Origin of the sequence: Devosia faecipullorum (assembly GCF_015158295.1) — a bacterium.
Classification (GTDB): Bacteria; Pseudomonadota; Alphaproteobacteria; order Rhizobiales; family Devosiaceae; genus Devosia; species Devosia faecipullorum.
On record NZ_JACDXV010000001.1, the window covers coordinates 1 to 56719 of the forward strand.

54 protein-coding genes and 1 pseudogene (1 of these 55 cut by a window edge) are annotated in these 56719 nt (G+C 60.3%); 36 read left to right on the top strand and 19 right to left on the bottom strand.

Going from position 1 to position 56719, the window contains the following annotated elements; translation table 11 throughout:
• Positions 1-139: 139 nt before the first annotated feature.
• Positions 140-379, top strand: coding sequence for a hypothetical protein (locus H0482_RS00010; RefSeq protein ID WP_193727996.1), 240 nt, complete (start codon positions 140-142; stop codon positions 377-379).
• A 217-nt stretch (positions 380-596) separates the two neighbouring features.
• On the opposite strand, the gene H0482_RS00015 is transcribed toward H0482_RS00010, so the two are convergent.
• Positions 597-839: a helix-turn-helix domain-containing protein gene (locus H0482_RS00015; RefSeq protein WP_193727997.1), complete on the bottom strand. Its 243-nt coding sequence runs from the start codon at positions 837-839 to the stop codon at positions 597-599.
• Between the two features lie 119 nt (positions 840-958).
• Here H0482_RS00015 and H0482_RS00020 point away from each other — a divergent pair, with 119 nt between their 5' ends.
• The gene (locus H0482_RS00020; protein ID WP_193727998.1) at positions 959-1495 is read left to right on the top strand and encodes a hypothetical protein; all 537 of its coding nucleotides are present in this window, start codon (positions 959-961) and stop codon (positions 1493-1495) included.
• Between the two features lie 58 nt (positions 1496-1553).
• On the opposite strand, the gene H0482_RS00025 is transcribed toward H0482_RS00020, so the two are convergent.
• Both H0482_RS00025 and H0482_RS00030 read right to left on the bottom strand, forming a co-directional pair.
• Positions 1554-1949, bottom strand: a complete 396-nt coding sequence (locus H0482_RS00025; protein ID WP_193727999.1) for a hypothetical protein — start codon at positions 1947-1949, stop codon at positions 1554-1556.
• Between the two features lie 19 nt (positions 1950-1968).
• Positions 1969-2268, bottom strand: a complete 300-nt coding sequence (locus tag H0482_RS00030) for an Arc family DNA-binding protein (protein ID WP_193728000.1) — start codon at positions 2266-2268, stop codon at positions 1969-1971.
• 88 nt (positions 2269-2356) lie between these two features.
• Between H0482_RS00030 and H0482_RS00035 the strand changes: the two genes are divergently transcribed.
• Genes H0482_RS00035 through H0482_RS00050 form a run of 4 tightly spaced genes read left to right on the top strand, consistent with a single transcriptional unit; the run spans position 2357 to position 4201 of the window.
• Positions 2357-2548 carry an Arc family DNA-binding protein gene (locus tag H0482_RS00035; protein ID WP_193728001.1) on the top strand — a complete coding sequence of 64 codons (192 nt, stop codon included), beginning with the start codon at positions 2357-2359 and terminating at the stop codon, positions 2546-2548.
• Entirely contained in the window at positions 2545-2814 is a 270-nt protein-coding gene (locus tag H0482_RS00040; protein WP_193728002.1) for a hypothetical protein, read from the top strand. Before H0482_RS00035 ends, H0482_RS00040 begins: the two co-directional genes overlap by 4 nt.
• A complete protein-coding gene (locus tag H0482_RS00045; RefSeq protein ID WP_193728003.1) occupies positions 2814-3167 on the top strand; it encodes a helix-turn-helix domain-containing protein in 354 nt (117 codons plus the stop codon). Before H0482_RS00040 ends, H0482_RS00045 begins: the two co-directional genes overlap by 1 nt.
• Positions 3059-4201, top strand: a complete 1143-nt coding sequence (locus H0482_RS00050; RefSeq protein WP_193728004.1) for a tyrosine-type recombinase/integrase — start codon at positions 3059-3061, stop codon at positions 4199-4201. The genes H0482_RS00045 and H0482_RS00050 overlap by 109 nt, the downstream gene beginning before the upstream one ends.
• 446 nt (positions 4202-4647) lie before the next feature.
• Here H0482_RS00050 and H0482_RS16460 read toward each other — a convergent pair whose 3' ends face one another.
• Positions 4648-4905: a hypothetical protein gene (locus H0482_RS16460; RefSeq protein WP_230989493.1), complete on the bottom strand. Its 258-nt coding sequence runs from the start codon at positions 4903-4905 to the stop codon at positions 4648-4650.
• 6 nt (positions 4906-4911) lie between these two features.
• Positions 4912-5397, bottom strand: a pseudogene (locus H0482_RS16825) (DUF6151 family protein); the annotation flags it as partial.
• Between the two features lie 183 nt (positions 5398-5580).
• Here H0482_RS16825 and H0482_RS00060 point away from each other — a divergent pair.
• Both H0482_RS00060 and H0482_RS00065 read left to right on the top strand, forming a co-directional pair.
• Positions 5581-6738: a GGDEF domain-containing protein gene (locus H0482_RS00060; protein WP_193728006.1), complete on the top strand. Its 1158-nt coding sequence runs from the start codon at positions 5581-5583 to the stop codon at positions 6736-6738.
• Positions 6739-6832: 94 nt separating this feature from the next.
• Positions 6833-7372, top strand: a complete 540-nt coding sequence (locus H0482_RS00065; protein ID WP_193728007.1) for a hypothetical protein — start codon at positions 6833-6835, stop codon at positions 7370-7372.
• Positions 7373-7408: 36 nt separating this feature from the next.
• Here H0482_RS00065 and H0482_RS00070 read toward each other — a convergent pair whose 3' ends face one another.
• The 4 genes from H0482_RS00070 to H0482_RS00085 form a co-directional block, all read right to left on the bottom strand.
• On the bottom strand, positions 7409-8008 hold the full coding sequence (locus H0482_RS00070; protein ID WP_193728008.1) for a glutathione binding-like protein: 600 nt from the start codon (positions 8006-8008) through the stop codon (positions 7409-7411).
• A gap of 149 nt (positions 8009-8157) precedes the next feature.
• On the bottom strand, positions 8158-8442 hold the full coding sequence (locus H0482_RS17000) for a PilZ domain-containing protein (RefSeq protein ID WP_407925667.1): 285 nt from the start codon (positions 8440-8442) through the stop codon (positions 8158-8160).
• Between the two features lie 186 nt (positions 8443-8628).
• Entirely contained in the window at positions 8629-9147 is a 519-nt protein-coding gene (locus tag H0482_RS00080) for a cupin domain-containing protein (RefSeq protein ID WP_193728010.1), read from the bottom strand.
• Positions 9148-9191: 44 nt separating this feature from the next.
• A complete protein-coding gene (locus H0482_RS00085) occupies positions 9192-9941 on the bottom strand; it encodes a hypothetical protein (protein ID WP_193728011.1) in 750 nt (249 codons plus the stop codon).
• 424 nt (positions 9942-10365) lie between these two features.
• Between H0482_RS00085 and H0482_RS00090 the strand changes: the two genes are divergently transcribed.
• Positions 10366-11340 (top strand): phosphotransferase enzyme family protein, encoded by a 975-nt coding sequence (locus tag H0482_RS00090; RefSeq protein ID WP_193728012.1) that lies wholly within the window; start codon positions 10366-10368, stop codon positions 11338-11340.
• Here H0482_RS00090 and H0482_RS00095 read toward each other — a convergent pair.
• From H0482_RS00095 to H0482_RS00115, 5 genes are all read right to left on the bottom strand, one after another.
• Positions 11327-12625 (bottom strand): O-antigen ligase family protein, encoded by a 1299-nt coding sequence (locus H0482_RS00095; RefSeq protein ID WP_193728013.1) that lies wholly within the window; start codon positions 12623-12625, stop codon positions 11327-11329. The genes H0482_RS00090 and H0482_RS00095 overlap by 14 nt on opposite strands.
• Complete coding sequence (locus tag H0482_RS00100; protein WP_193728014.1) at positions 12622-14079, bottom strand: sialidase family protein; 1458 nt, start codon at positions 14077-14079, stop codon at positions 12622-12624. Before H0482_RS00100 ends, H0482_RS00095 begins: the two co-directional genes overlap by 4 nt.
• A gap of 7 nt (positions 14080-14086) precedes the next feature.
• Positions 14087-15601 (bottom strand): undecaprenyl-phosphate glucose phosphotransferase, encoded by a 1515-nt coding sequence (locus tag H0482_RS00105; RefSeq protein WP_193728015.1) that lies wholly within the window; start codon positions 15599-15601, stop codon positions 14087-14089.
• Between the two features lie 84 nt (positions 15602-15685).
• A complete protein-coding gene (locus H0482_RS00110; RefSeq protein WP_193728016.1) occupies positions 15686-16789 on the bottom strand; it encodes a glycosyltransferase family 4 protein in 1104 nt (367 codons plus the stop codon).
• A 3-nt stretch (positions 16790-16792) separates the two neighbouring features.
• Positions 16793-17344, bottom strand: a complete 552-nt coding sequence (locus tag H0482_RS00115; protein WP_193728017.1) for a polysaccharide biosynthesis/export family protein — start codon at positions 17342-17344, stop codon at positions 16793-16795.
• A gap of 153 nt (positions 17345-17497) precedes the next feature.
• On the opposite strand from H0482_RS00115, the gene H0482_RS00120 reads away from it, so the two are divergent.
• The gene (locus H0482_RS00120) at positions 17498-19822 is read left to right on the top strand and encodes a GumC family protein (RefSeq protein ID WP_193728018.1); all 2325 of its coding nucleotides are present in this window, start codon (positions 17498-17500) and stop codon (positions 19820-19822) included.
• Positions 19822-20862 carry a polysaccharide deacetylase family protein gene (locus tag H0482_RS00125; protein WP_193728019.1) on the top strand — a complete coding sequence of 347 codons (1041 nt, stop codon included), beginning with the start codon at positions 19822-19824 and terminating at the stop codon, positions 20860-20862. Before H0482_RS00120 ends, H0482_RS00125 begins: the two co-directional genes overlap by 1 nt.
• A gap of 9 nt (positions 20863-20871) precedes the next feature.
• Here H0482_RS00125 and H0482_RS00130 read toward each other — a convergent pair whose 3' ends face one another.
• Positions 20872-21093 carry a DUF2842 domain-containing protein gene (locus H0482_RS00130; RefSeq protein ID WP_193728020.1) on the bottom strand — a complete coding sequence of 74 codons (222 nt, stop codon included), beginning with the start codon at positions 21091-21093 and terminating at the stop codon, positions 20872-20874.
• Between the two features lie 79 nt (positions 21094-21172).
• On the opposite strand from H0482_RS00130, the gene H0482_RS00135 reads away from it, so the two are divergent.
• From H0482_RS00135 to H0482_RS00155, 5 genes are all read left to right on the top strand, one after another.
• Complete coding sequence (locus H0482_RS00135) at positions 21173-22234, top strand: COX15/CtaA family protein (RefSeq protein ID WP_330998141.1); 1062 nt, start codon at positions 21173-21175, stop codon at positions 22232-22234.
• Positions 22235-22375: 141 nt separating this feature from the next.
• Positions 22376-22840 carry a 50S ribosomal protein L13 gene (rplM, locus tag H0482_RS00140; protein ID WP_193728022.1) on the top strand — a complete coding sequence of 155 codons (465 nt, stop codon included), beginning with the start codon at positions 22376-22378 and terminating at the stop codon, positions 22838-22840.
• A gap of 1 nt (position 22841) precedes the next feature.
• The gene (rpsI, locus tag H0482_RS00145; RefSeq protein WP_193728023.1) at positions 22842-23321 is read left to right on the top strand and encodes a 30S ribosomal protein S9; all 480 of its coding nucleotides are present in this window, start codon (positions 22842-22844) and stop codon (positions 23319-23321) included.
• Positions 23322-23495: 174 nt separating this feature from the next.
• A complete protein-coding gene (locus tag H0482_RS00150; RefSeq protein WP_193728024.1) occupies positions 23496-24134 on the top strand; it encodes an SdpI family protein in 639 nt (212 codons plus the stop codon).
• A gap of 169 nt (positions 24135-24303) precedes the next feature.
• Positions 24304-25677, top strand: coding sequence for a dicarboxylate/amino acid:cation symporter (locus H0482_RS00155; RefSeq protein ID WP_193728025.1), 1374 nt, complete (start codon positions 24304-24306; stop codon positions 25675-25677).
• 134 nt (positions 25678-25811) lie between these two features.
• Here H0482_RS00155 and H0482_RS00160 read toward each other — a convergent pair whose 3' ends face one another.
• Positions 25812-27068, bottom strand: a complete 1257-nt coding sequence (locus H0482_RS00160; protein ID WP_193728026.1) for a cytochrome P450 — start codon at positions 27066-27068, stop codon at positions 25812-25814.
• 133 nt (positions 27069-27201) lie between these two features.
• Between H0482_RS00160 and H0482_RS00165 the strand changes: the two genes are divergently transcribed.
• From H0482_RS00165 to H0482_RS00190, 6 genes are all read left to right on the top strand, one after another.
• A complete protein-coding gene (locus H0482_RS00165; protein WP_193728027.1) occupies positions 27202-27429 on the top strand; it encodes a hypothetical protein in 228 nt (75 codons plus the stop codon).
• Positions 27430-27665: 236 nt separating this feature from the next.
• Complete coding sequence (locus H0482_RS00170; RefSeq protein WP_193728028.1) at positions 27666-28295, top strand: ATP-dependent Clp protease proteolytic subunit; 630 nt, start codon at positions 27666-27668, stop codon at positions 28293-28295.
• Positions 28296-28470: 175 nt separating this feature from the next.
• On the top strand, positions 28471-29748 hold the full coding sequence (gene clpX / locus H0482_RS00175) for an ATP-dependent Clp protease ATP-binding subunit ClpX (protein WP_193728029.1): 1278 nt from the start codon (positions 28471-28473) through the stop codon (positions 29746-29748).
• A 330-nt stretch (positions 29749-30078) separates the two neighbouring features.
• The gene (gene lon / locus H0482_RS00180) at positions 30079-32505 is read left to right on the top strand and encodes an endopeptidase La (RefSeq protein WP_193728030.1); all 2427 of its coding nucleotides are present in this window, start codon (positions 30079-30081) and stop codon (positions 32503-32505) included.
• Between the two features lie 132 nt (positions 32506-32637).
• On the top strand, positions 32638-32913 hold the full coding sequence (locus tag H0482_RS00185) for a metalloregulator ArsR/SmtB family transcription factor (protein WP_210319043.1): 276 nt from the start codon (positions 32638-32640) through the stop codon (positions 32911-32913).
• Positions 32906-33553: an SdpI family protein gene (locus H0482_RS00190; protein WP_193728031.1), complete on the top strand. Its 648-nt coding sequence runs from the start codon at positions 32906-32908 to the stop codon at positions 33551-33553. The genes H0482_RS00185 and H0482_RS00190 overlap by 8 nt, the downstream gene beginning before the upstream one ends.
• Here the strand turns inward: H0482_RS00190 and H0482_RS00195 are convergent.
• On the bottom strand, positions 33528-35579 hold the full coding sequence (locus tag H0482_RS00195; RefSeq protein WP_193728032.1) for an NAD-dependent epimerase/dehydratase family protein: 2052 nt from the start codon (positions 35577-35579) through the stop codon (positions 33528-33530). The two genes, H0482_RS00190 and H0482_RS00195, sit on opposite strands and share 26 nt — an antisense overlap.
• Positions 35580-35647: 68 nt before the next feature.
• Complete coding sequence (locus H0482_RS00200) at positions 35648-36937, bottom strand: glycosyltransferase (RefSeq protein ID WP_193728033.1); 1290 nt, start codon at positions 36935-36937, stop codon at positions 35648-35650.
• 427 nt (positions 36938-37364) lie between these two features.
• On the opposite strand from H0482_RS00200, the gene H0482_RS00205 reads away from it, so the two are divergent.
• The 11 genes from H0482_RS00205 (at position 37365) to H0482_RS00255 (ending at position 50822) form a co-directional block, all read left to right on the top strand.
• Positions 37365-38588 (top strand): LL-diaminopimelate aminotransferase, encoded by a 1224-nt coding sequence (locus H0482_RS00205; RefSeq protein ID WP_193728034.1) that lies wholly within the window; start codon positions 37365-37367, stop codon positions 38586-38588.
• Positions 38589-38657: 69 nt separating this feature from the next.
• Positions 38658-39818 (top strand): 23S rRNA (uracil(747)-C(5))-methyltransferase RlmC, encoded by a 1161-nt coding sequence (gene rlmC, locus H0482_RS00210; protein ID WP_210319044.1) that lies wholly within the window; start codon positions 38658-38660, stop codon positions 39816-39818.
• Between the two features lie 53 nt (positions 39819-39871).
• On the top strand, positions 39872-40846 hold the full coding sequence (locus tag H0482_RS00215) for an iron-siderophore ABC transporter substrate-binding protein (protein ID WP_193728035.1): 975 nt from the start codon (positions 39872-39874) through the stop codon (positions 40844-40846).
• Between the two features lie 329 nt (positions 40847-41175).
• Complete coding sequence (locus tag H0482_RS00220) at positions 41176-42516, top strand: homoserine dehydrogenase (RefSeq protein WP_230989445.1); 1341 nt, start codon at positions 41176-41178, stop codon at positions 42514-42516.
• A 38-nt stretch (positions 42517-42554) separates the two neighbouring features.
• Positions 42555-43541, top strand: a complete 987-nt coding sequence (gene glpX / locus H0482_RS00225; protein WP_193728037.1) for a class II fructose-bisphosphatase — start codon at positions 42555-42557, stop codon at positions 43539-43541.
• A gap of 67 nt (positions 43542-43608) precedes the next feature.
• Positions 43609-45399, top strand: a complete 1791-nt coding sequence (recJ, locus tag H0482_RS00230) for a single-stranded-DNA-specific exonuclease RecJ (RefSeq protein WP_193728038.1) — start codon at positions 43609-43611, stop codon at positions 45397-45399.
• A 290-nt stretch (positions 45400-45689) separates the two neighbouring features.
• On the top strand, positions 45690-46868 hold the full coding sequence (locus tag H0482_RS00235; protein ID WP_193728039.1) for an SAM-dependent methyltransferase: 1179 nt from the start codon (positions 45690-45692) through the stop codon (positions 46866-46868).
• Positions 46869-46964: 96 nt separating this feature from the next.
• Positions 46965-47909: an ABC transporter substrate-binding protein gene (locus tag H0482_RS00240; RefSeq protein ID WP_193728040.1), complete on the top strand. Its 945-nt coding sequence runs from the start codon at positions 46965-46967 to the stop codon at positions 47907-47909.
• 8 nt (positions 47910-47917) lie between these two features.
• Positions 47918-48946, top strand: coding sequence for a FecCD family ABC transporter permease (locus tag H0482_RS00245; RefSeq protein ID WP_193728041.1), 1029 nt, complete (start codon positions 47918-47920; stop codon positions 48944-48946).
• On the top strand, positions 48943-49995 hold the full coding sequence (locus H0482_RS00250; RefSeq protein WP_193728042.1) for a FecCD family ABC transporter permease: 1053 nt from the start codon (positions 48943-48945) through the stop codon (positions 49993-49995). Before H0482_RS00245 ends, H0482_RS00250 begins: the two co-directional genes overlap by 4 nt.
• Positions 49996-50012: 17 nt before the next feature.
• A complete protein-coding gene (locus tag H0482_RS00255; RefSeq protein ID WP_193728043.1) occupies positions 50013-50822 on the top strand; it encodes an ABC transporter ATP-binding protein in 810 nt (269 codons plus the stop codon).
• A 386-nt stretch (positions 50823-51208) separates the two neighbouring features.
• Here H0482_RS00255 and H0482_RS00260 read toward each other — a convergent pair whose 3' ends face one another.
• A complete protein-coding gene (locus tag H0482_RS00260; protein ID WP_193728044.1) occupies positions 51209-54904 on the bottom strand; it encodes a vitamin B12-dependent ribonucleotide reductase in 3696 nt (1231 codons plus the stop codon).
• Between the two features lie 736 nt (positions 54905-55640).
• On the opposite strand from H0482_RS00260, the gene H0482_RS00265 reads away from it, so the two are divergent.
• The 3 genes from H0482_RS00265 to H0482_RS00275 all read left to right on the top strand — a co-directional run.
• Positions 55641-56027 (top strand): NADH:ubiquinone oxidoreductase subunit NDUFA12, encoded by a 387-nt coding sequence (locus H0482_RS00265; protein ID WP_193729036.1) that lies wholly within the window; start codon positions 55641-55643, stop codon positions 56025-56027.
• Between the two features lie 13 nt (positions 56028-56040).
• Positions 56041-56463: a DUF2155 domain-containing protein gene (locus H0482_RS00270; RefSeq protein ID WP_330998143.1), complete on the top strand. Its 423-nt coding sequence runs from the start codon at positions 56041-56043 to the stop codon at positions 56461-56463.
• Between the two features lie 80 nt (positions 56464-56543).
• Positions 56544-56719: the start of an SDR family NAD(P)-dependent oxidoreductase gene (locus H0482_RS00275; protein WP_193728045.1), read on the top strand. It continues 610 nt past the right edge of the window; only the first 176 of its 786 coding nucleotides appear in the window; it begins with the start codon at positions 56544-56546; its stop codon lies beyond the right edge, outside the window.

Below are 56719 nucleotides of genomic sequence, written 5' to 3' on the forward strand. Positions count from 1 at the left end.
ACTATCTCGCCAATACCCTGTCCGCCATCCTCGACGGACACCCGCAAAGCGGCATCGAAGACCTCATGCCATGGCGCTTCAACCAGCCGTCAAGCCTCGCCGCATAGGGCCAAGCCGTAGCGCTTACGAGTGGTCCAAGGTGCGATACGCCGTCAATACGCATCTCGGCGAACTGATCCACTACGCGCACGGCATGGGCTGGCCGTTGATAAGTGCTATCGTGGTCAATCAAAAGAACGTGGCCACCGGCCAGATGGAGCCGACCACGCTCAGAGGCTTTTCCGAAGCAGCGCGGGCGCTGGACTACCCGGTCGAGGATGAGATGGATTTTCTGCGGAAAGAGCAGGAGCGTGTATTCGCGTGGGCGAATGGAAGTTAGTGATTTCGCAAGTAATGTGTCGCGTCTATCGGTGATAGGTTCGACCAGCGGGGGCTGTGTCATCCAGTCCCCCTCATACGATATGCACCTCCTGCAAGCTCGCGTCGGCTGATCAGCTGCAATTAATTGCATTTGATGTGAGGGCCGCTTCGAGTGCCCGTTCCAGAAGAGGTGCACGATTGATTGCGGATGGCCGGTAGTAACGGGACAGCCGTGACTAGTCTGTGATCGCTACAAGTTCCTCGATGAGCGAATGCAGGTCAAGACCTATGATTTCTGCCAGTTCGATAAGCTCGACCAAATCCACCCGACGCTGGCCCGTCTCTATGTTGGCGACGAACGGTTGGTGCCGACCAAGGCGTCTTGCCACCGTCAGTTGTGTTAGGCCCGCCTGCTTACGTGCCTCCGTTACCCGCTCAACGAGGCGCTGTTGTCGCGGGCTGCGGATCGTATCGGGCATTGGACGCCGGAAGTTGGAGCAATCAACTTCTCGGCTAATGCGAAATTCAGATTATCCAATTTTCGGATTTCGTGGCATGCTGGGCGCAAGTCGAAATCTCCGATGAGCCACTTGTTAAGATGCGCAGTTTCGCTTCACGTCCAAATGCCTTGATTGGGTTTGCATTCGCGCTTGTTGCTACCCATTCGCAAATCGTTCTCGCACAGGCACCACAGGAAGTTGCCGGTTACGACAGCTTCGGATGCTCAAGCGTCACCGAGATCCAGACCGCAGAGGCTATGGAGCTTCAGGGCGGCGACTGGACTATTGCGGATTGCGTCATGGTCCCCAGCGGATCGTGGGTAACGCCGATAACTGATCTGGGCGGCACCTACATGATGGCCGTGATCGGCATGTACGGTCAGGACATTCGAATGGTCGTGCGGCAGAACATTACGCAGAAGTCGTCCGTCTCGACCGATCCGGGTGCTGCGTTTCTTCAGTGCTTCCGAGAGAGCGTCATGCTTGATACTGCCGTGGGAATGCCGAACCATAAGGCACAAGACTTCGCCATGGAAAACTGTTCGGCCAAGGTCCCTGCCAGTCTGAGCCCGAACGAAATCGAGGGGCTGATGGACATGGCCTATGGGTCAACGGATAGCATCGACGGTTACTGATCTGGAGACCAAGGGCTGTACGATTTATGCGTAAAAACCGGAATAGCTCCAGAAGCCTTCATAGCCGGGGAACCGAGGTGATGATGCCCCTCACCACAACATCATCGTCTGCGGTGATCTTGCACACTGCCTCAAACCGCTCACCGGGCATGTTGCGCTCCTCAAGGAACTGCGCAACCTGTGGCGCTTCTGCTTCGGTAGGTGGTTGGCACCAAGACCAAGCGTCGCGGAGGTAATTCGGCACCTCTTGGGGAAACCCAAAGTATCGCCGGGTCTCTTTCTCATTCGATATGTCCACTAAGATGCCCCGGAGCCCGTTCTTATACGACAGCGAGAATGCGCCTTCCGGCATTTCCGGGCGCGTATGATGGCCCGCCATATACCAGTCATAGGTGGCATAGCCGACCCAGCCTAGCACCGCCACCACGACGATGCGCCCCACCCATTTCCACATGTTCCGCCCCCAGAACGCCTTACTTCACTACTGTTGCTAGGTCTTTCTGTACGCGACCGATCTGACTGCGCAGCTTGTCTAGCTCCTGCTCCAGCTTTGCCACACGCCCCCGGAGCCCGTCACTTTCTGCGCTAAGATCGATATCCAAGATGCGCTGTTTCGCAAGGCGGGAACGCGCCTCTCCATCGATCCCGAAAGAAGCCTCTAACCGCGAGACAATTTCCCCGTTCAGTGAGCGATTGGCCGCGTTGGCAGCTTCTTCAATACTCACCTTGAGTGCGCCAGGCAGGCGTATTTTCATCTGTGCATCGTCGGTCATGGTCCCATTGTGAACCAATTTGGTGTTGACCGCAATCTAGCTCTGGCATAGAACCAGAATGGTTCAATAATGCACCAAGGAGCAATTGATGATTACCGCTGCCAAACCGTTCGGCCTTCGCCTTCCCGACGACATGAAAGCGTGGGTCGCCGCCCGTGCCGCTGACAATGGCAGGAGCATGAACAGCGAAATCGCCCAAATTCTCAAGGCACACATGACCGCAGAACAGCCCCGCAAGAAGGTGGTTCTTCGCAAGCCTGCAAAGGCAGGTGCGTTATGACTAAGCGTCAGGAAGCGGTTGAAGCCGCAACGGGCTTGATCCTTGAAGGCATCGTTGAAGCGATGGAGGCAGGACTGTGCCGTTCTGACCGATCATATGAGGCCACAATGGATGACCATGGCTACGTCGATACGGTCACTGTGCTTGACGCAGTTGACGGCACTGCCGCCGCTTTTCTCCGTCAGGTCGGCTTGGATGAAGAGGGGTTTATGGCTGCAATCACGGCGGCGGAAGACTTCATCACCGATGCCATGGCTGGTGCGTGATGGTGCTGGTGCTGAAAAAACCGAAGCAAGCGCCACCGCCCGATGATCCTGATGGGCCGCGCTACACCGCCAAGGAGGCCGCTGCCATCCTTGGCATGTCGGTGAAGACCCTGATGAAGCACGTGAGCGAAGGCCGCTTGCGCTTCATCGGTAGCGGCACCGGCAAGGTTCGCCGCCACTACCGCTTCACCCAGAAGAACTTGACCACCTTCACCCAGAACCAAAAGGTCCGAAAGACCCCGATATGTCCGTCTTTACCGCCGCTAAAACACCCTTCTACCAGTACGAGTTCCAAGTCCACCGTCGTGTCTTTCGCGGCTCTACAAAAGCCCGGTCCAAAAAAGAAGCTCTAGCGGTTGAGAAAGAGCTTAAAGCCAAAGCCCGTGCGGACATGGAACAGGAGAAGCGCACCGGCAACGGACCGCTCACCCTTGACCTTGCGGCGGGACGCTATTGGGAGGAAGTGGGCAAGCATCTTGCAAACAGCGGCACCACGTGGACCGATCTGGATCGGCTCATCAAGTTCTTCAGTGGCGACACTCGCCTAGACCAGATCACCGACCGTGAGGTTGCCGGGCTGGTGTCATGGCGGCGGGGTCAGACTAAGCAAGGCAGGGCCAAGAAGGCGGACGGCACACAAATGCAATTAATTGCACCCGCAACCGTGAACAGGTCCACCACGGTGCTATTGAAGTCGCTGTTCACCCGTGCCCGCCGCACGTGGCGCTACCAGTTCCCAATGGAGCCGAACTGGAAAGATCACACCCTCAAGGAGCCGGAGGAGCGGGTCCGCTTCCTCAAGCAAGGCGAAGGGGAGAAGCTGGACGCCGCCGTCCGCGACGACTATGGCCCATGGTTCACTTTCTGCCGCCTCACCGGGCTTCGCCACAAGGAGACGCTGATCCGGTGGAAAGACGTGAACTGGTTTGCCAAGCGCATCACCACAATCGGCAAGGGCGGGCGCATAGTGTCCACGCCCATCACACCGACCATCAAGGCTTTGCTGGAGCCGTTGATCGGCCATCACCCCGAGTTTGTTTTTACCTATGTTTGCAGGCGACCCGATACGCCCCACGCCAAGGCAGCAGGGCAGGTCAAGGGCCAGCGCTATCCCATCACTCCAGATGGAGCCAAGAGCCAGTGGCGGCGGATGAAGGCGCGGGCAGGGGTGGATGATTTCCGCTTCCACGACATACGCCATGACGTTGCCACCAAACTCCTGAAACAGACCGGAAACCTCCGGCTGGTCCAGAAGGCGCTCAACCATGCGGACATTGCCACCACCACGAAATACGCGCACGTGATGGACGATGAACTGTCCGCTGCGCTTGAGACGCTGGCAAGTCCACAGAAAATCCCCCAGACCACCTTGAAGCAGGCGGGTTAAAATGCGACAGGACAATCCTAATTTCGGGGATGGCCGGGTTGCTGGGGGACAAAGGGTCGTCGGTTCAAATCCGGCCGCTCCGACCATTAACTCATTGAAATCATTTATTTTATAGCCTCTTTGCCGCTCGGGTGCGAGCCTGAGAGGAAGTTCGCCTCCAGGCCTCCAAGAGGGCCTGTTGCTCCGGAAAAATCCTGTTCTGATTTCTCGCGCAAGCTATACGAGATTGGATGCTGGCGCGCGCGAGGGGCGACATCTTCAGCACCCTCGATAATTTGGCCGAGCACTTCAAATTGATGAAAAAGCGAGCCGCTTGGCCGCGGGGGCGAAGCACGCGCAAGTCGATATGCGAATGCATAACTTGCGAGTTTCAGGCCTGCCGATGCAGTCTTCCTGTTGCCTTTATCCCGACATCGAAAGGACTGCTTCAGACCTCTGCGAGGCGGCTATTTGCCGGAGATATCCAGCACTCCGTTGACATAGTCGATTTTCGGGCGGCGGAAGCCCATCGCAATCCAGGCCGCGATCAGACGAACAAAAAACGTTGGAGAGTGAGACTTCAGGTTGGGCACATCGTTTGGTAGTTTCGACGGGTCGTCGAGATCACCCGCCATTGTTCGCATCTGAAGCGGTGGCAAAGTGTTTTCTGGCCAAAGTACGCTGTAGAGATCGATCCAGTGGCCCTCGGTAAAATCGAGGAACATAGGTGTGTTGCAGCAGGTCGCAACTACCCGCCGCGTCTTCGTCTGGTCAGTAAGCCGATGCTCTCGGAGATGGTCAGAGCCATCGACACATCGGACGCGATCTTTTCGGTACATCTCCGTCCGTGTCCCGCCCGATGGCTCACATAGTTTCTTCGCGCCCGGCAATCGCTCAAACGTTGTTGCGGCGGATCGGCATGATGTGCACAGACATTCAGTGCTCATGATGGGAGAGCCGTCGGCCTCCATCTCAACGGCGCCGCAGGAGCAAGACAGTTTTGTGACCTTGGACATGAGTCTGCTCCAGTTTGTTCCGACATACACTAGGTGAAACGGCGAATGCGGCCAAGCAGGCCCACACCTCGTCTCTGTTGTGACAAGGCAATGGGTTCGCCCGTAGCTGGCAATAGAAGCCCGAAATCGGTATCGCGATGGGGCGTGCCGAGCAGCGGCAGGGGCAGCGTAGAGCCGGGCAGGGGATGGTCGATCGATCATTGGGCACGTCGCAAACCATCGTCGGCGTGGGTGGAGATCGACAGCTCGTCAGTTTCCTATGCCTCATGTCACCAGTTCCATTCCCGACGGAGCGGCTCCAATCTTCTGGTGGATGTTGATTGACCGTTAGGATTGCGCGGCTAATGGGTGGGGTTCCGCGTATCGCTGATTGAGGCATTCCGGATGGGCTTAGTCATACCCGCCTTGTTTTTAATTTTCGCTGCAACGTTCGGCGGGCTGTCACTCAAATTTGCAGGCTTGGTCCATCTACGGCACATCGGGCTTGCGTTTCTGATGTGCGGTTTTGGTATTTTTGTGCAGGCGGCCTGGTGGCCATCTCATTTTCAGGCGAACGCGATCATTGCCACGGCGTCATACCTAGTCGGTGCTCAATGTCTTGCGGAGGCGCTGTCTCGGCGCTCTGCCCGCTCACTTGGTCCTGTTTTTCATGTTGCGGCATTCTTTGTTCCGATGCTTGCGACAGTCGTCTGTCTGTTCGCAATCCCCAGTGTAATAGCGCGCGTGTACATCCTGAATTTCAGCTTTGGTTCGATCCTGCTGTTTGCAGCATGGCGAAACCGTCAGCTCCTCAACGGTAGCGGTGCAGACAAAATTTTGCTGTGGACCATAGTCCTGGTGGGCGCACACTTCTTCCCGCGCACACTGCTAACTGCATCTACGTTCCAGAGCTCGACCGACGGTGGATATGGTGGCTCCACGTTTTGGCTGGTCCTTCAGTATTCTATAACGCTGCTGGCTGCCGCCGGGGCCGTTTCGATGTTGGTCGTGACCGGCGCGGATATTGTCGCTTCTCTGAAGCGGGAGCGAGACACTGACGCGCTTACAGGTCTGTTGAATCGCCGAGGCCTGGAACTGCAGGTCGACGAACTATCGAAAACGCCCGTTGGGGGGCGGTCGGTTATCCTGGCCGATTTGGATAACTTCAAGGCGATCAACGACACTTGGGGGCATTCCGTAGGCGACGAAGTCCTGAAGGAAATCAGCGAACGGATCGATCAAGTAACACGCAAAGGAGACATCGTTGCCCGCATTGGTGGCGAGGAATTTGTATTCGTCATCACTGCCTCCTTGGCCGAGGCGGCTCTGTTTGCGGAGCGGGTTCGGTCGGCCATTGAGAGCCGCCCCATTGAGACTTTGGAAGGAAGTCTGGAAATGACCACCAGCTTGGGTGTGTCCGCCTATGGAGCGCATGATAGTTTCTGGGACGTTGTCAAAAACGCAGACGCCGCGCTCTATTCAGCGAAGAGGGCCGGCCGCAATACAACACGCGTGCACGGAAGCGTTGCTCTCGAAGCCGCAGGCCCGACGGGTGTCATCTAACCCCAATCCACCCATTGGAACAACAACGAGGGGGCGCTGCAGTTGACAGCCGGTGCCGCATTGTCACCAAGAAGTGGTGGTCTGGATCGTGTTGATGACCACAACTGAAATGCTTGCGTCTATGAAACGTCCTCACCTGGCCGCCTGTGCCACCTTCCTGTTTATGTTGGCCGGCGTTGTGCAGGCACAGGAAAGGCGGCCAGATCCAGTCAGGTTGCAGGGTCATGTCGAACAGGGCCAGCATATAGCCACAGCGACGGACCGGAACAGCGGGAACGTCCTGCGTGCGGGTTGCACGCAGGGGATGCTTGGTCTGAACGTCACATATGGCAAGGATAGCCCGATAAGTGGTGACGTTGCGTTCATCTTCCAGACGAAAGGCGGCGATATCGTTGCGACCGGTGTAAGCCTGCATCACAAGGGTGTGGCCGCAACGCGGGCCGGCGAGGCCAACCACACGAACCTCGCCAAGGCCTTTCAGGAGATTGTAAGCCTTGGCGCGAAGGAGACGATGGTTGTCAGGATCAACCTGGTCGACGGCGCCCGATCCTCCAATATCGGCCAGTTTGATATTTCTGGCTCGGGGTCGACCCGAGCGATGCGGCCGGTCCTGCAGGAATGCGGTCTAACCTGAATGGTGTTAGCCGCCGGGTAATGCGCCCCTTTGATCCTACATGAGACCTTCGGCCTTGAGCGCGGCGGCGGTCGCAGGGCGAGCGCCAACCGCAGCCATCAGGGCGCCAACTCGCGGAAACGCTGCAAAATCTAGGAAGCTTCGGCCCCAGTTGATGACAGTAAAGGCGTAGGCGTCTGCCTGGCAGAACTCACCCAGGACGTACGGGCTGTCATCGCCTAGCATGGCCTCGAACTGGCCAACACGGCGATTGACCTCGGCAACAACAGCGGCTTTTTCTTCTTCGGAAAGGTTCGGCTTAAACAGGCCGCCAAAAGCCTTATGCATGTCACCGACAAAGCCAAGCGCTTCCTGCAAGCGAGCCCGTTCGACAGTGCCAGCTGCAGGCTTGAAGGCGAGGACATTTGAGTTGTCGCCCAGATATTGAAGGATTGCCGGGCCCTGGGTCACAACGGTGCCGGGGGCAACTTCGAGTGCCGGCACCGCGCCACGAGCATTGATGGCGAAATAGTCGGCACCTGAATCCGTTTTTTTGGCGCGCAGATCGACCTTCTCGATATCAAAGGGAGCGCCGATTTCGTGTAGAATAATGTGAGACGCCAGCGAGCAAGCGCCGGGCGAGTAGAAAAGTTTCATAGTCAACCTAAGTAAGAGATATGCCGCAACGTTGCGGCGAGGCCAAATTAGGTCGTCTGGCGTGCCGCCACTAGATCAGCGCCCAGCGACACTTTGTCTGGCGGATCGATCCTATGCGTAGAGAGACCGAAAGGTTCGAGGCAAGGTTCTTATCGTCTTGAACCTATCAAGCGAGCACCCGCGCGCGATCCCTTTCGCCAGATCAACTGGCACGGATGGCGACGCCCACCAATGACAAGGTTGAAGAGATCGGGTAGGGGCGCTGCCTCCGGAACCTTCAGCATGATCCCGGACGGCGAAACATTTGCCACGGACACGTCCAACTGGCCGTAACTGGTGGGGATTTCAGCTGGCCCCGGCAGAATTGGTGGTTCCCGCCATTCGCGCCGTCGTTCTGTCTGTGCGTCCATAGACATGCAGTAGCGCTTCGTCATAAAGGCGTGTTGAAGCGAACGCTTAAAATGCTACGGATAGCAACGGCTCTCGCCTCATTTCGCCAAAACGACGCCTACACCCAACTCCGCGCGAAGGCATCCACTCATGATTTGTCTTGTGGCCTGCCTACCGTCGCCCGCCAATCCGATGCTTTATTTTCTGCCCTAGCGGCACGGCAAAGACGCTCACCTGAGCGGTGGCCCAACCACCGTCATGCCATGGAGCGCCGACAGCGCGGCGAATTCCTGTGGTGTCATCGGGCCCTTTGCGCTGCCGGCGCTGAAGAACGCCTCCATTGTGCCGGCTGGTTGAAAGATTACGAGCAGGCGGCCGGTTTCTGAGGTGTTGGCAAATGCATGCGGAACGCCTTTGGGACCGAGGATGGAGTCACCTGGCTCGAGGTGGTGCCGCACATCACCTACCTGCACGTCAAATTGTCCTTCGGTGACACAGAACCATTCATTCTGAGCCGCGTGCACGTGCATTGGCGGTCCGCCGGGCTCTGATCGAATTGTGTCAAAGATACAGAGGCCACCCTGTGTGTCGTCGGCTGAAACCTTGCAGTCAAAGCGGCCATTCAAAAAATGAAAGGGCTGGCCTATCCGGTCAAAATCAAAGGCTACCTTGTCAGGCATTTGATCATCCTCCTTGAGGTGGATGAGCGCATAATATTCCTGCAAGGGGCGCGGCGCTATGGTGTTCATGCGCCGCTACGCTCAAGGCCATCCGGAAACGCTCAGGCCGCTCATTACCCGCGGATCAGGAGCTCGTCGTTTTCGCAAAGGTTCTGTGCTCCCTGGAACGGGTCGCGTTCAGCCTCTTCATCGAACTCCGCTATCAGGTCAAAGGTGCACACTGACTTCGCATCAGGTATGACCAGATAGGTGCTCTCGCCTGGCATTAGAACCTGATTGCCATATGTGTCACCGTCAAAGTCGTTGATGCCCTGCTCGGAAAACAAAACGCTTACAACCGGCGTGTCGGAGGCGTTGGTGATGCGAAGCTCGATATCAGTGGGATTGAGCGGCGCGCCGCATGCTGCCACCAGTGCGCCGACGTGATCTCGTGCGCCGTCCAGAGGGAATTCTTGCACGAATCCCTCGATCGATATTTGCAGGATGTCGCCATCGGAGAGAATGCGAACCAGCTTCTGGTCAAGTCTGGTCTGAGCTTCGAGGTGGAACAGGTCGTCAATTTCTTGGAACTGTCCGGTTCCCGACATGTCAACGGCCCCCACTTCCGAGGCCAGGGTGATGGTCATCGCCTGACCGTCTTCTGCCTCTGGGGCGCCGTGGGTCACAAGCAGACGAACGGTATCGTCACCCATGCTACAGAGGAAAACCACGGGAAGGTAATCTGTGTCGGGCATTCCGTACGCCAACACGGCTGTTTCATCGTATTGGTTGCCGAACCATTGCAGGTTTTCAGCGTATGCACTCGATGCCAACGTGAATAAGGCGCCAACAGCGACGTATTTCCGAGCAATATTGATCGTCATGCCCATTCTCCCAAACCCAAGACATGAGAGCGTGGCATGAACCGGCCATTGCCGCCAGCCGAGTTGTTCGGCATCGAGCTGGCGACCAGTTCGCCCCTGCGCCGGAAATGTTCGGTTCGCCGTTGTCACCTCTGGGAAATTCCAACGTCAGTCCTGCCTGCGCAGGCAGCGCATCAGCCACTGCCGAGTCCGGAAATGCTGAGAATGGCATTTTAAACTGAGGGCGAATTCGCTTGTAGTTTCATAGCGTGCCCCGGCTTTATCTTGTAAAATAGGCTCGAGTATGCGACTGCACGACATATGAAACCGGAACGGCCATAGAACTGGGGACAATAGGTCGCGGTTCTAGTCCGGCAGGTCCGACCATTTCACCAAGCGCCCGTTGAGCAGGTGTCCGGGGCCGTCCCCCAGGCTGGAGCCCACCATGCAATTGAAGGCGCAAGACCTCGAACAGGCCATCCCGCTCTGGCGAGAATTGGCAGGATCGGTCCCCCGCCTTATCAATTATTCCGAAAACCACACCTTCCGCTTCGACGTGTCGGGCGGTGCTGCCTATACGCTGCGCGTGCACCGGCCGGACTATCAGAACAACGCCAATATCCAGAGTGAACTGGCCTGGCTGGAAGCGCTGCGGCGCGATACCGATCTGCCGATACCGGAGGCGATCAGGGGCGTCGATGGCGCGTTCCTGCAAAAATTCGATACGCCCGATGGCCGGCCCCGCCATGCCGTGCTGTTTCGCTTCATTGCGGGGCAGGAGCCGAGCCCGGAGGAAAATCTGGTCGGCCTGTTCGGAGTCTTGGGAAATTACGCCGCGCGCCTGCATGAACATGTCATTGGCTGGAACATGCCTACGGGCTTCGAGCGCCAGGCATGGACGGCAGCGACGATCCTCGATGCCGACGGATTGTGGGGCGACTGGCGCGTCGCGCCGGGGGTGGAGGGCGAAATCCGTCCATTGCTCGACCGCGTCACCGCTGCGCTCTGGCGGCGATTGGGCAAATATGGTCTTGGCCCCAATCGCTATGGGCTGATTCACGCCGATATGCGTCTGGGTAATCTACTGGTCGAGGGCGATGCGGTCAGCCTCATCGACTTTGACGATTGCGGCCTATGCTGGTTCACCTACGACTTTGCCGCCGCCATATCGTTTCACGAAACCCATGAAACCATTCCGGCGTTGAAAGCGGCATGGCTGGATAGCTATCAAAGGGTGCGCCGCCTCAATGCAGAGGACATTGCGGCCATCGATTCCATGGTCATGCTGCGGCGCATGGCCCTGCTGGCCTGGATCGGCTCGCATGTCGAAACCAATCTCGCGCAAACGCATGTGAACGGCTTTGCTCAAGGCACGGCTGATCTGGCCGAGCGCTATCTCGGCGGTGCTATCTGGCGCTGAAGTTTCGGCGTTGCGGGGCAGGGAGCTTGGCATTGTTCTTTTCGAGGCGGTGCCCGAGGAGTATCCCGCGATTGAGGATCGACGGGTCCATGCCCCAGACCAGGCCGAAATGCAGCCACATCTGCCGCCAGTGCTCGCCTTCATGCAGCGACGCGCCCATGATTGGGCCGATCAGGGAGAGCAATAACACGATCGGCACATCGCTCCTGGTGCGGCGATAGTTGATCACGGATACCACGATGCTGCCGCAGACCAGCAGGATCCACGAAAAGCCGCCGCCCCAGCCATAATTCACGAAAGAACTGAGCCAGATATTGTGGATGGGTTCGGGAAAAATCTTGTCGAGCTGCAAGACGCCGAGGCCGAGCGGGTTTTCGATGATCATCGGCAGTACGAGCAGGTAGCGATTGTATCGCCCTTGCTCGCCCAAATCATAGGATTTGGCAAAGGTCAGCCGGTCGAGCAGCTTTTCGGTGAATTCGGCCGAGGTGAAGCTGGCAAAGACGAAGAGCACGGTGCCGATCAGCGCGATCAGGCCGATTGCCGTCATCATCCGGCGGGGGTGCTTATGTTCGCGGATGAACAGATAGACGAAAAGGCAGAACATCGCTGCGACGATGGCGATACGGGAGAAGGACAGCAAAATGCCGAGCAGGATGACTGCCATGGCGCCGAGGTAAAGCCAGCTTCTGTTCCTGGAATTGTAGAGAAAATATCCGCAGAACATCATGCCCGGAATGAGAAAGGTTCCGTACATGTTCGGATCGTCGATAAAACCCTTGGCCCGGCCGTCCCAGGTCAGCAGCGGATGCTGCAAGAGGAAGCCGATAGTTCCCAGCACCGCCCCGATCACGCTGGAGACGATGTAATATTTCATGAAGGTCTCGAAATGCCGGCGCGTCCAATGCATGGGCACGAAAGCGCAGACAACGCCGATGGTTACGGCGAACATTTTCGAGATCAGTTCGAACACCACATTGTCTTCCCGATAATGCGGGAACGATGCGACCAGAAATGACAGCACCCAGATGCCGACTACCAATAGGAATACCAGCGTCCTCGGTGTCATCCGTCGCTTTTCGTCGAGCATGATGAGGGAGACGGAAACGAAAAACGTGAAAAGAAAAAGCAGGTCCACCGGCGACGGACGCATCAGCGTGTAGTTCATTGCCAGAACGGCCAGGAGAAACACGCTGTTCTGAAAGGAAAACAGCCCCCGCCGCAGCCGCTCGGCATAGAGCGTCCAGAGATGCCTTGCATCGAGATCGCTGGTTTCGGTGCTCATGGCTTCAATCCGTAGCCAAGCAGGGCCTGCATCGATCCCAGTCCTTCGCAATCGGCCTGGGCCGAGACGAAATGGGCGCCGGACGCATTATCCTGGCAGCGATAGACGGGCGAAGTCCCGCTCTGCTCGAGGGCGAACAGCCAGCCGGCAGTTCGTTCGCGCTTATAGCCCAAGCGTTTGCAACTGCCTTCGTCGGCCAGCAGATGATCGAGACGGCCGCCGATGTCGCGCCCGCATTCGGCGAAGCGGATGCTGGCAATATCCGCCGGCGCCTGCGTCAGCATATAGGCGATGATGCCGTCGGCTTGAAAATCGGCGCGATCGCCCGTCAAGGGGCCAGTGGAGCTGACATAGCTAGACCGCTCAGCGTTCGACCAGCGCGTCAGCGCGATCCCGGCTGGCGCCGGGGGCGGCGATGCGTGGATCGACAGGGTTACGTCATGAAGAACGAGATACCTGTCGGCAAAGTCTTTTCCGGCGGGCACATAGAGATAGCTCAAGACGAAATTCTGATCGATCTCATTGCCGCCATCAGCGGGGTTGAGCACGTTGGCATAGGCTACAAGCTCGGTATCGGCAGGCCGCTCCCAGTCCGATCCATCAATGACGAGAAGGGGGGCGAGAAAATCGGTGAACGTCACCTTGTCGGTGGAAAACGAGAGCCTGACGCCGGCGAACCACGGGTCCGGCGTAACGGTGACGACCAGTTTCTGCTCCAGGAGCAGACCCGCTCCCGGCCCGACAAAGCCGATTGCGGAAGCCTTGCCGCCCAGGCCCGGCTCGTCCCAGGCGCCGTCATGATATTTGCGCCAGTCCAGCGGATCGCTGAGGGGAGCCCTTGCGGCAATGGTCTGCCAATCGGAATTGCGCAGGCAATAGGCATAGAGATAGCCGTCGCCCCCATCGAGCATGGTGCAGTCGCCCTCGCCGGTGGTGCGGCCGCGTTGGGGCGCGTCCTGTCCGGAGATGACCGTTCCGAGATCGGTCCAGTTGAGGCCGTCGTCCCGGGACAAGGCGATGGCCATGCTCTTATCGGTCTGCCCGTCGGGGCCGTAGTCGCAGATGCGCTCCTGATGCACCATGCCGAGCAGGGCGGCGCCGGAGCGAATTGTCGAGGTCAGCCAGCGGCCGCATTCAGCGAGCGAGCCCGGGTCGCCCTCTTCCAACACGCTGTGGCGCGGTCCAGCCATGTCCGAAAGGGAAGTGCCTTCGATAGCGTAGGTGTGGCCATTGGCGCTGAACCCCCGAAAGGTGCCGTCAGGCAAACGGACAGCAGAAAAGGGCGCATCGATCTCGTCGGGGAAGGGGCCGCGCACGACTTGGGGCGGGCCGACTCGCACGCTTACGCATTCCATGCACCATTCGCCATCGGCAAAAGCCGGGATGGGGGCGGCCATGGTCGCCAGGAGAGCGAGAACGAACAGGTTTGAAAGGGCGCGCCGATCCTTGACCATCACGCGCTCAATAGGCGTTTTCGTTTTTGGAAATCAGCGAGATCGGCGTCATCAGCAAGATGTAGAGGTCGAGCAGGATCGACCAATGCTCGATGTAGTAGAGGTCGTGATTGACCCTCTGCATGATCTTGTCGATCGTGTCGGTTTCGCCGCGCCAACCATTGATCTGCGCCCATCCGGTAATGCCCGGCTTGACCCGATGGCGCGCGTAATAGCCCTCGACAGCCTCGTAATAGAGCTGGTTTTCTGCCTTTGCCTGCGGCGCATGCGGGCGCGGCCCCACGATCGAGAGATCGCCCTTGAGCACGTTGAGCAATTGAGGCAGCTCGTCGATGGAGGTCCGGCGGATGAATTTGCCGACGCGGGTGACGCGGGGATCGTTCTTCGTCACCAGTCGGGAGGCAGTCTGGTCCAGCATATCGGTCCGCATGGAGCGGAATTTGTAGATGCGGATAGTCTCGTTGTTGAAGCCGTGCCGGTTCTGCACGAAGAAGACCGGCCCCTGGCTTTCCAGTTTGATGGCGATGGCGGTGACCAGCATGAGCGGCGACAAAAGGATCAGCGCGGCGAAGGCGACCAGCTTGTCGAACACCCATTTGAAGATGAGGTTCCAGTCCGAGATCGGCTTGTCGGCCATGTTGAGAACGGGAACATCCCCAACATAGGAATAGGCCTTGTCGGTGAATCTGAGCTTGCTCATATGGGCGGATAGCCGAATATCCACCGGCAGCACCCAAAGCTGGGTCAGCATGTCGAGGACGCGCTTCTCGGCAGAGAGCGGCATCGAGACGATAACCAGATCGACGCTGGTCAGCCGGGCGAAATCGACCAGATCGGCAACCATGCCCAGCTTGGGATAGCCCAGAACGATATCGGGCGAGCGTTCGCCGACGCGGTCGTCGAACAGGCCCAGCAGGTTGATGTCCTTGTCGGCGCTGCTCTTGATCTGCTGGATCAGTGCGGCCGCATCGTCCCCGCCGCCGACGATGACCGCCCGCCGCTTCAGCCGGCCTTCATCGGTCCAGCGCTGCACAAGCGCCCTCAGCATGAGGCGGTAGACCGCAAGGAGGATCGCGCCGAAGAGGAACCAGCTCAGAAGCCAGACCCGCGACACCATGTCGCCGGCCTTGAGGAAGAACAGCCCCACCATAAGCAGGATCATCACCGCCGCCCAGGCCCCGATCACCCTGCCGATCTGCGAAAGGCTGGTGCGATAGGCCGATATGCGATGGGTTCGCGCGGCGTTGAACACGATATTGGTCAGCAGGCTCGTCCCGAGAATGAGCGGGATATAGAAGCTGTCCTGTTCGGGACCGATATACGCGAAATGAATGCAATAGCCCAGCACGGCCAGAAGCAGCACTTCCGCGATCTGCGCCACGCCGGCAATCACCGGGCCGGACAGGGTGCTGTCCACCGGGGCGGCAATGATCTCCTCGGCCCTTGGCGACAGCTTGCTTGTGGCCTCCGCCGCTTTGGCGGCGTGGCCTTCCATGGCTTTTTGGGGATCTACGCGAAACATGGGCTCGCCACCGGCACTCCTGCATATGCCGGCATTATCGACCGGAGGCGTTTATACTCAATGAAGCGAGCGCCGGTTTGTGGATCAGGCGGAGCGGTAAAGCGCCTCGATGGCATCGGTCATCCGCCTGACCGAGAAGCCCGCTTTGATATGGTCGAGCCGCGTTAGCATATCGGTTCCGGCTGCCGCAGGATTGTCAAGAAAGCGCTGCATGGCCTCAGCCAGAGCAGGCGCGTCACCGGGCGGCAATAGTTGCGCCGATGTCGGTCCGAAAATTTCGGGAATGCCACCGACACGGGTAGCAATGACCGGTAATTGCGCCGCTGCGGCTTCCAGAACCACATAGGGCAGCGATTCCGCCAATGACGGGATCACGGCGCAACGGCCCATGGCGAAAACCTGACGGGCGGGTTGCGAGCCGACCAGGCGCACTCTTTGCGTCAGGCCCAATGCCTCAATTCTGGCGTCCAGCGCGGCGCGCTCTGGACCGTCGCCCGCCATGACCAGCGTTGCGCCCTGCAGCATCGCCAGAGCCTCGACCAGCGGGAATATCCCCTTGAGCGTGCGCAATTCGCCGACAAAGACGAAGTCGGCGGCGTCAGCGCCGGCCAATACGGGCACGAACTCGTCCGGCCTCAGGCCGTTATGGATGATTTCCGCGCGGCATGACGGGTCGCCGATCAGCGTTGAATAGGTTTTTCCCGCATAGGCGCTCTCAAAAATAATGGCCGAGGTCTTGGCCATCAGGTGGCGCTCGATGCGGTGGAACAGCTGGCCCGAACGGGAATCGGCCTTGTAATGCAGCACGCCGCCATGCGGGGTATAGAAAGCCTTGGCGCGCGTCCTTCCATATAGGGCGAGCCGCGCATAGAAGCCGCCCTTGGCCCCGTGGCCGTGAATGATGTCCACGTCGAGCCGGCGGGCCAGCCGGGACACTGCGAAGGGCGTTTTCAGGTCGCCGGCGCCGAACAGGCGCGGCATGGGAAAACGGTGAATACCGAGCGCCGCGATAGGCTCCAGCGCCCGGAGCAGCGCTTCGGTCTGGGAGTCATTGGCCAGATTATCGACGACGATGCCGACGCTGTGCCCCCGCGCTGCCAATTCCCGCGCCAGATCGGCAACATGGCGAAACAGGCCGCCCACCGGCGCCCGCAGCACCTGCAGGATGCAAAGAGGGCGGGCCGGCATGGATTAGAACCAGCGCTCGGAAATTACGATCGTATCGCCGGGATAGATGGGAAAATCGAGCTCCACCACGCCCTTGACCATCTGGTTCGCCTGCTGGCGATAGACCACGGCGCGGTTGCGATCGGCGGTTTCGGTGAAGCCGCCGGCAGTGCTGATCGCCGCCCTTACGCTCATGCCGTAGACGTAGGGGAATTGCCCCGCATTCTTGATTTCGCCCTGAATATAGAAGGGGCGATATTGCTCGATCTCAACGGCAACATCGGGGCTACGCATATAGCCATTGGCCAGCGCGCGGGCGAGTCGCTTGCCCGCTTCGCCCGTTGTGGCGCCGCGAACGGCAACCGCGCCGACCAGCGGGAAGGCGATGGCGCCGCCATCGTCCACACGATAGCTCTTGCTCAGTTCGGCGTCGCCATAGACGGTCACACGCACCACATCGCCCGTATCCAGTTGATAGGGGCCTTTGGTTTCCACCAGGTAGGTGGCGGTCTTATTGGTGGCGCAGCCGCTGAGGGCCAGCGTCAGGGCCATGACGAAAATGGAGAGCCAGCGCATAATTATCCCGCGCGTTCGAATTGCCCAGAGACTGACGCTTTATGGTTAAGATTGTCCTTATGTTGTGCTGAGGTGGATGCTGAATGCGAGCGAGGTTAACCGAATTTTGACCACGCCGGGTGTTAGCTTGCCTCCTAGTTCCGAGGTAAAGCCATGTCATTCGAATCCCCATCTCAAGAGGACGCGCGGATCGACATTGCCGTTTTGTTAGCGGCAATCGTTCGCCGGTTGCCCCTGATTCTGCTGGTGACGCTTGGGCTGCTGGCCGCTGGCTTCGTGCTGCTGATGTTTCAGCCCCGGCTCTATGAATCGGCGGCGTCCATCCTGGTCGAGCCTCGTGATTCCATCTATCTGCGTGCTTCGGGCGAGCAGGCGCCTAGCTTTTCGGGTAATGCCGCGGGCGTGGTTTCCAGCCAGATCGAATTGCTCAAGTCGCGCGACACCCTGCTCAATGTCATCGATCAGCTCGATCTGCGCTCGGTTCAAGAATTCAATGACAATGGGTCTGCCGCCTCGCCGCTGAACATGATTACCCAGTTGATCGGTCGTCGCGCCGCGACCCCGAACGGCATCGACGAAACCGTGCTCACCAATCTCTATGAGCGGCTGAAGGTCACGCAGGAGCGGGATTCGGCCATTATTTCGGTGGTCGTCCAGTCCAGCGATCCCCAGCTTGCCGCCAATATTGCCAATGCGGTCGCCAATGCGCATGTGGCGCGCCGCGCGGACCTGTCGATTTCCGATACGGCTGAAGCCTCCGGCTGGCTGCTCGATGAAATCAATCGCTTGCGCGTTTCGGTTCAACAGGCCGAATCTGCCGTTGCTGATTTCCGCGTCGAGAATGACCTCTTTGTCGGCCAGAACAATACCAGCCTGCTCGATCAGCAATTGTCCACTGTGGCAGCGCAGATCACGGCGGCGCAGGAGCGAAAGAATACGGCGCTGACCCGCGCTGCGTTGATCCGCGGCCTGATCGAGAAGGGGCAGCCCATCGAGGGTGTTGCCGATGTCCGCAATTCGCTCTCCATCCAGCAATTAAGCCAGGAAAAGGCGCGACTACAGGGCGAACTGGCGCAGCGTTCGGCTACGCTTTTGTCCAGTCATCCCAACATTCGTGCCCTGAATGCGCAGATTGCGGAACTCGATAGCCAGATACGCCAGGAAGGTCGCCGCGTGGCGACGGCGCTGGAGGCCGAAGCCCAGATCGAGTCTGATCTCGAGACCTCGCTCCGGACCGAACTCGATCGCGCCAAGGCAAGCGCGTCCACCGCAACCCGGGACACGGTGACACTGGATGGCTTGCAGCGCGAGGCCAAGGCTCAACGCGAACTGCTGGAAGCGTATCTGTTGCGTTATAATGAAGCTTCCTCCCGCGTGGATACCAATTCCGCCCTGCCGGACGTGCGCGTCGTCTCCGTCGCCGCGCCATCGGTCACCCCGGCCTCGCCCAAGACCTCGCTGATCATGGTCGCCATCGGCATTGTTTCCATCGCCGTGCAGATCGGAATGGTCGCGCTCGGAGAGGTGATGTCGGGGAGAGCTTTGGCTCCAGTTCAGCATGCTCCCTCCGCGCAGCGGGAGGATGATCTCGAAATCCAGTCTTTCCATGCCGCTCCAGGTGAAGAGAAGTCAGCAATGGTGCAGGATGAGGCCGTTCGCGGATATGTCGACGAGCCTGCCTATGCACCGCCGCTCCAGGTGGCAGACGCTCTTCCTGACATGGCGATCGACAATATCGAGCCTGAGTTTGAGCATGTTCCGGAGCCGGCAATGGTACCGGATTCCACAAGTGCTTTTGTTCGCTCACTTTTGGCCGAAGGGCCGGTGGCCCGCCTCGGCGAGGACATAGCAGCACCGACGCCCGGCGCCGAGCCCGAGGCCATTGCGCCGCCGCAGGCGCGGGTCATGGATGCTCCTCCGCGCCGCAGCGTACGCCTCTTGCGCTATTCCGATCTGGTTTCGGACCTGGTTCTGGGCCGCACGCATCTGTTGCTGCTGGCCGATCACGGGGAAAACCAGCCCAGCCGCCTCATGGCCGAGGAACTGGTCGCTGACGCGCTGGCCAAGGGACTGAGCGTGGCCTTGGTCGATGCCGGGAGCGGTCGCCGCACGGAAAATGCCGGAATTACCGATTTGAGCACTGGCGCGGTCAGCTTTGGCGATGTCGTGCAGAAATCGGCCGACAACAGTTTTGCCGAAGTCACCTGGGGGCAGGGCGATGCCATTTCCCGGCGGACCAACCGGCCACTGGTGCTCACCGAGGCGCTGGGAGACATTTACGAGGTCGTGGTCGTGCTGACGGGCCGAGCCGATCACAAGTCGATGCTGGGCAGTTTCGCCGAACTGGGTGGGCGCGTCATTCTCGTGACCCGCGACGAGGGCGATGCCGATACGGCCGAACCCATTCGCGCACGGCTTGAGGAGGCCGGTCTGGCCCGAGTCGAGATCGCCGCGCTGGCGGAGCCGGTTGCGGCCTGATGTCGCTCAAATACACAGCCATCCGCGCGGCCTTCGAAGTGCTCTGGTTGTCGCGGGCGCCGGCCCTGTTCAATTTGCTGTCGCGTTCGCGCGGCGTCATCTTCACGCTCCACCGCGTTCTGCCGGAAAAGCCGGCGCGCTTTTCCCCCAATGCCATCCTTCAGGTGCGCCCCGATTTTCTCGACTATGTCATAGAAAGGGTTCGGGGCTGCGGGGCCGACATCGTCACTCTTGACGAGGCCGTGGAGCGGCTTGCCGCGCCAAAGAAGGGGCGGCCCTTCGTGGTCCTCACCTTTGACGACGCCTATAAGGACAACCTGACCTTCGCGCTGCCAATCCTGCAGCAACACGAGGCGCCGTTCACGCTCTACGTGCCGACGTCATTCGTGGATGGGGTGGGCCAGATCTGGTGGCAGGCCATCGAGGACATCATCGCCCGCCAGCAGGCCATTGCCTTCACCGGGAATGGCGAAACCGAATATGTTGATACGCGCAGCAGCGCCGAAAAGGCGGAAGCGTTCAATCGCCTCTATTGGCGCCTGCGCAAGCTGCCGGAGCCGGAACGCCTGACCTTGCTAGCCGATTTCACTGCCAGTTATGGTTATGACCTTGACCGCCAATGCCGCGAGCTGATCATGGACTGGCAGCAATTGCGGCTCTTTGCCGACGATCCGCTCTGCACTATCGGGGCACACACGGTCCAGCACTACGAACTGGCCAAGCTTCCTGCTGATCAGGCACGCAATGAAATGATCCAGTCGGTGGACGTCATCGAGGCGCAATTCGGCTTCCGCCCCAAGAATCTATCCTATCCGCTGGGCGGGCCGCTTTCCTGCGGTCCCCGCGAGTTCGCGATGGCGAAGGAATTGGGGTTCCGCACCGCCGTCACGACGCGGCCGGGCGGGCTCTACCCGCATCACCTCGAGCAGTTGACCGCATTGCCGCGCATTTCGCTCAACGGTTATTTCCAGCAGCGCCGCTATGTCGATGTGTTCGCAAGCGGCGGGCTGTTTACCCAATTGGGTCGGGTGATGAAATAGCCGGAGCGCTCAGTTGATCTGGCTGGTCCCGTCGGGCCTGGCCATCCAGCGGATGATGATCATCGAAGGCAGCAGCCAGCCCATTCCAGCGATGATGAAATAGACAATCAGCACCAGACCGGGCAAACCCTCCGGCAGGGCGAGATAGATCGCCGTCGCCAGCACCGACCACAGGACGATCGACGCAACAAGCAGAAAGGCGCCGATCAATTTTCGTGTTCTCTGGTTCATGTGCGGCATCTGGCCTGTTGCTCTCCATTTGCAGGCGGCTTACCACTCCGCCAGCCCCACTGATACTGGAAATAATGCCGTGACCTCCTTGCAAGATGCCGCACCGGGCCATGTCAGCTTTGCCAGCGACCGCCTGCGGCCCGTACGCATCTGGCTTTATAGTCTCGCGGCCTTCGTGCTGCTCATCGTCGTCGTGGGCGGTATTACCCGCCTGACGGAATCAGGCCTGTCCATTACCTCGTGGAAGCCGCTATCCGGCACTATCCCGCCGCTCAGCGAAGCCGACTGGCTGGAAGAATTCGAAGCCTACAAGCAGATTCCGCAATATACCTATGTCCATTCCTGGATGGAACTGGACGATTTCAAGTTCATTTTCTTCTGGGAATGGTTCCACCGACTGCTGGCCCGCGCTCTGGGTCTCGTCTTCCTGATTCCATTCGTGGTGTTCCTGTTCCAGAAGCGCCTGTCGCGCGATCTGGCCGCGCCCCTGTTCGGGCTATTCCTGCTGGGCGGCTTTCAGGGCTTTCTCGGCTGGTGGATGGTGTCCTCGGGCCTGTCTGAATTGACCTCGGTATCGCAATATCGCCTCGCTGCGCATCTGAGCGCGGCCTGTTTCCTGCTCGTCGCGCTGATTTACGTCGCCCGCTCGCTGACGCCGGGCCGCGTCCTTGGCAATGTGACGGGCTTCCACCTGGCCACGGGCTGGGTGCTGGTGGTCGGAATCGTGCTCCAGATCGGGGCAGGGGCGTTCGTTGCCGGACTTGACGCCGGCATGGGCTATCAGACCTGGCCATTGATGGATGGCGCCATCATTCCCAAGGGATTGTTGGTCATGGAGCCGGCGTGGCGCAATGCCTTCGAGAACGCGCTGACCGTGCAATTCATCCATCGCGGCATTGCCTACCTGTTGGTGGCCTATATCGGCTGGCTGATCTGGCGGCGCTACAAGGATGGCGGCTTTGCCGGGGTGCATGGCTGGTTGCCGCGTATCGGCACGGTCGTGCTGCTCCAGGTTGCACTGGGCATCGCTACGCTTCTGACCAGCGTTCCCATTTCGCTGGCCGTCGGCCATCAGGCACTGGCCTTCATGCTGGCAGGGCTGGCAATTGCATATGTTGCCGACATGCGTCGAGTGCGGTAATATAATACCGTAATTCTAATGCATTGAAATTACAGCATTTTTCAAATGCGCTTGACGGGCCGCGGAATCTCCCATAGAGACGCCGCCGAACTGGCCGCTCCATGCGTGGGGCGGCTGCCTGAATTTTAGGGAACTTCGATTATGAGCACGTACTCGGCAAAACCGAGCGAGATCGAGAAGAAGTGGATCCTGATCGACGCCGAAGGGCTGGTCGTGGGTCGTCTCGCTTCGATCATTGCTTCTCGCCTGCGCGGCAAGCACAAGCCCACCTTCACTCCGCACATGGACATGGGTGACAACATCATCGTCATCAATGCCGACAAGGTGAAGCTGACCGGCCGCAAGCTCGACCAGCACCGCTTCTACTGGCACACCGGCTATGCCGGCGGCATCAAGGACCGCACCGCGCGTGAGCTGCTGGAAGGCCGCTTCCCGAACCGCGTCCTCGAAAACGCCGTGCGCCGCATGATGCCGGGCGGTCCGCTGACCCGCGCCCAGCTCCGCAACCTGCGCGTCTATGCCGGTTCCGAGCACCCTCACGAAGCGCAGAACCCGGCTAAGCTCGACGTCGCTGCGATGAACTCCAAGAACGTCCGGGTGAAGTAAAATGGCCGAAACCATCAATTCTCTCGAAGAACTCGGCACCTCTGCTGCCGCTCCGGTCAATACCGCTCCGGTTCACGTCCAGAAGCTGGACAGCCTCGGTCGCGCCTATGCCACCGGCAAGCGCAAGAACGCCGTCGCTCGCGTCTGGATCAAGCCGGGCAAGGGCATTGTGACGATCAATGGTCGCGAATTCGCCAAATATTTCGCGCGTCCGGTCCTGCAGCTCATCGTCAAGCAGCCGATCGTCGCCACCGACCGTCTCGACCAGTATGACGTCAACGTCACCGTTGCCGGTGGTGGTCTTTCCGGTCAGGCCGGTGCCGTCCGTCACGGCATCTCCAAGGCGCTGAACTTCTTCGAGCCGGGCCTGCGTCCGATCCTCAAGAAGGGTGGCTTCCTGACCCGCGACAGCCGTGTTGTCGAGCGCAAGAAGTACGGCCGGGCCAAGGCTCGTCGTTCCTTCCAGTTCTCCAAGCGCTAAGCTTAGGATATTTCGATTTGCGAGGGGCCGGGAAACCGGCCCCTTTGCTTTTGTGCACCTTCGCCCGGATACGCCGTTCCGTTCTGATTGTGCGACGGGAAAGGGAATTATCGGCAACCCTCTGGTCATTCAGGGAGCAGGCTTCCATATGGAACATGTTTTCAGAGCCTGTTCATGACCAGTCTAGTTACCCGCTTCCACCTTCTGCTGTTCGGCGTGACGCTCGCCATAGCCGGGGTGACGCTTGTCCACGTTCCCGCGCATTACGCGTTCCCGGCGCATTGGCAGGGCAGTTCGGCGGACTGGCTGTGGCCGCGTGACCTGGCCTTGGCCGTTGCGCCTCTGGTCCAAGTAGCGCTAATGGCGATTTTCTTCGTGCTTGGCCGCGCGCTGACCAAGAACCATTTCGCCAAGACGCAGCATATTCTCGATCCGGCGCTGACTTTGCTGATGATGATTGCCGCCTCGTGTCAGCTCGGCCTGTTGATGATCGGCATCGGCTCAGACTTCGACATATTTCGCATCACCGCCTTCGGCCTGGCCGCCACTCTGCTGGTTCTGGCCGTGGTGATCTTCGAAGCCGAGCGCCATTCCTATGCGGGGTTGCGCATGCCATGGCCGATTGCCTCGGACCGCGCCTGGCGGCTGGTTCACCGGGGCAGCGGGCTGGTGGCGGGCATTGCGTCGATTACGCTGGCGCTGCTCGCCTGGAGCGATCCGGGGCCGGGCGTGCTGGTCCTTGCGATGGCCATAGGGCTTTGCGCCCTGCCGGTGATAGCCGGCCTGCTGACTGCCCTGACACAACGTCTCTGACAACGCTTTTCCTTGCATCGTCCAATGGCGATAGAAAATTCTCCTCCAATTGCCGCAAAGGAAATGGCGTGCGCTGCAAACCTGCCGGCATGGGCGTATTGTCTGGGCAATTGCGGGACGCATGGCTCAATCCAGAGCGAGGTTGTCCTGTGCACGAAAGGTCTTTTGCATGCCAACTAACGTTTCGCCCGGCGCCGCGCCCCGAGCGCCCAAGCCGCTTTACCTCAATTTCGGGTTCCAGGTTCTGGCGGCCATGGTCATTGGCCTGCTGCTCGGCTTCATCGCTCGTAATCTCGGCACAGACGCTGCCGGCGGCGCCAACTGGCTGACGGTGACGCTCTCCACTATCGGCTCGTCCTTCGTCTCGCTGTTGCGCGCACTGGTGCCGGTGCTGGTTTTCACCGCCATCGTCGCCTCCATCGCGAATTTGCGCGAACTCAACAACGCCGCCAAGCTGGTGGCGCAGACGCTGCTCTGGTTCGCCATTACGGCGCTGATCGCCGTCGCCATCGGCATTGCCCTCGGCCTCATCATCCAGCCGGGCGTGCATACGGCCGTCACCGAAGCTGCGGCCCGCGCGCCGTCATCGACCGGCTCCTGGCTCGATTTCCTCAAGGGATTGATTCCCTCTAATTTCATCGGTTTGCAGGCCTCGACCCGCGTGACCGACGGCGGCGCGACCACCAGCCTCAATTTCAACGTGCTGCAAATCCTGATCGTGTCCATCGTGGTGGGTATTGCGGCGCTGCGCGTCGGCCCGGCGGCAGACACCTTCCTCGCCTTCAACCGCTCCTTCCTTAAGATCATCCACAAGATCCTCTGGTGGGTGATCCGGCTGACGCCGATCGGCACGATCGGTCTTCTCGGCAACGCCGTGGCCGTCTATGGCTGGGATGCCCTGGCGCAGCTTGGCTGGTATGCCGCAGCGATCTATATCGGCCTGGCGCTGGTGCTCTTCGTGGTCTATCCGGCCCTGTTGCAGGCCAATGGCCTGAACCCCATCCGCTATTTCCAGAGCGCCTGGCCAGCCATCCAACTCGCCTTCGTGTCGCGTTCGTCCATCGGTACCCTGCCGGTTACCGAACGCATCACCGAGAAGAGCCTGGGCGTGCCGCGTGAATATGCCTCCTTTGCCGTACCGCTGGGGGCCACCACCAAGATGGACGGTTGCGCCGCCATCTATCCGGCGATCTCGGCCATCTTCGTCGCCCAGTTCTTCGGCATCAGCCTCGGCATCGAGCACTATCTGCTGATCGTCTTCGTCTCGGTGATCGGCTCTGCGGCAACTGCCGGCCTGACCGGCGCGACGGTGATGCTGACCCTCACGCTCTCGACGCTCGGCCTGCCGCTGGAGGGCGTCGGCCTGCTGCTGGCCATCGACCCGATTCTCGACATGGGCCGCACGGCAGTCAACGTTGCCGGTCAGGCTCTGGTGCCGACCATCGTCGCCAAGCGCGAAGGCATTCTCGACCAGGCGACCTATGATCGCGGCGAAAGCGTCGACAATCTCGATATCGAAGCGGATGCGGTTCCGGCACAATAAGCGCCAAGCCACTCCAGCCGCGCCGACCCATCCATTCTTGTGTTACCACCGGGCTTGTCCCGGTGGTCTGTCTCGCTGCGAGATGGATTGCCCGGACAAGCCGGGTAATGACGCGGGGGAGGCTATGGTGGGATCTACTTCCAGCTCACCATCAGCCGCTCCAGCCCGTGGAAATGGTACACATTCCCATAGCGCGGCGGCTCAACGAGCCTGAGCTTCGGCAGGCGCTCGAACAGAACACTCATCGCCTCCTGCAATTCGATCCGCGCCAGCGGCGCACCAATGCAGAAATGAATGCCGGCGCCGAAGCTGACATTGGCGCCATCGGTGCGGAAGGGATCAAAGGTGTCGGCATTGCTGAACCTGTTGGGGTCACGGTTCGCGGCACCCAGCATCAGGCCCACAACATCGCCCTTGCGCAGCGGAATGCCTGCCAGTTCGGTGTCTTCCAGCGCGTAGCGCGTGAACAGATGCAACGGCGCATCGAAGCGCAGGCATTCTTCCACGCTCGCCGCGGCCTGTTCCGGCGTCGCGAACAGGCTTTGCGGATCGAGCCCGCTTTCGAGAATGGACTTCACCCCGTTGCCGGTCGTGTGCACCGTAGCCTCATGCCCGGCATTGAGCAGCAGGATCGTGGTGGACATCACCTCATCGTCGTTGAGCACGTCGCCATCGCGATCACTGGTCAGCATATGGGTAAGCAGGTCTTCGCGCGGCACCTTGCGCCGTTCGGCAATCACCTCGCGCAGATAGGCCATGAAATCGGCCGCCGCCTGATTGGCGTCTAGCTCGGTTTCGCGGGTGACGTTGTACATATACATGGTCACCATGCGGTTGGACCAATTGAGCAGTTGCGGCGCCATTTCCGCCGGCAGGCCGATCATCTCGGCGATGACGATAGCCGGGATCGGGGCGGCAAAAGCCTTGATCAGATCAACGCTGTCTTCGCCCTCGAACGCGTCGATCATTTCATGCGCCAGTTGGCGGATACGGGGGCGCAATTGCTCCACCTGTCGCGACACGAAGGCCCGATTGACCAGGGTGCGCAGCCGCGTATGGGCCTTGGCCTCGAGGTTAAGGAGCGAATATTTTTCCGTGAGGTCGAAATCGGCCGTGTGCGGCTTGGGCTCCGGCAGGCCGATTTCCTCGCGGCTGGCGACATGCAGGATGTCCCGGCCAAACCGCTTGTCGCGCAGAAGAGCGCTGACGGTCTTGAAATCGGCAAAGCACCAATGCCCGTATTCCTCCCAGAAAAACCCTGGATGGCTCCGGTTCTGTTGCGCATAGAAGGGATAGGGGTTCTGATAAAATGCCTCGTCCTGCGGCCGCGCGCTGGCGCGCAGATGGGCGGGGACGTCGGCAATCGGCTTGATCTGAAGAATGGAGGCCATGGGTCTCTGAGCGTGAAAACTTTTGATCGACTGGTCAAATCTATGCCGACTTTGCGCCCGTGCCTATGACCCCGCCTTGCTCCCGGCGAAAAAATCGCTAGGGAAGGGGCCAAGAATTTCGAGGAGCACTCTCGTGAGCGACATCACCGTCTCTGCCGCCATCGACGCCATTTACGAATCCCTGCGCAACGACAATGCCGACCTGGACGATCATATCGCTGCGCTCAAGGCCGCCATGACCAGCGAAGGCGCCAAGGAGGCCGTGTTCGAGACTGGCAAGCTGGCCCAGCCCAACCGGCAGGGCCGCAAGCTAATGCAGGCTTACTTCAAGAAAAAGGGCATCGCGATCAGTTTTGCCTGAGGCGAAGCGGAAAGAGCGTTCACCTTAGTGCCGCGCTGCTATTGAAGCCTGCCTCATTGCCGCCTATCTGTGCCTTTACCGCCCGTTAAGGCGGTATCGCCTGCAATTGGCCAGTCGCGCCGATTCGATTTTCCTGGCACGTCTGCCGCCGTTGCGCGTTCGGGGCAGGGCGTCGTCCAAAACAACCAAGCCGGCCGCCGGTCCGCGACACGGTGGTGAGGCCAAGGGGCTTTCATATGCGGGATCCGCACGATCTTTACATGAATACGCTCGTTCCCATGGTGGTCGAGCAGTCGAACCGTGGCGAACGCGCCTTCGACATCTATTCGCGCCTGCTGCGCGAGCGCATCATTTTCGTGACCGGCGTAGTCGAGGACAATATGGCCTCGCTGATCGTCGCACAGCTGCTGTTCCTCGAATCGGAAAATCCGAAAAAAGAAATCGCCATGTACATCAACTCGCCCGGCGGCGTGGTGACGGCTGGTCTTTCCATCTACGATACCATGCAGTTCATTCGCCCCGCCGTTGCCACCATGGTGATGGGGCAGGCGGCGTCCATGGGCTCGCTGCTGCTCGCAGCCGGCGAAAAGGGCATGCGAACCAGCCTGCCCAATTCGCGCGTCATGGTTCACCAGCCTTCGGGCGGTTTCCAGGGCCAGGTTACCGACATCCTGATTCACGCCAGGGAAGTCGAAGGCTTGAAGCGCCGTCTTAATCAGATTTATGAAAAGCACACTGGCCGCACCTATGAGGAAATCGAGAACGCCCTTGAGCGCGATCGTTTCCTGTCGCCGGAAGAGGCTCAGGCCTTCGGGCTTATCGACAGCGTGATGGAAAAGCGCGCCGTGCCTGAGGCATCCGCCTGAGGTCGAGCTGCGTTAAGCACAATGCTGCTGCGCCGTGGACTGTGATCCATGTGCAATTGCACCCAGCCGGAACGGCCTTTAAGGTCGTTTCGGCTTAGACTTTCTTTATGTCTTGAGCGTTACGCTTTAGGGTAATGCTTGAATTTGGGGGCCGCTGGCCCCCGGGAGTGACTGGATGTCCAAAGAGACAACGAACGGCGAAACGTCCAAGAACACGCTTTATTGCTCGTTCTGCGGCAAGTCCCAGCACGAAGTCCGTAAGCTGATCGCCGGTCCGACCGTGTTCATCTGCGATGAATGCGTCGAGCTGTGCATGGACATCATTCGCGAAGAGAACAAGACCTCCATGGTCAAGTCCTCCGAGGGCGTGCCCACACCCGCAGAAATCTGCAAGGTGCTGGACGATTACGTCATCGGCCAGGCGCGCGCCAAGAAGGTACTCTCGGTTGCGGTGCATAACCACTACAAGCGCCTGCACCATGCCGCCAAGAACCAGGATATTGAGCTGTCCAAGTCCAATATTCTGCTGATCGGCCCCACCGGCTCGGGCAAGACGCTGCTGGCGCAGACCCTCGCCCGCATCATCGACGTGCCGTTCACCATGGCCGACGCCACTACGCTGACCGAGGCCGGCTATGTGGGCGAAGATGTCGAGAACATCATCCTCAAGCTGCTCCAGGCCGCCGACTACAATGTCGAGAAAGCCCAGCGCGGCATCGTCTATATCGACGAAGTGGACAAGATTTCCCGCAAGTCGGACAATCCTTCGATAACCCGCGATGTATCGGGCGAGGGCGTGCAGCAGGCCCTGCTGAAGATCATGGAAGGCACCGTTGCCTCCGTGCCGCCCCAGGGTGGCCGCAAGCATCCGCAGCAGGAATTCCTGCAGGTCGATACGACGAATATCCTGTTCATTTGCGGTGGCGCCTTTGCAGGCCTCGAACGCATCATTTCGGCGCGTGGCGAAGGCTCGGGCATCGGCTTCTCGGCCACGGTCAAGGATCCCCAGGATCGCCGCGTCGGCCAGATCCTGGCGGAAGTCGAGCCGGAAGATCTGGTCCGTTTCGGCCTGATCCCGGAATTCATCGGCCGCCTGCCAAACCTGGCGACGCTCGAAGACCTCGACGTACCCGCGCTCATCGAGATCCTGACCTCGCCCAAGAACGCTCTGGTTCGTCAGTATCAGCGCCTGTTCCAGATGGAAGAGGTTGAGTTAACCTTCCACGAAGACGCCCTCAAGGCCATTGCCGAGAAGGCCATCGAGCGCAAGACCGGCGCGCGCGGCCTGCGCTCAATCATGGAAGCGATCCTGCTCGACACCATGTACGATCTGCCCTCGCTTGAAGGCGTCGAAGAAGTGGTGATTTCCGAAGACGTGGTGCGCGGCAAGGATGTCCGCCCGCTCTACATCTATTCGGAGCGCAAGAAGGAAGAGGCCCCGGCCTCCGCTTGATCGGCAGTGAAATGTTTCGGAACGCCGGGTCACGCACCCGGCGTTTTTGTTTACCTGCCATTGCCTGCGGACTTCAGGGCAGGGGCATGATGCGCGTCGCGAAAATCGGACGCATCCGTTCCGGATGCTAGGCACAAGGCTGTTTCCGGCATCGGCACATATCTCCTGTGCGTAGTAACGGTAATGGTCACAAAAGCGCTAAGGTTGACTTGCGGGCGCGGCCTTCCACCCTATTTATTAACCTGAATCGCCCAGCCTTCTGGACTGGGCAGTCGCAATACGGGCGCGCTACAAATTCCTCCCTCCGGCGCGCCTCGGAAAGGAAATGTGATGTCGGAAGTTACTTCCACCGGCGAAACCAGCCGGGACCGGGTCTATCCGGTTCTCCCCCTGCGCGACATCGTCGTCTTCCCCGGCATGATCGTGCCGCTGTTCGTCGGCCGAGAAAAATCGGTCAAGGCGCTTGAAGAAGTCATGCGCGACGACAAGCACATTCTCGTCGTGACCCAGAAGAACGCTCAGGACGACGATCCTGCGCCCGATCAGATCTACCCCACCGGCACCATCGCCACAGTGCTGCAATTGCTGAAATTGCCGGACGGCACCGTCAAGGTGCTGGTCGAGGGCTTGAGCCGCGCCAATATCGACCGCTACCTCCAGACCGACGAATATTTCGAGGCCGAGGCATCGACCTTGTCGGAGCCCGAAGAGGACGCGACGGAAACCGAGGCATTGGCCCGATCGGCGCAGTCCGAATTCGAAAACTACGTCAAGCTCAACAAGAAGATTTCTGCTGAAGTCGTTGCTGCCGTTGGCCAGATCGAGAATGCGAGCAAGCTGGCCGATACCATTGCTAGCCATCTCGTCATCAAGATTCCCGAGAAGGAAGATCTGCTGCTCACCGTTTCGGTGATCGAGCGGCTCCAGAAGGTCATCGGCCTGATGGAAGGCGAAATCGGCGTCCTGCAGGTCGAAAAGCGCATCCGCTCCCGCGTCAAGCGGCAGATGGAAAAGACACAGCGCGAATATTACCTCAACGAGCAGATGAAGGCGATCCAGCGCGAGCTGGGCGACGGCGAAGACGGCGCCAACGAGATCACCGAACTCGAAGATCGCGTGGCCAAGACCAAGCTTTCCAAGGAAGCGCGCGCCAAGGCCGATGGTGAAATCAAGAAGCTCAAGGGCATGAGCCCGATGTCGGCCGAAGCCACGGTCGTGCGCAATTACCTCGACACACTGCTTGGCTTGCCCTGGGGCAAGAAGAGCAAGGTCAAGCGCGACCTCGTCCTGGCCGAGAAGGTGCTGGACGCGGACCATTACGGGCTGGAAAAGGTCAAGGAGCGCATCCTTGAATATCTGGCCGTGCAGGCGCGTACCGGCACGCTCAGGGGCCCGATCCTCTGCCTCGTCGGCCCTCCGGGCGTTGGCAAGACTTCTTTGGGCAAGTCCATCGCCAAGGCGACGGGCCGCGAATTCGTGCGCATGGCGCTTGGCGGCGTGCGGGATGAAGCCGAAATCCGCGGCCACCGCCGCACCTATATTGGCTCCATGCCCGGCAAGATCATTCAGTCGCTGAAAAAGGTCGGTAAATCCAATCCGCTCTTCCTTCTCGACGAGATCGACAAGATGGGCCAGGATTTCCGGGGTGATCCGTCCTCGGCGCTGCTCGAAGTGCTCGATCCGGAGCAGAACAACACATTTGCCGATCACTATCTGGAAGTGGATTATGATCTGAGCGACGTGATGTTCGTGACCACCTCGAACACGTTGAATATCCCCGGTCCGCTCATGGACCGCATGGAGATCATTCGCCTCTCGGGTTACACCGAGGAGGAGAAGCACGCCATTGCCAAGCAGCACCTGATCCCTGAAACCATTCGGGAAAACGGCCTGGCTCATGGCGAATTCGTGCTCTCTGACGAGATGCTGATGAAGGTCATTCGCGGCTATACCCGCGAAGCCGGCGTCCGCAATCTCAAGCGCGAAATCTCCAAGCTGATGCGCAAGGCGATCACCGACATCGTCCGCACCAAGGTGAAGACGATCGAGATCGATGATGAACGCCTGGCCAAATATCTCGGCCCGGTGATCTTCAAGCATGGCGAGATCGAAGCGGAATCGCAGGTCGGCTTGGTGACGGGCCTCGCCTGGACCTCTGTCGGCGGCGAATTGCTGACCATTGAGGGCGTGATGACGCCGGGCAAGGGCCGCATGTCGGTCACCGGCAACATCAAGGAAGTGATGAAGGAATCGCTCACGGCAGCGACGGCCTATGTGAAATCGCGAAGCATCGATTACGGCATCAAGCCGCCAATGTTCGACACGCGCGATATCCACGTCCATCTGCCTGAAGGCGCCACCCCCAAGGATGGCCCGTCGGCCGGCATTGGTCTGGCGACGGCCATCGTTTCGGTAATGACCGGTATTCCGGTGCGCAATGATGTTGCCATGACCGGCGAGATCACGTTGCGGGGCAGGGTACTTCCAATCGGCGGTCTCAAGGAAAAGCTCCTTGCGGCGCTGCGCGGCGGCATCAAGACCGTGCTCATTCCTGAAGAGAATGTCCGTGATCTCCAGGAGATCCCGGACATCGTCAAGGAAGGCATGGAAATCGTGCCCGTCAGCCGCATGGATCAGGTGATCGAGCGTGCTCTGGTACGCAAGCCCGAGCCCATCGAATGGGATTTCGACGCTGAACCGGCAGTGAGCGCTAAGGTCGACGTGGCCGACGACGGCGCCGCCAGCATCACGCACTGAACAAACCGATAAGAGCAACAAAAATGGCGGCCCCTCCGGGCCGCCATTTTCTTTTCCCGCAACCCATTCAAAATTTAGAGTTGAATCTAATTAGATGGTTAGCTAAATAGAAATCAAGTAGATAGGCAGGTCATGGCTGGCATCAACACGGTGTTCGAGGCGCTTTCCCATCCGGTCCGGCGCAAGATTCTGGCCCTTCTGAGGCAGGGTCCAATGAGCGCCGGTGCGTTGGCAGAGCATTTCGCGATCAGCCGGCCCACGCTGTCCGTGCACTTCAACAAGCTCAAGGAGGCCGAATTGGTGTCCGTCGAGCGGCAGGGCACGAGCCTTATTTATCATCTCAATATGAGCGTGCTCGAAGGCGCGCTGGCAGGGATTCTGGATCTGACGGAGCAAAGCAATGACTGATCGCCCCCTTCTCAATCGGTTCAATCAAATCCTGATCGCGGCCCTGGCTCTTGTGACCATTGCCGGCTTCCTGCTCGTGCCGCTGGGCAATACGTTGCCGATCCACTGGGACATCAACGGTGTGCCCGACAATTTTGCACCCGCGCCGGTCGCGCTGCTTCTTCCTGTCGCGATGGCGGGGTTTGTCATCGGGCTGATCCTCGTTCTGCGGCGCAGCGGATTGCGCGCTGACATCGACGCAGGCCGCCATCTCGTTGAGGTCTCGAACAGCTTTGTGCTGCTATTGGCGATCCTGCTGTCGGGGATGACCATCCTGATCGGCATGGGGCATGAGGTCAGCGTGCCGCGGATTTTGACTTTCGCAATCGGCGCGATGCTGGTGTGCCTGGGGAATTATCTCCCCAAGACGCAGGCAAATCGCGTGGCCGGCGTGCGCGTTCCATGGACGCTGCGGAACCCGGCAAACTGGACGATTACCCATCGCTGGGCGGGATGGCTGACCATGCTGGGCGGCGCGGCGGCAATTCTGGCCGCGACCTTCATCACCACGCCCGCCACCCTGATTGTCGTGGTGCTGGCGGCCGCTTTGCTGCCGGCCATTGCCAGCATTGCCATCAGCTATGCCTTGTCGCGTCCATAAGGCCGGCTTCCGCCTGCTCCGGTAACTCGAAAACCGGGCCGCCGGCGCGAGGAATGAACAAATGATCCCCGCCGATCCAGGCCGGGACATATTTACCGCGATGCAGCCAGAATGTGTCGCCGCAGGTTTGGCGCGCCAATTCAATCATGGCGTGCATCTGCGCGACATTGCGGGATGTCATTTCCACCCAGACAAAGCCCCGACCCGTCGAGGGCTGGCGGGTGAAGCGTACGCCCACGCCCTGTCCGGGCGTGAGACCCATTTCCGGCATTTTCTGCCGGAGCTGGGCGATGAAGGCGCCGGCACAGGAATCGGGCACGCACACTTCCATATTGCGCACCCGCCGGCGCGCATCGCGAAACAGTTTCCCTACCAATTGCTTGGCCGGAACGCCGGTCCATGGGGCCAGGACCTGTTCGGAGCGACCGACGATGCGCAGCCGGCCGCGCAGCCGCAAGGACAGGAGCAGTTTCTGCATGGCGGCGGGCGATCCGCGCATCGGTGCAAATGGGCCGCGATCCTTCGGACGGTCATCGGCCAGGGGGTTGACGTTATAGACCATCATCTCCCGGCTGCGCGGATACCAATGCACAGTGGTGCTGAAATTGGCGAGGTACCCGCCATTTACATAGCCTTCCAGCGCAGTGTCAGGATGCCATTCGATGACATTGGCCAGCCGATAATTAGACTGGCAGCGGAACGTCACCTCGGTGACGACAATCCCATTGCCCTCCCGCAGGCGATCCCATTCCAAGTCGTTTCGCGGGGCATATTTTTCGACGCCGTCCCGGTCCACGTAGCGAATGGCGGTGATCAAGTCATAGACGGCGATGAATTCGCGGCTACTGCCATGCACTTCGGCGAAAAAACACGCGCCGGCCGAGATGTCGACGAATTCGGGCAATGTCCCCAGCGTCAAATCCTGTGGCGTCAGGAAATCCAGCATGTCGCGCAGCGTGGTTCCGGCCTTGACCGTCAACAGGCCGTCCCTCAGCCCCACCACGCCGGAATAATGCTCCATCACCAGCTGATCGCTGTTCAGCTTGTCGTTGAACCACAGGAAATAGCCCCGCCCGATGGCGTGATAGGGCCTGCCGCTGCGCACGACCGCACTGATATCGTCGAGAGATCGGGCCTCGACCACGCGCGCCGGCGCTTCAAAGAAATCGCCCAGCCTGCGGTTGGTTGCCACGCCGCTGAGGCGCCGCACTTTCTCCGCGTCCACACGCACATTGTGCGCGAAGAACCAGAGGGTGGAGGGGATAGCCTTTCCGGCGGCGCCCGACAGCCAGTTCGGCGCAAAGAACATGGGGCGATGCGCCAGTTGCGCCGCGTGGCGGAAATAATCGTCCGAGGTGACATCGAGATCGCCCAGATTGACAACCTCGTTCCTGACGTCACGTTCGATCAGCGCCAGCAATTGGTGGCTGAGATCTTCGACATGGATGAGGTTGATCGTCCGCCCCTTGAGCCCGAACGGGGCCATGCGCATGGCGGAAACAATGCCGCTGGACCATTGCATGTTCGGACCCATCACCACGGTAGGGCGAACGATCAGATAATCGATGCCTTTTTCGCGACAGACGGAAATGACCCGTTCTTCCTCGATGAGCTTGAGGCGCGTGTAATTGTCGAGGCCCGGACGGTCGGCCAGTGCTGCATCTTCACCCTGAACCGGGTTTTGCACGGGATCGAGCGCCGCATAAACGACCTGAGAGCTGAAATAGACGAAAAGCTTGCATGTTTCAGGCTGGATCAAAGACAGCAGCGTTTCCGTCACGTCGCGGTTGGCGGCGATGAAGTCCTTGCTGCGGGCCTTGGTATTCAGCGCGGCATGGACCACGACATCCGCGCCATTCAACGCATCCTTCAGGCCAACGGAATCTGCGAAGCGGACGGCCTCAATATCGGCGGCAAGCTGCTGGGGCAGGGTGCGGTATACCGCGCTGACCGAATGGCTGGCGGAAAAGGTCTTGAGCAATTGGCGGCCGATCCCGCCTCCCGCACCAACCAGGCATATCTTCACCGTCTCATCCCCTTTTAGTCTTTTTCCGGTCCGCGCTTTCTTCGCAGGCCGCTTCGGCCAGAGCCGGTTCAGATGGTAACGGGAAAGCGGCGGGAGCCGGCCTTGGCCGCATCGATCGTCGCCTCGATGAAATTGACGGCCGTGGTGAGTCCGTCTTCTTCCGACAGCATCTGGCCGATGGATTTGGCGTTTGTTGCCATGGTCTTGTTGGTGGTCAGCTCATGCAATGCATCCGCCAGAATATCTGGCGTCAGCGTGCGCAACCGCACCGGGGCAGGACCGCAGCCAAGCGCGCGAACTCTGCGGCCCCAATAGCGCTGGTCATAGGCCTGCGGCAAGGTGAAAGTCGGCTTGCCAGCGCGCAGTCCGGCGGCCGTCGTGCCCGCCCCGCCGTGATGCACCACCGCGCCAACCAGCGGAAAGAGCTTGTCGTGCGGGGCTTCCGACACGGCGAATACAGTATCGGGGAGGTCTTCGGCATTGATGCCGCCCCAGCCACGCGAAACGATGGCGCGTCCGCCCCACTTTTCCAGCGCCGTTTTCAGCAATTGCGTATTGCGCTCCGCCCCGAACGGCATAGAGCCGAAGCCGATATAGACGGGCGGTGGCCCGGCTTCGAGAAAGCGCTGCAATTCCGGCGAAGGCATCCAATTGGTAGTGTCGTCCAGGAACCAGAATCCGGTTACGACCGCTGTTTGTGGCCAGTCCCGCGGGCGGGGTGAGACGATGGAGGAGAAATTGTAGAGCGTGGGCAGATTATTGCCGAGGCTGTCCTTGAAAATGCCACCACGCTTGCGCGGTCCCAGCCCCATCAATTCACGGCGCACCCGGTCGCGCGGCAGGTCATAATAGCCCTGCTGGATATTCATGGCGATATAGCTGAGCTTGTTGAAGGTCGGACCCATATCGGGCACTTCATAGGCGCAGACCGGAAATTCCCGCGTCGGATTGAGTGGCTGCATGGCGGTCATGATGACCGGGATGTTCAGCGCTTCCGCGATGTCGATGCCGAAGCTGGTATTGATGTTGACCACGATGGCGTCGGCGCCCTGGGACATGGCCCAGGAATTGCGCGCCGCCCGCTCCACCAGAGCCTGCCCTTCGCGCAGCAATTGCGGGAAGTGGTGCAGTTTCATCTGGCTGATCGCGGTATCGAACCGCGATTCCTGCAGCCAGTCCTGCATATTGGTGCCCAGGTTCTTGAACTCGATGCCGTGTGAAAGAATCAGGTCTTCGAAATCGGCATTGGCGCCCAGCACCACATCATAGCCGTTTTTGCTGAGCTCGATTGCGAGCGCCAGATAGGGTCTCACATCGCCAGCTGTGCCGATGGTAGCGATCGCGACGCGTTTTCTCATGCACCTTCCCGACGTGATTCAAGCGGTCTCTGCCGGCACACAACATGTAGAGGCGCGTTGGCATTTACAAGGCAGCCGGAAGAACATATTAAGTCGGCAGCCGCGCTAGGTCGTGGTACCAGAAGATATTTCTCAAGGGCAAGAGACATGGCGTCTCCGATCGCAATTGCAGGGTTTGGAGCATCGCTCGCCGGCAATCCGGCTGTCGCCCGCGCGGTGGCAGCGGCGGCAAACGCCAGCTAGCTCTTCCCAAGGGCCACGACGTGGCCGGGAAGAGCCGAACATCGCTGTGTTGGCCCCCTGGAAGGGGGCGTCTTTAACCCGCTTAAAACCATAATTCCGCGACAATCGGCGTCTCTTTGGGAGATGCGGCGCTTTGGGCGCGTCGCGACAAATTCGCGTCCCCACGGGGACTGTTGAGGATATCATGAGCAACGACTTCCACCGCATCCGTCGTCTTCCCCCTTACGTTTTCGCCCATATCGATCCGATCAAGGCCCGGCTGCGTGCCGATGGCGTGGACATTATCGACCTGGGCATGGGCAATCCCGACATGCCGACGCCGCAGCATATCGTCGAAAAGTTGCAGGAGACGGTGAAGGACGGGCGTACCCATCGCTATTCCACTTCGCGCGGCATTCCCGGGCTCCGTAAAGCCCAGGCCAGCTATTATGGCCGCCGCTTCGGCGTGAAGCTCAATCCCGATACCCAGGTCGTGGCGACCCTCGGCTCCAAGGAAGGCTTTGCCAATATGGCCTCGGCCATTACTGCGCCGGGTGACGTGGTGCTGGTGCCCAACCCGACTTATCCGATCCATTCCTTCGGCTTCATCATGTCGGGCGGCGTGGTTCGCTCCATGCCGGCCGATCCGAATGAGGATTTCATGCGCTCGCTGGACCGTGCCGTGCGGCACTCGATCCCCAAGCCGATCGCATTGGTGCTGAACTATCCCGCCAATCCTACTGCCTACACCGCCGACCTCGATTTTTATGCCGAAGTGGTCAAGTATTGTAAGGCGCACGACATCTTTATCCTCTCCGATCTTGCTTACTCGGAGATCTACTTCGATGAGGACGTACCTCCGCCTTCCGTGCTCCAGGTGCCCGGAGCCATCGACATCACCGTGGAATTCACCTCGATGTCGAAGACCTATTCCATGCCCGGCTGGCGCGTCGGTTTTGCCGTGGGCAATGAACGGCTGATCGCGGCTCTGGCGCGCGTCAAATCCTATCTCGACTATGGCGCCTTCACGCCCATCCAGGTGGCCGCCGTCGCCGCGCTCAACGGCTCGGATGACGTCATCGCCGAAGTGCGCCAGATTTATAAGCAGCGCCGCGACGTCATGGTGGAAAGCTTCGGCCGCGCCGGATGGGATATTCCCGTTCCCAAGGCCACGATGTTCGCCTGGGCGCCCATTCCTGCCGAGTATGCCCATATGGGTTCGCTCGAATTCGCCAAGCTGCTGATTCAGGAGACCGGCGTCGGCGTCGCGCCTGGCGTGGGTTTCGGCGAATATGGCGATCAATATATTCGCCTGGCCTTCGTGGAAAATGAACACCGCATCCGTCAGGCTGCGCGGAACATCAAGAAGTTCCTCGGAGGCAAAGCCACGCAGGGCAATGTCGTGCCGCTGGCCAGCGGCACGAAGTAGAATGATGCGCGCTCGGGAGGCGGCCTTCCGCCTCCCGCCACGCCTTGGGGGCGTGATGTGGATGCAGCGATGAACGCCATCATGCATTGCGGCTATTTCGACCGGAGCGCGTGCCGATCCTGCACGCTCATGGGCACGTCATACGAGGCCCAGCTTTCCGCCAAGAGTGATCATGCGCAGAGCCTGCTTACCGCCTGGCCCGATGCTGTGTGGCTGGAACCGATGGCGAGCCGACCCGACGGCTTTCGCAACAAGGCCAAGATGGTGGTCGGCGGCACCTCGGATAATCCCACCCTAGGCATTCTTGATGCTTCGAGGCGCGGTGTCGACCTCACCCAATGCGGCATCCTTTCACCGGGATTGCGGTCCGCCTTCTCGCCGATTTCCGCTTTCATTTCGCTTGCCCGCTTAGCCCCCTACGATGTGCCCAACCGCAGCGGTGAGCTCAAATATGTGCTGCTCACCGAATCCCCCGATGGCGAATTGATGCTGCGTTTCGTGCTGCGCTCCAGCGAGGCGCTGGGCCGCATGCGCAAGAATTTATCAAGCCTGCTGGCGGACCTGCCGCGCCTGTCCGTTGTTACAGCCAACCTGCTGCCCGAACACAAGGCGGTGCTGGAAGGGGAGGAGGAGATTGCGCTTGGCGGAGCCGAAACGCTTGCGATGCGCCTTGGCGAAGTGGTGTTGCACCTGCGGCCCGCTAGCTTTTTCCAGACCAATACCGAAATCGCCATCGGGCTTTACACGCAGGCCAAGCATTGGATCGACGAAGTCTCTGCGCAATCGGTTTGGGATCTCTATTGTGGAATCGGAGGATTTGCCCTGCATGTCGCGGCACCGGGCAGGCGCGTGCATGGCGTCGAGGTGAGCGCCCCAGCCGTCGCATCGGCGCGCCTCAGCGCATCTCAGGCCGGGATCGACAATGTCAGCTTTGCCGTAGGGGACGCCACCGCGCTGGCTGCTGTTGAGACACCGGATGCGATCATCGTAAACCCGCCTCGGCGCGGTCTGGGCGAGCGATTGTGCGCAACGCTGGAAGCGTCGGGCGTTCCCACCATCATCTATTCAAGCTGCAACGCCGTCACGCTTGCCCAGGACATTGCCGCCATGCCTGCCTACGAGCCGCAGCGCATTCGCCTGTTCGACATGTTTCCGCAAACCGATCACTACGAAACCATGGTGTTGCTCAAGCGCCGCAAGGGCGCAGTTCCGGCGGCAAATAATACATGACAACGTAAATCATCTTTTATAAGGAGAGAGATCTTCACGTAAAAGGTGGTCTGATGTCCTTCCGCTCCCTTCTTCTCTCGGCATTGGCCGCTTTCAGCGTCGTCGGCAGCGCCGAGGCGCAGTCCTTTCCCGTAACCATCGATCACGCCTATGGCGAAACCATCATCGAGGCGGAGCCGGTGCGCATTGTCACTTGGGGCTGGGCCAATGAAGATGCGGCTATCGCCCTTGGAGTGATCCCGGTCGGCATGCCTTTCCAGTCTTATGGCGGTGGCGACAACGGCATCCACCCCTGGATCGAAGACGCGCTTGCTGCGGCCAGGGCGGAAACACCGGCCATTCTCATCGGCGCCGAGGGGCCGCCGGTCGAACAGATCGCCGCGCTCCGGCCCGATCTCATCATCGCGGCCTATTCCGGTATTACCGAAGATCAATATGCGATCCTGTCCGGCATCGCGCCGACTATCGCCTATTCGGGTGCGCCCTGGTCAACGTCCTGGCAAGATCTGACGGCAATTGTCGGCAAGGCGCTGGGCAAAGAGGATGAGGCCAAGACACTGGTTGCGGAAACCACGGCCTGGGTCACTGCCGAATTCGCCAAATATCCCGAACTGGCGGATGTCACCTTTGCCAGCGCCAATGCCTATGACGGCTCCATGGCGGTTTATGCGCCGCTCGATGCGCGGATGAAATTCCTAACCGATTTTGGCATGCATCTCGACCCTAGCGTCGCTGCGCTGGCGCCCGATAGCGACGCGTTCTATTATTCGCTGAGCTACGAACTTTTTGACCAATTGGAAGCCGACATCTTCGTTACCTATTCTGAAGATCAGGCGGCGCTGGACGCCTGGCTGGAAACGCCTCTGGCCCGGAATTACCCGCCGATCAAGAACAATGGTCTAGCCGCGCTGGTCGGCACCTCCAATGTCGCAGCTGTTTCCCCGCCATCCATCCTCTCATTGCGCTGGGGTCTTCCTGCCTATCTCGACGTTTTGGGCTCGGCAGCAAGGGCGGAAATTAGAGACTGATGGATCAGTGGCTTGTGGCAATCGCCAGGCACGCATTGATCCGAAAACAGCGCCAAACTCAGCGATATCTGCGCATAAAGGGACGGCACATGATGCCGTCCGTCTTTCGCGACAAAACTCCTATTGACCTCTAGGCGATTTCCTATGCAGATGGCGCCACCATGAGCGACATCCAATCTTTCCGCCAAGCCGTCGAATCCTTCATTTCCGCCAGAGGGTGGACCCCCACCCGTTTCGGCCGCATCGTCGCCGGAGATCCGCTTTTCGTTTTCGATCTGCGTGATGGCCGCGAGCCTCGCACTGAGACTCGGGCCCGCATCCTCAAGGCCATGGCCGATTTCGGCGAAACCGACCGTCTTGCGCCCCTGCGCATTGGCGTCGCGGGGTTGGGCAATGTCGGCGCCACGCTCGTGCGTATCCTGCAAAAGGACGGCGGCGACCTGAGGAAGAAGCTGGGGCGCCAGCTGGAAGTGGTGGCAGTGGCGGCGCGGTCGCGGTCACGCGACCGCGGCATCGACATTTCCGGTGTCGAATGGTTTGACGATCCCGTCGCCCTGGCGAAATGGGACGGCATCGATCTGTTCGTTGAACTGATCGGTGGGGAAGACGGGCCGGCCTTTGCAGCAGTGAAGGCGGCGCTCGAAATCGGCCGTCCGGTCGTCACGGCCAACAAGGCATTGCTGGCTAAACATGGCGTTGCATTGGCTCGCCTCGCTGAGGAGTCCGGCACGCAGCTCGGTTTCGAAGCGGCCGTCGCCGGTGGTATTCCCGTCATCAAGACCTTGCGCGAGGGCCTCGGCTCGGCCCGTATCGCCAAGGTTTTCGGCATCATGAACGGCACCTGCAATTACATTCTGACCCGCATGGGCAATGAAGGCATTTCCTTTGGCGATTGCCTCAAGGATGCGCAGGCGCTCGGCTATGCCGAAGCCGATCCGACCTTCGACGTCGAGGGTTTCGATACCGCCCACAAGCTCGCCATCCTTGCGACCCTGAGCTTCGGCTACGAAATCGCGCCCGAACGCATGCGCGTTGAAGGCATTTCCTCCATCACCCAGCTCGACATTCAGGTCGCTGCGGATCTTGGCTACAAGATCAAGCTGCTGGGCATTGCCGAGCGCGTCGATGGCGGCATCGAGCAGCGCGTCCACCCCACTTTCGTGCCCAAGGGCAGCGCCATTGCCGGCGTCGATGGCGTGATGAACGCCGTGGCGCTCGAAACCGACCATGTGCACGAGCTTCTGCTGGCGGGGCCCGGCGCCGGCGGCCCGCCAACGGCCTCATCGGTGCTGTCCGACATTCTCGACATTGCCCGCGGCACCCGTGTACCGCCATTGGGCGTTCCGAGCGCCGAATTGCTGCCCTATATCGAGGCGCCGATGCGCGCCCATGAAGGCGGATTCTACATCCGCCTCAGCGCCAAGGATGTGCCAGGGGCGCTCGCCGCCATCACCACCCGGATGGGAGAAAAGTCGATTTCCATCGATTCTGTCATCCAGCGTTCGGATTTGTCTGCCAGGACTTTTTCGCCCGATGGTTCGGCCTCGCGTACCGTCGTGATGATTACTCAACAGACTTTGGAATCATCGGTGCGCGACGCGCTTGCGGAGATCGCCGCTGACGGGTTCATAGTCGGCGAACCACAATTGATCCGCATAGAAAAGCTCTGACCCGCCGGGGTCGGTGTCCGCGCCTGGGGGGGAAGGTAATGAAGCTCAGCAAGGTCGAAGACAGCCGCAATCCGGCCAATCTGCATCGCACGCTGACCCTCGAAATGGTGCGCGTAACCGAGCGCGCCGCCATAGCCGCCGCCGAATGGCGCGGCAAGGGCAATGAAAAGGTCGCCGACGACGCCGCCGTTCTGGCGATGAAATCCGAACTCGACCGCGTTGCTATTTCCGGCCGCATCGTCATCGGTGAAGGCGAGCAGTTTGAATGTGACGAACTCTATATCGGCCAGCCGGTTGGCGCGGGGCAGGGGCCTGAGGTAGATATCGCCGTCGATCCGCTCGAAGGCGTCACTCTTTGTGCCAAGAACCAGCCGGATTCGCTGGTCGTGCTGGCCATGGCCGAGCGTGGCGGCCTGCTCAATGTCGCCCGCAATGTTTACATGAACAAGATCGCCATCGGCGCCAGCTATGCGCCGGGAACGGTGCATGTCGATTGGTCCGCAACTGAAAACGTCAGGGCGCTGGCCAAGGCGCGGGGCGTGCCGGTTTCCGAAATCACCGCCATCGTGCTCGACCGTCCTCGCCACGCCGGGCTGCTCGAGGAATTGCGCACTGCCGGCGTGTCGGTGAAACTGCTCAGCGACGGCGATATTGCCGGGGTCATCCACGCGGTCAACACCGAGGATACCGGCGTGGACATCTATCTCGGCTCCGGCGGCGCCCCCGAAGGGGTTCTGGCCGCTGCAGCCCTTCGTTGTATCGGCGGGCAGATGCAGGGGAAGCTGATCCTCGATTCTCCCGACAAGCGCCTGCGTGCCAGGGAGATGGGAATCCAAGATCCAAATCGTATCTATGATGTTACCGATCTGGCCTCGGGGGATGTGTTGTTTTCCGCCACCGGGATCACTGACGGCTCGCTCGTGGACGGGGTAAAACTGCGGCGCAACACGATCGAGACCAGTACTGTGGTCATGCGCAGCTGGAGCCAGACGACGCGCTGGATCAGGGCAAGACACGCCCGGTAAGGCATTTGAACCGGCCAGCGGCATCCGCCCCTTCCCACCCGGCGTAAAATCTCCTAACCCTGCCGTCATGACCGAAGCGCCCCGATCCTTTCTCGATGTCACCCAATCGGTCACCGGCCGCGCCTGGGTGGATCGGCTGGATGCGGTCGCTGCCCGCAATGCCTCGGCGATCAGCCAGCGTTCGGGTCTGCCCGATATTCTCGCCCGCATTCTGGCGGGGCGGGGCGTGGGGATCGATGAGGCCGATACCTGGCTCGAACCCACATTGCGCGCGCTGATGCCGGACCCGTCCACCCTGACCGATATGGACGCTCTTGCGGATCGGATCGCCCGCGCCATCGCCGACAATGAATCCATTGCTCTTTTTGGCGATTACGATGTCGATGGCGCCTGCTCCTGCGCGCTAATCACCCGCTATCTGCATCATTTCGGCCTCGAGCCCCAGGTGCATATTCCCGACCGCATTTTTGAAGGCTATGGCCCCAATGTTGCGGCCATGGACAAGCTGATCGATGCTGGTGCGAGCCTTATCATCACGCTCGATTGCGGCACCACCAGCGACGGCCCCATCGCCCATGCCCGCCAAAGGGGCGTCGATGTGCTGGTGATCGACCATCACCTGTCCGACCATGAACTGGCGCCGGCCACGGCCCTGGTCAATCCCAATCGGCCGGACGATATTTCCCGCCTCTCCTATCTCTGTGCCGCCGGCGTTACCTTCATGGTGCTGGTGGCGGTGAACCGCGCGCTGCGCCAGCGCGGCGATACGGGCCTGCCTGACCTGCTGCAATTGCTCGATCTGGTGGCCCTTGCCACCATTTGCGATGTCGTGCCGCTGACCGGGCTCAACCGCGCCTTCGTCGTGCGCGGGCTCGAAATCGCGCGTCGCGGGGAGAAACCGGGCCTCGCCGCGCTGGCTCTCGCCGCGCGCATCAATGGTCCGCTCAATCCCTACCATCTCGGCTTTCTGATCGGCCCGCGCATCAATGCGGGAGGCCGCATCGGCGATGCCGCGCTCGGCACTCGTCTCCTGGCCATGGACGATGAACATCAGGCGCTGGCTATTGCCGCGCGCCTCGATGAACTCAATTCCGAGCGGCAGCGTATCGAAGTGGATGCCGTGGAGGAAGCGTGCGCCGCAGCGGAGGCCGAAATCGGGACCGGGGAAGGGCCGCCGGTTCTGGTGCTCGCTTCGGCCAACTGGCATCCGGGGGTCGTTGGTCTGGTTGCCGCGCGCCTGCGCGAGCGGTTCGAACGGCCCAGCTTCGCCATAGCGCTCAATCCGGACGGTACGGGAACCGGCTCGGGCCGCTCCATGCCCGGCGTCGATCTCGGATCGGCCGTCATCGAAGCGGTGGAAACCGGGCTGCTGCCAAAGGGGGGCGGGCACGCCATGGCAGCCGGCATTTCGCTGCGGTCCGGCGAAATCGGAATGTTCCGAGCGTTTCTCGCTGAAAAACTCGGCGCTAGCGTCAGTCGGGCCCGCGCCGCCTCCGCGCTTCGGATCGACGCCGCGCTGACGGCCAGGGGAGCCACGATCGAACTTTTGCACGGCATCGAACGGGCCGGACCTTTCGGCTCCGGCAATCCATCGCCGGTTTTCGCCTTCCCGGCGCATCGGGCCCGCTATCCGCAGATTGTCGGCAAGGGCGGCCATGTCAGCTTCACCCTGACCTCCGACGACGGCGCCAGATTGAAGGCCATTGCCTTTCGTGCCGCTGGAACCGCGCTTGGCGACATGCTGATGCGGGACGGCGATCAGACCCTGCATTTCGCCGGCTCCTTGTCGATGGATCATTATCAGGGCCGCGAACAGGTTCAGTTCCGCCTCACCGACATTGCCCGGCCGCCGCGTTGAGCAGTGCGATGGATCCAAACGATCACTTGCTGCGTATATTGCCTTGAACCGGATCGGGCTTCGCCTGCCTCGGATAAACTGCCGCTTGCATCCGAGGGCATCGCGGCTAAACTGCGTTCCTGGCGTCAACGGCTGGGGTGTTTCGCCCGGCTTTCTATGCCACTGACGCTGGAATCTGGCGACAGCGTAAAGCCCGTCGCCTTTTAACGCGATGAGTGGACGTGGCGGCGCATATGACGAAATCGGCCGTAGATCAAACTGCGATAGGCGTTTCCGCCTGGACCCATTTCATGTCCTGGCTGGTCGAGGCCATTGGCCTGAGGCTGATCGGCAAGCCTCAATTTGGGGCGCTGACCGTTATCTTTCCCAATGGTCGCACCCGCACCGTTGGCAATCCCCATAATGGGGAACATGCCACATTGCGCCTCAACAATTTCAAAGTGCTCGGCGAGGCGATGCAGCGCGGCACGGTCGGGTTTTCAGCCGCCTATATGAACGGCGACATCGAATCCGATGACCTGACTTCGCTGTTCCGATTCTTCCTGCAAAACCGGGACATGTTCGATAGCGCCAATAACGGCTTCTTCCGCAAGGCGGCATCGGACCTGCATTATCACGTGTCGCGTCGCAACACGCTGGAAGGTTCAAAGAAGAACATTGCCGAGCATTATGATCTCGGCAACGACTTTTACGGGCAATGGCTCGACCCCTCCATGACCTATTCTTCGGCGGTGTTCACTTCGGGCGATCAGAGCCTTGAGGAAGCGCAATTGGCGAAATATCGCCGCGTCGCCGACATGGCAGGCGTCACCGAAGGCTCATCTGTGTTGGAAATCGGCTGTGGGTGGGGCGGCTTCGCCGAAACCATTGCCCGTGACTACAAGGCCCATCTGCGCGGCATCACGCTCTCGGCTGAGCAACTCAAATTTGGCCTGGAACGGCTGAAGCGGCAGGACCTCGATACGTATGCCACCCTCGTCTTCGAGGATTATCGCAACACCCAGGGTCAGTTCGACCATATCGGCTCCATCGAAATGATCGAAGCAGTGGGTGAGGACAATTGGCCGAGCTATTTCCAGACCCTGCATGACCGGTTGAAACCTGGTGGCACGGCGGCCATTCAGGCCATTACCATTCACGAGAATGACTTCGAGGGCTACCGCTCCGGTCCCGATTTCATCCAGCGTTACATCTTTCCCGGCGGTATGCTGCTGACCAAAACGGTGATGCGGGAATTCGGCGAGCGCTACGGCCTCGTGCTTGAAAATGTCGAAACCTTCGGGCTGTCCTATGCGCGCACTTTGCGCCTCTGGCGCGAACGATTTCTTGAGCGCTGGCCCATGATTGCGTCACTCGGATATGACGAACGCTTCCGGCGCAAATGGGTCTATTACCTGTCCTATTGCGAAGCCGGTTTCACCGAAGGCACCATTGATGTCGGCATTTATCAATATCGGCGCCCGGCCTGAAACACCGAACTGGTCCGTGACTTAGATAACATGACTTGACCAATCATCTTATCGGGATTAGGGAACGACCATCTCTAAAACCTGATGGTCAGAATCATGTTTCGTATCTCTGCAATTGTGCTGTCGCTGCTGGCGACCACTGCGTCGCCGTCTTTTGCTGAGAGCTGGTCCTTCACGGGCGGCAATGGCGATACTGTCACGCTGGATGCCGTGCCCTCGCGCATTATCGCCAGCCAGGATGCTGCCGCCGGGCTTATTCCCCTCGGCATTCGACCAGTGGGCGTCTACGCAGATAGCGCCGTCGCCGAAGCCAAGGCACTGCAAGGCCTTGATTTGACCGGCATTGAAATCCTGAGTGAAACCTGGGGCGAAGTCGATATCGAAAAGGCTGCTGCCTTGCAGCCTGATCTGATCATTGCCGAATATTGGCCGCTTGAAAGTGTCTGGAGCGGCGGCGCCGATGTGAACGCGGCGCTGGAACGGATCGCACCGATCACCGGCCCTGAACAGGGCGCATCGATCCTGACGCTGATCGAGGACTACGAAGACCTTGCCGAAAGCCTCGGCGCCGATCTGTCCAGGTCGGAGGTCGCGACCGCCAAGGCCGGCTTTGAAACCTCGCTCGCGGCGTTCAAAACTGCAATCGCGGCCAAGCCGGGCCTCACGGCTCTGGCCGTCTGGGCCGGTGCCGACGCGCTTTACGTCGCCGCAGTGGAAGCCTCTTCCGAACTGATGGACTTTGCCAATTGGGGGCTCCACATCATCGATCCCGAAATTGCTGACGATCGCGGCTATTGGGAAACGCTGTCATGGGAAGTGGCCGATAAGTATCAGCCCGACCTGATCATGGTCGACAACCGCTCCGCCGCAACCTTGCAGACGGCCATGGCTCAGCCCACCTGGACGCTGATCAAGGCTGCGGAGGCTGGCCAGGTGACGGATTGGCCTGCTTTCTGGCTGCGTAACTATGCGGCCTATGCGAGCGAACTCGACAAACTCACCGCCGCCATCGCCGCCGCCGACGCCGATCTAACCCGCTGATTGCGTCGATGGCTGGGCCGGTTTCGAACCGTCAGCACAAGGCAGCTCAGCTTGGTCTGGGCTTGCTTGCTCTCGCCGTTGCCCTCGGAATGGTGGCTGTGCTCTCGATTACCACCGGCGCCCGCCCCATTCCGCTCGAAATCGTCTGGCAGGCATTGGTTGCTTTCGACCCGGCCAGTACCGAACACCGCATCATCTGGGATTTGCGTCTGCCGCGCACAATGACCGGCCTCGCGGTCGGCATGGCTCTTGGCCTGGCCGGAGCGGTACTCCAGGGTGCGACCCGCAATCCTTTGGCTGATCCATCTATTCTCGGCATCAATGCCGGTGCGGCTTTGGCCGTGGTGCTGGGCGTGGCCTTTTTCGGCCTGACGCAATTGTCGGCCTATGTGTGGCTGGCCTTTGCCGGGGCAGGGGTCGCAATGCTGGTCGTCTATACCATCGCCTCACTGGGCCGCGAGGGAGCGACGCCGGTCAAGCTCGCGCTTGCCGGAGCCGCGATCACCGCTGTGCTGCAATCGATCATCAATGCCATTCTGCTCACCAGCCCGCGCACACTGGACGAAGTTCGCTTCTGGCAGGTTGGTTCCCTCGCCGGCCGCACCATGGACATATTGGTGCAGGTTGCCCCGTTCCTGATGCTCGGAGCGATCCTGGCCCTGGCGACGGCACGCTTGCTGGACGGGCTGTCCATGGGCGAAGACGTTGCCCGGGCGCTTGGCCAGCGGGTTGGGCTGTCGCGCGCTTTGGCCGGACTCGCCGCCGTCATTTTGGCCGGCGGGGCAACAGCTGCCGCTGGCCCGGTCGCCTTTGTCGGGTTGACGGTGCCGCATGTGGCCCGCGCCGTCACCGGCCCCTCCTATCGCTGGATCCTGCCCTATTCCATGTTTCTGGCGCCGATCCTGCTGCTGGGTGCAGACATTATCGGCCGCGTCATCTCTCCGCCCGGCGAAGTTCAAGTCGGCATCGTCACCGCCTTTATCGGCGCGCCATTCTTCATCGCGCTGGTGCGTCGCCGTAAACTGGCGTCCCTATGAGCATTCAATCCGCCACCAATCTTGTCATGTCGAGCCGCGCCCGATCCGCCGCGCGCCGCCGCCAGGTCGTGGCTTGGCTGCTGGCGGCGCTGGCGCTGAGCTTCGCGCTGGCGCTCTATCTCGGGGACTATCCGGTGCCGATCGAAGGCGTCATCGGCTCGCTGCTCTCACCCTTCACCGGCGTCACCGATCGCGGCGTGGATTTCATCGTTCTGCAGGTGCGCCTGCCGCGCGCCATTCTGGCGATCCTGTCGGGCGCCGCCTTCGGCATGGCCGGAATCATTTTCCAAACTATCCTGCGTAACCCATTGGCCAGCCCTGATATTATCGGCATCGCCCATGGCGCTAGCGCCGCCGCAGTCTTCTGCATCATTATCTTGGGCTGGTCAGGGCTTGCCGTGTCCTTTGGTGCTTTCGCGGGGGCTGTCCTCACGGCGCTGGCCATCTATCTTCTCGCATGGCGCAACGGCGTGACTGCCTATCGCGTCGTCCTGATCGGCATCGGCATGGCAGCCATGCTGGGCGCAGTGATTTCCTATCTCTTCACCCGCGCCCGCCTGAACGACGTACAGCAGGCAATGGCCTGGCTGGTCGGCAGCCTCAATGCGGCGCGGCCCCACGACATCGTGGTGCTTGGTGGCGCCATGCTGGTGCTACTGCCCACCATGATGGCGCTCCTGCGCGGGCTGGATGCGATGGAACTGGGCGACGATACCGCCCGTTCGCTCGGCGGCAGGGTCGAATTCACGCGCCTGGGTCTTATGTTGGTCGCTGTCGGGTTCGCTGCTTTCGCCACGGCCGCAATTGGTCCGGTGGGCTTTGTCGCCTTCGTCTCCGGGCCGCTGGCGCGCAATCTGCTCAAGGGGGCGGGGCGGGGAGTGCCACAGGCGGCTTTGGTGGGATCACTGGTCATGCTGGTGTCGGACCTGATTGCCCAACATCTCTTGCCCAATACACAATTGCCGGTTGGGGTCGTCACCGGGGCCTGCGGTGCTCTTTTCCTCGTCTGGTTGCTGATAGCCTCAGGCCGGTCCGGCCGCGTAAATTGAACGGAGGCATTGCATCAATGTCCAAAAGCCACCAATTGCTCGCGGCCGGTCTGGACCTCGGCTATGGCGAACGCAATATCGTCTCGGCTCTCGATCTGAGCCTGCCTCCCAGCAAGATGACGGTCATCGTCGGGGCCAATGCCTGCGGAAAATCCACCCTGCTGCGCGGTCTCGCCCGCCTGCTGTCGCCCGCACGAGGCGCTGTCTATCTCGATGGCAAGCCCATTCACCAGTTGCCCACCCGCGATGTCGCGACCATTCTGGGGATACTGCCGCAGAGCCCTATCGCGCCCGACGCCATCACCGTCACCGATCTGGTTGGCCGTGGCCGCTATCCGCATCAAGGCTGGCTCCGCCGCTGGACCCCCGAGGACGATGCCGCCGTCGCCCAGGCCCTTGCCGACACCGATACGCTCGAACTGGCCGACCGCCCGGTCGATGAACTGTCAGGCGGGCAGCGTCAGCGTGTTTGGATCGCCATGGCGCTGGCCCAGCAGACCGATCTTCTGCTGCTCGATGAGCCCACGACCTTCCTGGATATCAACCACCAGGTCGAAGTGCTCGACCTGTTGACCGATCTGGTGCGGAACAGCGGCCGCACCATCGTCGTCGTGTTGCACGACCTTAACCTCGCGTGCCGCTATGCCGACCATATCGTGGCCATGAAATCGGGGCGCATCCTTGCCGAAGGCGCTCCGGTGGATGTCGTTACCGAAGCTGTGGTCAAGGATGTGTTCGGCATGACCTCGCGGGTCATTGTTGACCCCGTCTCGAACACCCCGATGGTCGTGCCCATTGGGCGCTTCGTAGCCTCAGAAATCGGATAGCCACACTTGGCTAGATGAAGCTCCGTATCGCGGTTGAAACCGTCAATGAAATTGCCTTTGCTCACCTGGAACAGCCCCATTTTGAGTTGAAGGAAAGCCATCCGTTCGTGAATCGTAACGCATCCCCAAATAATGGAAATTCTATGGGAAGCACCTCAAGCAGGAGCGTCACACCACTAGCCATTTAGCGAGTGGTGGCCTCCAAGGATTGGCATTCTGACCATATGCCGATGCCGGCCGACCAAATACCTAGTCCAATTTAAAAGCCCCGGTTTCCCGGGGCTTTTGTTTGCAATCAAACTTGAGGCCAACTGATGACGACATTGAGTGCGCACAAATCGGATTTTTGACCATCCTTGTGGGGCGCTCAAAGAATCTTGCCAAGATCAGCTGCAGCCCGTGGTCGTGCCGCAAGTGTCGCATTTGAGGCACGTGCCGTTCCGCACCATCGTGAAATTATGACACTCGGTACACTGGTCGCCCGTATAGCCCTTCATCTGGGCTTCGGCGCGGAGCAGACCGGCATCCTTTGACGGCGGCGGGGCCGGGATCGGGCTCAGCTCCGCCGTGTTGAGGGCGGTTGCGGCTGGGTCGATCTTCAGGGCCGTGGCGCTGCGCAATGTGGTCACTGTAGAGGTGCTCGCGGCCTGTGGATTATATCGGGTCGCTTCGGCGGTGGGCACCAGCATCAGTGAGGCATTGGCGGTTTTGCCGCGGGTCATGCCGCGGGAGACAAAGCGCTCGGCGGGCACCGGGGCAGGGGCGGGCGCAACGTTGCGCGTACCCTGCTCCTCGGCAACGCCCTTGCCGAGCGAAGTCGGGCTGTCCGGATTGACATGGGCCAGGTCGTTCCGGTCGAGATAGGAAACGGCCAGTTCGCGGAACACGTAATCGAGGATCGATGTCGCGTTCTTGATGCGGTCATTGCCCATGACCATGCCGGCGGGCTCGAAGCGGGTGAAGGTGAATGCCTCCACATATTCGTCCAGCGGCACGCCATATTGCAGGCCGAGCGAGATGGCGATGGCAAAATTGTTCATCATGGCCCGGAAGGCAGCGCCTTCCTTGTGCATGTCGATGAAGATTTCGCCCAGGCGCCCGTCGTCATATTCGCCGGTGCGGACATAGACCTTGTGGCCGCCGACAATAGCCTTCTGGGTGTAACCCTTGCGGCGGTCCGGCATCTTCTCGCGCTCGCGGATGCGCTCGACGATTTTCTCGACGACAAGCTCCGTGCGCGCAGCAGCAGGCATGGCGGCGAGGGTTTCGACCATGTCCTCATCGTCCTCGTCGTCAGCGGCGGCAAGAACGGACGAATTGAGCGGCTGGCTGAGTTTGGAGCCGTCGCGATAGAGCGCATTGGCCTTGAGTGCCAGGCGCCAGCTCAGCATATAGGCGTTCTTGGCGTCTTCGACCGTCGCATCGTTCGGCATGTTGATGGTCTTGGAGATGGCGCCCGAAATGAAGGGCTGGGCGGCAGCCATCATCAGGATATGCGACTCGACCGAGAGGTAACGCTTGCCGATCTTGCCGCAGGGCGTGGCGCAATCGAAGACGGGCAGGTGCTCGTCCTTGAGGAAGGGCGCGCCTTCCAGCGTCATGGCGCCGCAAACGTGGATATTGGCGGCTTCGATTTCCTTCCTGGAAAAGCCCAGGAACGGCAGCAGCTCGAAGGAGAAGTCGCCGAGCTGTTCGTCCGAAACGCCCAATTCCTTGAGGAAGTCGGCACCCAGCGTCCACTGATTGAACACGAATTTGATGTCGAAGGCCGAGGCCAGCGCCTTGTTCAGCGCTTCGATCTTGTCATCGCTAAAGCCCTTGGCGCGCAGGGTGGAGGGGTTGACGCCCGGAGCTTGGTTGAGATTGCCGTGGCCAACCGCATAGGCTTCCATTTCGGCGATCTGGTCTTCCGAATAGCCGAGCGTGCGCAGCGCCGGGGGGACGGCGCGGTTGATGATCTTGAAATAACCGCCGCCGGCCAGCTTCTTGAATTTGACCAGCGCAAAGTCCGGTTCGATGCCAGTCGTGTCGCAATCCATCACCAGCCCGATCGTGCCGGTCGGTGCGATAACGGACACCTGGGCGTTACGGAAACCGTGCTGCTCGCCCAGGGCGAGCGCTTCGTCCCATGCGGCCTTGGCGCGGATCGAGAGGTTCACGTCCTGCACATTGCCGTGGTCGAGCGCGACCGGATTGATGGACAGGCCCTCATAGCCATCGGCATGACCATGGGCGGCATTTCGATGGTTGCGGATGACGCGCAGCATATGCTTGGCATTGCGCTTGTAATCCTTGAACGGCCCCAGTTCCTTGGCCATTTCAGCTGAGGTCGCATAGGAAATACCGGTCATGATGGCGGTGATGGCACCGGCGATGGCGCGGCCTTCGGCGCTGTCATAGGGGATGCCCGAGGTCATCAGCAGGCCGCCGATATTGGCGTAGCCGATGCCCAGCGTGCGGTATTCGAACGAGCGTTCGGCAATGGCGCGCGACGGGAACTGCGCCATCATCACCGAGATTTCCAGCACCACGGTCCACAGCCGGACGGTGTGCTCGAAGGCGGCGGTGTCAAAGCTCGAATCCGCGTTGCGGTAGGGCAGGAGGTTGACCGAGCAGAGATTGCAGGCCGTGTCGTCGAGGAACATATATTCCGAGCACGGATTGGAGGCCACGATCGGACCGGCTGCCGGGCTGGTGTGCCATTCGTTGATGGTGGTGTGATATTGAATGCCCGGATCGGCCGAGGCCCAGGCGGCATAGCCGATCTGTTCCCAGAGGTCGCGGGCCTTCAGCGTCTTGGTGACATTGCCTTTGATGCGCCCGATCAGGTCCCAATCGCTGTCACTTTCAACGGCGTTGAGGAAGTCGTCGGTGACGCGCACGGAATTGTTCGAATTCTGGCCCGAAACGGTGAGATAGGCCTCCGAGTCCCAATCGGTGTCGTAGATGGGGAATTCGAGATCGGTATAGCCTTGCCTGGCGAACTGGATGACGCGGAAAATGTAGTTCTCCGGCACGAGCGCCTTCTTGGCGGCGCGCACTTCACGCTTCAGCGCCGGATTCTTGGCCACATCGAAGCAATCGTCGCCCGAACCGTCGCAGTTCACGGCGGCCTTCATGATGGCCTTGAGGTGCTTGGAGACGACCTTGGAACCGGTGACCAGGGCAGCGACCTTCTGCTCCTCCTTCACCTTCCAGTTGATATAGGCTTCGATATCGGGGTGATCGATATCGATCACCACCATCTTGGCGGCGCGGCGCGTCGTGCCACCCGACTTGATGGCGCCGGCGGCACGGTCGCCGATCTTGAGGAAGCTCATCAGGCCCGAGGACTTGCCGCCGCCCGAGAGCTTTTCGCCTTCGCCGCGAAGCTTGGAAAAATTGGTCCCGGTGCCGGAGCCGTATTTGAACAGGCGCGCCTCGCGGACCCAGAGGTCCATGATGCCGTTTTCATTGACCAGGTCGTCATCGACGGACTGGATGAAGCAGGCATGGGGCTGGGGATGCTCATAGGCCGACTTAGACTGGACGAGCTTGTGGGTGAACGGATCGACGTAGAAATGGCCCTGGCCTGGGCCGTCGATGCCATAGGCCCAATGGAGGCCGGTATTGAACCATTGCGGAGAATTGGGCGCGACGCGCTGGGTGGCCAGCATGTAGCAGAGCTCATCGAAGAAAGCGCGGGCATCGTCTTCGCTGTCGAAATAGCCGCCCTTCCAGCCCCAATAGGTCCAGGTGCCGGCAAGCCGGTCGAAGACCTGGCGCGAATCTATTTCTGGGCCATAGCGCTCGGCTTCCGGCAGCTTGGCCAGCGCGGCTTCATCGGGGACGGAGCGCCAGAGCCATGACGGAACCGAATTTTCCTCGACCTTCTTCAGCACCTTGGCGACGCCGGCCTTGCGGAAATATTTCTGCGCGATGATGTCGGTAGCCACCTGCGACCACGCCGCCGGCACGGCGATATCATCGAGCTTGAACACCACTGAGCCGTCGGGGTTTCTGATCTCGCTGAGGGCCGAGCGGAACTCGATGGACCCGTAACGGTCCGTGTTCGCTGTGGTAAACCGGCGTTCGATGCGCATTCTCTTCGTATTCCCCAAATCGAGCAGGCCTATGGCCCGCCAGCCGCTGGTTCGGCTTCGTCCGTTCTGTTGACGCTGTTACCAATCAAGATCCGCGGGAGGGCGCGAACCTCATGAATTGCCCCTTGCCCCGAACACGCCACAGTCTCATCGCCGATGCTTGGTTCGAGGTCTTGCCCGGCAGCATTCGGGAGGTGCCGGGCCGAGGATGAAACTCCTCCGATTCAGGGGGCGCGTCAACGCCAGAAATCACAACACCTAGTGTTGGCTCGCATCCTCAAAACAACAGCTAGTATGTGTAATATGTGGATTTCGGGGACAAAACACAAGGAAATCAGCGCTGTCCCACCGCATATTTGATCGCCGGACGAGCGTCGATCGGGACGCAGACGTGAGATCAGATTCCGCCGCTAATGTGCGGCAATCCTTGCTGTTTGCCCCGTGTTGCCGGGCGGTAATTTGGAGTTAATCATGAGAGCGAATGGCAGAATCAGGCCGGGTTAGGTGCTGTCAAGCGAACTATTTGGGGCCAAAACCATGAGCCTCGGTCCACCATATCTGGTGTGGCTCGGTCAGGTCGCGGCCAGGGCAGTCGCGCACCGGCGAAAGGCCGGCGCCATTTGCTCACTTTGATGTCGCGGAGGCGCCGGAAGGTCTAGGCTGTGATCCCCAGCCATGCTAAACCCCAGGCCAATCGACGCCTAACCTTCGGAATCGTCCCGTGGCCCAATCCGGTATCAAGCAATTCCTGACCGAAATCTTCTCCTGGTGGGGGGGCAATACCTGGGGCACGCGCCTCTGGATCAAGCGGTTTGGCGCCTATGTCGGCTCGGACGAATTCGGCAATCGCTATTATTACGACAAGAAGCATGACCGCCGCTATGTCACCTATGCTGGTGGCTTTGCCGACGCCTCGGCCATTCCGCCGGGCTGGCACGGCTGGATGCACCATCGCACCGACATTACGCCTGAAGATGCGCGATATGAGCCGCGCTTCTGGGAAATGCCGCATCAGCCGAACCTGACCGGGACTGCCGCTGCCTACCGTCCCGATGGCAGTCTGCTCAACAAGGGCGAGCGCCCGCGCGTCACCGGCGATTATCAGGCATGGTCGCCTGAGTAAGGTCATCAACGCCTTGCGGGCATTTCTTCATGCGTTGCTACGGCCGCTGCTGACAGCGGCCGTTTTGACCTGTGCCATCTCCATGCCCGTGCAGGCGCAGCCGCTGGCCAATCCCGTGGCGACCTTTGCCGGGCTGGACAAGATCACCGGCCGCATCACCCGTTTCGATGTCTATATCGACGAGACGGTTCTGTTCGGCGCCCTCGAGATCACCCCGCGCGCCTGCTACAACCGCCCCGCCAGTGATACCTTGCAGCGAACTTCGGCGTTTCTGGAGGTCAACCAGATGAGCCTCGATGGCACGAGTGAGCGGATTTTCACCGGCTGGATGTTTGCCGATAGCCCCGCGCTCAATGCCGTGGATCACGCCGTCTATGACGTCTGGCTGATCGAATGCAAAATCTCCACCAATGTGCCGCCGCCTGATCGGCGCTGATTTTTCTTCCCGGGCGTGTTCAAATCGTCTCCGTCGCTTCGTCATTGAACGACGGCGCTGCGCCGCGATGGAGAAGGAAAATGCTGCTTAAGGACAAGGTGGCGGTGGTTTACGGCGCAAGCGGGTCGGTGGGAGGTGCCGTGGCCCGCGCCTTTGCGCGGGAGGGGGCGATTGTGCATCTGGTGGCGCGGCGGCCCGACCCGCTCGAAGCCGTTGCGCAGGAGATCATGCAGCAGGGCGGCAGGGCCCGTTGGGC

Coding starts and splice junctions, on each gene's coding strand:
- H0482_RS00015 (WP_193727997.1), bottom strand. CDS start 839: ATGCCCGATACGATCCGCAGCCCGCGACAACAGCGCCTCGTTGAGCGG.
- H0482_RS00020 (WP_193727998.1), top strand. CDS start 959: ATGCGCAGTTTCGCTTCACGTCCAAATGCCTTGATTGGGTTTGCATTC.
- H0482_RS00025 (WP_193727999.1), bottom strand. CDS start 1,949: ATGTGGAAATGGGTGGGGCGCATCGTCGTGGTGGCGGTGCTAGGCTGG.
- H0482_RS00030 (WP_193728000.1), bottom strand. CDS start 2,268: ATGACCGACGATGCACAGATGAAAATACGCCTGCCTGGCGCACTCAAG.
- H0482_RS00035 (WP_193728001.1), top strand. CDS start 2,357: ATGATTACCGCTGCCAAACCGTTCGGCCTTCGCCTTCCCGACGACATG.
- H0482_RS00040 (WP_193728002.1), top strand. CDS start 2,545: ATGACTAAGCGTCAGGAAGCGGTTGAAGCCGCAACGGGCTTGATCCTT.
- H0482_RS00045 (WP_193728003.1), top strand. CDS start 2,814: ATGGTGCTGGTGCTGAAAAAACCGAAGCAAGCGCCACCGCCCGATGAT.
- H0482_RS00050 (WP_193728004.1), top strand. CDS start 3,059: ATGTCCGTCTTTACCGCCGCTAAAACACCCTTCTACCAGTACGAGTTC.
- H0482_RS16460 (WP_230989493.1), bottom strand. CDS start 4,905: ATGTTCCTCGATTTTACCGAGGGCCACTGGATCGATCTCTACAGCGTA.
- H0482_RS00060 (WP_193728006.1), top strand. CDS start 5,581: ATGGGCTTAGTCATACCCGCCTTGTTTTTAATTTTCGCTGCAACGTTC.
- H0482_RS00065 (WP_193728007.1), top strand. CDS start 6,833: ATGACCACAACTGAAATGCTTGCGTCTATGAAACGTCCTCACCTGGCC.
- H0482_RS00070 (WP_193728008.1), bottom strand. CDS start 8,008: ATGAAACTTTTCTACTCGCCCGGCGCTTGCTCGCTGGCGTCTCACATT.
- H0482_RS17000 (WP_407925667.1), bottom strand. CDS start 8,442: ATGACGAAGCGCTACTGCATGTCTATGGACGCACAGACAGAACGACGG.
- H0482_RS00080 (WP_193728010.1), bottom strand. CDS start 9,147: ATGAACACCATAGCGCCGCGCCCCTTGCAGGAATATTATGCGCTCATC.
- H0482_RS00085 (WP_193728011.1), bottom strand. CDS start 9,941: ATGACGATCAATATTGCTCGGAAATACGTCGCTGTTGGCGCCTTATTC.
- H0482_RS00090 (WP_193728012.1), top strand. CDS start 10,366: ATGCAATTGAAGGCGCAAGACCTCGAACAGGCCATCCCGCTCTGGCGA.
- H0482_RS00095 (WP_193728013.1), bottom strand. CDS start 12,625: ATGAGCACCGAAACCAGCGATCTCGATGCAAGGCATCTCTGGACGCTC.
- H0482_RS00100 (WP_193728014.1), bottom strand. CDS start 14,079: ATGGTCAAGGATCGGCGCGCCCTTTCAAACCTGTTCGTTCTCGCTCTC.
- H0482_RS00105 (WP_193728015.1), bottom strand. CDS start 15,601: ATGTTTCGCGTAGATCCCCAAAAAGCCATGGAAGGCCACGCCGCCAAA.
- H0482_RS00110 (WP_193728016.1), bottom strand. CDS start 16,789: ATGCCGGCCCGCCCTCTTTGCATCCTGCAGGTGCTGCGGGCGCCGGTG.
- H0482_RS00115 (WP_193728017.1), bottom strand. CDS start 17,344: ATGCGCTGGCTCTCCATTTTCGTCATGGCCCTGACGCTGGCCCTCAGC.
- H0482_RS00120 (WP_193728018.1), top strand. CDS start 17,498: ATGTCATTCGAATCCCCATCTCAAGAGGACGCGCGGATCGACATTGCC.
- H0482_RS00125 (WP_193728019.1), top strand. CDS start 19,822: ATGTCGCTCAAATACACAGCCATCCGCGCGGCCTTCGAAGTGCTCTGG.
- H0482_RS00130 (WP_193728020.1), bottom strand. CDS start 21,093: ATGAACCAGAGAACACGAAAATTGATCGGCGCCTTTCTGCTTGTTGCG.
- rplM (WP_193728022.1), top strand. CDS start 22,376: ATGAGCACGTACTCGGCAAAACCGAGCGAGATCGAGAAGAAGTGGATC.
- rpsI (WP_193728023.1), top strand. CDS start 22,842: ATGGCCGAAACCATCAATTCTCTCGAAGAACTCGGCACCTCTGCTGCC.
- H0482_RS00150 (WP_193728024.1), top strand. CDS start 23,496: ATGACCAGTCTAGTTACCCGCTTCCACCTTCTGCTGTTCGGCGTGACG.
- H0482_RS00155 (WP_193728025.1), top strand. CDS start 24,304: ATGCCAACTAACGTTTCGCCCGGCGCCGCGCCCCGAGCGCCCAAGCCG.
- H0482_RS00160 (WP_193728026.1), bottom strand. CDS start 27,068: ATGGCCTCCATTCTTCAGATCAAGCCGATTGCCGACGTCCCCGCCCAT.
- H0482_RS00170 (WP_193728028.1), top strand. CDS start 27,666: ATGCGGGATCCGCACGATCTTTACATGAATACGCTCGTTCCCATGGTG.
- clpX (WP_193728029.1), top strand. CDS start 28,471: ATGTCCAAAGAGACAACGAACGGCGAAACGTCCAAGAACACGCTTTAT.
- lon (WP_193728030.1), top strand. CDS start 30,079: ATGTCGGAAGTTACTTCCACCGGCGAAACCAGCCGGGACCGGGTCTAT.
- H0482_RS00185 (WP_210319043.1), top strand. CDS start 32,638: ATGGCTGGCATCAACACGGTGTTCGAGGCGCTTTCCCATCCGGTCCGG.
- H0482_RS00190 (WP_193728031.1), top strand. CDS start 32,906: ATGACTGATCGCCCCCTTCTCAATCGGTTCAATCAAATCCTGATCGCG.
- H0482_RS00200 (WP_193728033.1), bottom strand. CDS start 36,937: ATGAGAAAACGCGTCGCGATCGCTACCATCGGCACAGCTGGCGATGTG.
- H0482_RS00205 (WP_193728034.1), top strand. CDS start 37,365: ATGAGCAACGACTTCCACCGCATCCGTCGTCTTCCCCCTTACGTTTTC.
- rlmC (WP_210319044.1), top strand. CDS start 38,658: ATGAACGCCATCATGCATTGCGGCTATTTCGACCGGAGCGCGTGCCGA.
- H0482_RS00215 (WP_193728035.1), top strand. CDS start 39,872: ATGTCCTTCCGCTCCCTTCTTCTCTCGGCATTGGCCGCTTTCAGCGTC.
- H0482_RS00220 (WP_230989445.1), top strand. CDS start 41,176: ATGGCCGATTTCGGCGAAACCGACCGTCTTGCGCCCCTGCGCATTGGC.
- glpX (WP_193728037.1), top strand. CDS start 42,555: ATGAAGCTCAGCAAGGTCGAAGACAGCCGCAATCCGGCCAATCTGCAT.
- recJ (WP_193728038.1), top strand. CDS start 43,609: ATGACCGAAGCGCCCCGATCCTTTCTCGATGTCACCCAATCGGTCACC.
- H0482_RS00235 (WP_193728039.1), top strand. CDS start 45,690: ATGTCCTGGCTGGTCGAGGCCATTGGCCTGAGGCTGATCGGCAAGCCT.
- H0482_RS00240 (WP_193728040.1), top strand. CDS start 46,965: ATGTTTCGTATCTCTGCAATTGTGCTGTCGCTGCTGGCGACCACTGCG.
- H0482_RS00245 (WP_193728041.1), top strand. CDS start 47,918: ATGGCTGGGCCGGTTTCGAACCGTCAGCACAAGGCAGCTCAGCTTGGT.
- H0482_RS00250 (WP_193728042.1), top strand. CDS start 48,943: ATGAGCATTCAATCCGCCACCAATCTTGTCATGTCGAGCCGCGCCCGA.
- H0482_RS00255 (WP_193728043.1), top strand. CDS start 50,013: ATGTCCAAAAGCCACCAATTGCTCGCGGCCGGTCTGGACCTCGGCTAT.
- H0482_RS00260 (WP_193728044.1), bottom strand. CDS start 54,904: ATGCGCATCGAACGCCGGTTTACCACAGCGAACACGGACCGTTACGGG.